Annotated in this window: 50 protein-coding genes, 2 tRNA genes and 1 pseudogene (1 of these 53 cut by a window edge); 38 read left to right on the forward strand and 15 right to left on the reverse strand. The window is 71.1% G+C overall.

The window, feature by feature from the left end; genetic code table 11:
- Positions 1-93: the beginning of a transglycosylase domain-containing protein gene (locus tag IEY99_RS27555; RefSeq protein WP_189206993.1), read on the reverse strand. Its footprint begins 2,127 nt before the window's first position; 93 of the gene's 2,220 nt are visible here — the first part of the coding sequence; it begins with the start codon at positions 91-93; the stop codon falls past the left edge of the window.
- 72 nt (positions 94-165) lie between these two features.
- On the opposite strand from IEY99_RS27555, the gene cobC reads away from it, so the two are divergent.
- The 4 genes from cobC to IEY99_RS27575 are packed head-to-tail and all read left to right on the forward strand — an operon-like array spanning position 166 to position 3,869.
- Positions 166-1,227 (forward strand): Rv2231c family histidinol phosphate aminotransferase CobC, encoded by a 1,062-nt coding sequence (gene cobC, locus IEY99_RS27560; RefSeq protein ID WP_189206994.1) that lies wholly within the window; start codon positions 166-168, stop codon positions 1,225-1,227.
- Positions 1,224-2,276 (forward strand): nicotinate-nucleotide--dimethylbenzimidazole phosphoribosyltransferase, encoded by a 1,053-nt coding sequence (gene cobT, locus IEY99_RS27565; protein ID WP_189206995.1) that lies wholly within the window; start codon positions 1,224-1,226, stop codon positions 2,274-2,276. The genes cobC and cobT overlap by 4 nt, the downstream gene beginning before the upstream one ends.
- Positions 2,273-3,466 (forward strand): uroporphyrinogen-III C-methyltransferase, encoded by a 1,194-nt coding sequence (cobA, locus tag IEY99_RS27570; protein WP_189206996.1) that lies wholly within the window; start codon positions 2,273-2,275, stop codon positions 3,464-3,466. The genes cobT and cobA overlap by 4 nt, the downstream gene beginning before the upstream one ends.
- 28 nt (positions 3,467-3,494) lie before the next feature.
- Complete coding sequence (locus tag IEY99_RS27575) at positions 3,495-3,869, forward strand: VOC family protein (RefSeq protein WP_229799299.1); 375 nt, start codon at positions 3,495-3,497, stop codon at positions 3,867-3,869.
- Here IEY99_RS27575 and IEY99_RS27580 read toward each other — a convergent pair.
- The gene (locus IEY99_RS27580) at positions 3,858-5,300 is read right to left on the reverse strand and encodes an alpha,alpha-trehalose-phosphate synthase (UDP-forming) (protein ID WP_189206997.1); all 1,443 of its coding nucleotides are present in this window, start codon (positions 5,298-5,300) and stop codon (positions 3,858-3,860) included. The two genes, IEY99_RS27575 and IEY99_RS27580, sit on opposite strands and share 12 nt — an antisense overlap.
- 129 nt (positions 5,301-5,429) lie before the next feature.
- Here IEY99_RS27580 and IEY99_RS27585 point away from each other — a divergent pair, with 129 nt between their 5' ends.
- The 5 genes from IEY99_RS27585 to IEY99_RS27605 all read left to right on the forward strand — a co-directional run bounded on the left by IEY99_RS27585 (position 5,430) and on the right by IEY99_RS27605 (position 9,548).
- A complete protein-coding gene (locus IEY99_RS27585) occupies positions 5,430-5,972 on the forward strand; it encodes a hypothetical protein (protein WP_189206998.1) in 543 nt (180 codons plus the stop codon).
- 120 nt (positions 5,973-6,092) lie between these two features.
- On the forward strand, positions 6,093-7,769 hold the full coding sequence (ettA, locus tag IEY99_RS27590; RefSeq protein ID WP_189206999.1) for an energy-dependent translational throttle protein EttA: 1,677 nt from the start codon (positions 6,093-6,095) through the stop codon (positions 7,767-7,769).
- On the forward strand, positions 7,762-8,178 hold the full coding sequence (locus IEY99_RS27595) for an acyl-CoA thioesterase (RefSeq protein WP_189207000.1): 417 nt from the start codon (positions 7,762-7,764) through the stop codon (positions 8,176-8,178). Before ettA ends, IEY99_RS27595 begins: the two co-directional genes overlap by 8 nt.
- Positions 8,175-8,837, forward strand: coding sequence for a DUF8185 domain-containing protein (locus tag IEY99_RS27600; protein ID WP_189207001.1), 663 nt, complete (start codon positions 8,175-8,177; stop codon positions 8,835-8,837). Before IEY99_RS27595 ends, IEY99_RS27600 begins: the two co-directional genes overlap by 4 nt.
- Before the next feature lie 129 nt (positions 8,838-8,966).
- Positions 8,967-9,548: a type III secretion system chaperone family protein gene (locus tag IEY99_RS27605; protein ID WP_189207002.1), complete on the forward strand. Its 582-nt coding sequence runs from the start codon at positions 8,967-8,969 to the stop codon at positions 9,546-9,548.
- Between the two features lie 50 nt (positions 9,549-9,598).
- Here IEY99_RS27605 and IEY99_RS27610 read toward each other — a convergent pair whose 3' ends face one another.
- The 4 genes from IEY99_RS27610 to IEY99_RS27625 all read right to left on the reverse strand — a co-directional run bounded on the left by IEY99_RS27610 (position 9,599) and on the right by IEY99_RS27625 (position 14,232).
- Complete coding sequence (locus tag IEY99_RS27610) at positions 9,599-10,858, reverse strand: PKD domain containing protein (RefSeq protein WP_189207003.1); 1,260 nt, start codon at positions 10,856-10,858, stop codon at positions 9,599-9,601.
- A gap of 38 nt (positions 10,859-10,896) precedes the next feature.
- Complete coding sequence (locus IEY99_RS27615) at positions 10,897-11,304, reverse strand: globin (RefSeq protein ID WP_189207004.1); 408 nt, start codon at positions 11,302-11,304, stop codon at positions 10,897-10,899.
- Positions 11,301-12,932 (reverse strand): MFS transporter, encoded by a 1,632-nt coding sequence (locus IEY99_RS27620; RefSeq protein WP_189207005.1) that lies wholly within the window; start codon positions 12,930-12,932, stop codon positions 11,301-11,303. The genes IEY99_RS27615 and IEY99_RS27620 overlap by 4 nt, the downstream gene beginning before the upstream one ends.
- Before the next feature lie 217 nt (positions 12,933-13,149).
- Entirely contained in the window at positions 13,150-14,232 is a 1,083-nt protein-coding gene (locus tag IEY99_RS27625; RefSeq protein WP_189207006.1) for a mechanosensitive ion channel family protein, read from the reverse strand.
- 225 nt (positions 14,233-14,457) lie between these two features.
- On the opposite strand from IEY99_RS27625, the gene IEY99_RS27630 reads away from it, so the two are divergent.
- Positions 14,458-15,000 carry an HNH endonuclease gene (locus IEY99_RS27630; protein ID WP_189207007.1) on the forward strand — a complete coding sequence of 181 codons (543 nt, stop codon included), beginning with the start codon at positions 14,458-14,460 and terminating at the stop codon, positions 14,998-15,000.
- Between the two features lie 13 nt (positions 15,001-15,013).
- Here IEY99_RS27630 and IEY99_RS27635 read toward each other — a convergent pair whose 3' ends face one another.
- The gene (locus IEY99_RS27635; RefSeq protein ID WP_189207008.1) at positions 15,014-15,895 is read right to left on the reverse strand and encodes a class F sortase; all 882 of its coding nucleotides are present in this window, start codon (positions 15,893-15,895) and stop codon (positions 15,014-15,016) included.
- 106 nt (positions 15,896-16,001) lie between these two features.
- A complete protein-coding gene (locus IEY99_RS27640) occupies positions 16,002-16,490 on the reverse strand; it encodes a hypothetical protein (RefSeq protein ID WP_189207009.1) in 489 nt (162 codons plus the stop codon).
- Between the two features lie 256 nt (positions 16,491-16,746).
- On the opposite strand from IEY99_RS27640, the gene ctaJ reads away from it, so the two are divergent.
- Both ctaJ and IEY99_RS27650 read left to right on the forward strand, forming a co-directional pair.
- A complete protein-coding gene (gene ctaJ / locus IEY99_RS27645) occupies positions 16,747-17,001 on the forward strand; it encodes an aa3-type cytochrome oxidase subunit CtaJ (protein ID WP_229799301.1) in 255 nt (84 codons plus the stop codon).
- Between the two features lie 91 nt (positions 17,002-17,092).
- Positions 17,093-17,476 carry a DUF5130 family protein gene (locus IEY99_RS27650; protein ID WP_189207051.1) on the forward strand — a complete coding sequence of 128 codons (384 nt, stop codon included), beginning with the start codon at positions 17,093-17,095 and terminating at the stop codon, positions 17,474-17,476.
- Between the two features lie 15 nt (positions 17,477-17,491).
- Here the strand turns inward: IEY99_RS27650 and IEY99_RS27655 are convergent, their stop codons facing one another.
- Positions 17,492-18,055, reverse strand: coding sequence for a Uma2 family endonuclease (locus tag IEY99_RS27655; RefSeq protein ID WP_229799302.1), 564 nt, complete (start codon positions 18,053-18,055; stop codon positions 17,492-17,494).
- A 118-nt stretch (positions 18,056-18,173) separates the two neighbouring features.
- On the reverse strand, positions 18,174-20,729 hold the full coding sequence (gene pepN / locus IEY99_RS27660; protein WP_189207010.1) for an aminopeptidase N: 2,556 nt from the start codon (positions 20,727-20,729) through the stop codon (positions 18,174-18,176).
- A 197-nt stretch (positions 20,730-20,926) separates the two neighbouring features.
- Between pepN and IEY99_RS27665 the strand changes: the two genes are divergently transcribed.
- The 4 genes from IEY99_RS27665 (at position 20,927) to IEY99_RS27680 (ending at position 23,836) form a co-directional block, all read left to right on the forward strand.
- The gene (locus IEY99_RS27665) at positions 20,927-21,163 is read left to right on the forward strand and encodes a hypothetical protein (protein ID WP_189207011.1); all 237 of its coding nucleotides are present in this window, start codon (positions 20,927-20,929) and stop codon (positions 21,161-21,163) included.
- 62 nt (positions 21,164-21,225) lie between these two features.
- Entirely contained in the window at positions 21,226-22,416 is a 1,191-nt protein-coding gene (locus tag IEY99_RS27670; RefSeq protein WP_189207012.1) for a DUF1015 family protein, read from the forward strand.
- A 2-nt stretch (positions 22,417-22,418) separates the two neighbouring features.
- A complete protein-coding gene (locus IEY99_RS27675) occupies positions 22,419-23,339 on the forward strand; it encodes an alpha/beta hydrolase (RefSeq protein ID WP_189207013.1) in 921 nt (306 codons plus the stop codon).
- Between the two features lie 23 nt (positions 23,340-23,362).
- On the forward strand, positions 23,363-23,836 hold the full coding sequence (locus tag IEY99_RS27680; protein WP_189207014.1) for a ribose-5-phosphate isomerase: 474 nt from the start codon (positions 23,363-23,365) through the stop codon (positions 23,834-23,836).
- A 23-nt stretch (positions 23,837-23,859) separates the two neighbouring features.
- On the opposite strand, the pseudogene IEY99_RS27685 reads toward IEY99_RS27680, so the two are convergent.
- Together IEY99_RS27685 and IEY99_RS27690 are read right to left on the reverse strand one after the other, a co-directional pair.
- A pseudogene (locus IEY99_RS27685) lies at positions 23,860-24,045 on the reverse strand (hypothetical protein); the annotation flags it as partial.
- Between the two features lie 389 nt (positions 24,046-24,434).
- Positions 24,435-25,667 (reverse strand): GNAT family N-acetyltransferase, encoded by a 1,233-nt coding sequence (locus tag IEY99_RS27690; protein ID WP_189207015.1) that lies wholly within the window; start codon positions 25,665-25,667, stop codon positions 24,435-24,437.
- Positions 25,668-25,766: 99 nt separating this feature from the next.
- Here IEY99_RS27690 and IEY99_RS27695 point away from each other — a divergent pair, with 99 nt between their 5' ends.
- Complete coding sequence (locus tag IEY99_RS27695; protein WP_189207016.1) at positions 25,767-26,537, forward strand: DNA-directed RNA polymerase II; 771 nt, start codon at positions 25,767-25,769, stop codon at positions 26,535-26,537.
- 36 nt (positions 26,538-26,573) lie between these two features.
- On the opposite strand, the gene IEY99_RS27700 is transcribed toward IEY99_RS27695, so the two are convergent.
- Positions 26,574-26,960, reverse strand: coding sequence for a DUF1049 domain-containing protein (locus IEY99_RS27700; RefSeq protein WP_189207017.1), 387 nt, complete (start codon positions 26,958-26,960; stop codon positions 26,574-26,576).
- Positions 26,961-27,050: 90 nt separating this feature from the next.
- On the opposite strand from IEY99_RS27700, the gene IEY99_RS27705 reads away from it, so the two are divergent.
- The 15 genes from IEY99_RS27705 (at position 27,051) to IEY99_RS27775 (ending at position 39,912) form a co-directional block, all read left to right on the forward strand.
- On the forward strand, positions 27,051-27,947 hold the full coding sequence (locus IEY99_RS27705) for an SDR family oxidoreductase (RefSeq protein ID WP_189207053.1): 897 nt from the start codon (positions 27,051-27,053) through the stop codon (positions 27,945-27,947).
- Positions 27,948-30,099: 2,152 nt separating this feature from the next.
- A complete protein-coding gene (locus IEY99_RS27710; RefSeq protein WP_189207018.1) occupies positions 30,100-30,981 on the forward strand; it encodes a helix-turn-helix domain-containing protein in 882 nt (293 codons plus the stop codon).
- Positions 30,978-31,196: a DUF397 domain-containing protein gene (locus IEY99_RS27715; protein ID WP_189207019.1), complete on the forward strand. Its 219-nt coding sequence runs from the start codon at positions 30,978-30,980 to the stop codon at positions 31,194-31,196. The genes IEY99_RS27710 and IEY99_RS27715 overlap by 4 nt, the downstream gene beginning before the upstream one ends.
- Positions 31,197-31,202: 6 nt before the next feature.
- Complete coding sequence (locus tag IEY99_RS27720) at positions 31,203-32,411, forward strand: MFS transporter (protein ID WP_189207020.1); 1,209 nt, start codon at positions 31,203-31,205, stop codon at positions 32,409-32,411.
- 125 nt (positions 32,412-32,536) lie between these two features.
- A complete protein-coding gene (locus IEY99_RS27725; RefSeq protein WP_189207021.1) occupies positions 32,537-32,974 on the forward strand; it encodes a hypothetical protein in 438 nt (145 codons plus the stop codon).
- Positions 32,908-33,369, forward strand: a complete 462-nt coding sequence (locus IEY99_RS27730; protein ID WP_189207022.1) for a hypothetical protein — start codon at positions 32,908-32,910, stop codon at positions 33,367-33,369. The genes IEY99_RS27725 and IEY99_RS27730 overlap by 67 nt, the downstream gene beginning before the upstream one ends.
- Before the next feature lie 96 nt (positions 33,370-33,465).
- Positions 33,466-33,897, forward strand: a complete 432-nt coding sequence (locus IEY99_RS27735) for a hypothetical protein (RefSeq protein WP_189207023.1) — start codon at positions 33,466-33,468, stop codon at positions 33,895-33,897.
- The gene (locus IEY99_RS27740) at positions 33,894-34,112 is read left to right on the forward strand and encodes a hypothetical protein (RefSeq protein ID WP_189207024.1); all 219 of its coding nucleotides are present in this window, start codon (positions 33,894-33,896) and stop codon (positions 34,110-34,112) included. Before IEY99_RS27735 ends, IEY99_RS27740 begins: the two co-directional genes overlap by 4 nt.
- 74 nt (positions 34,113-34,186) lie before the next feature.
- Positions 34,187-35,629 carry an FtsK/SpoIIIE domain-containing protein gene (locus IEY99_RS27745; RefSeq protein ID WP_189207025.1) on the forward strand — a complete coding sequence of 481 codons (1,443 nt, stop codon included), beginning with the start codon at positions 34,187-34,189 and terminating at the stop codon, positions 35,627-35,629.
- Positions 35,626-35,823, forward strand: a complete 198-nt coding sequence (locus IEY99_RS27750; RefSeq protein ID WP_189207026.1) for a hypothetical protein — start codon at positions 35,626-35,628, stop codon at positions 35,821-35,823. The genes IEY99_RS27745 and IEY99_RS27750 overlap by 4 nt, the downstream gene beginning before the upstream one ends.
- A 29-nt stretch (positions 35,824-35,852) precedes the next feature.
- On the forward strand, positions 35,853-36,173 hold the full coding sequence (locus IEY99_RS27755; RefSeq protein WP_189207027.1) for a hypothetical protein: 321 nt from the start codon (positions 35,853-35,855) through the stop codon (positions 36,171-36,173).
- Positions 36,170-36,733, forward strand: coding sequence for a hypothetical protein (locus IEY99_RS27760; RefSeq protein WP_189207028.1), 564 nt, complete (start codon positions 36,170-36,172; stop codon positions 36,731-36,733). The genes IEY99_RS27755 and IEY99_RS27760 overlap by 4 nt, the downstream gene beginning before the upstream one ends.
- Positions 36,730-38,484, forward strand: a complete 1,755-nt coding sequence (locus IEY99_RS27765) for a replication initiator (protein ID WP_189207029.1) — start codon at positions 36,730-36,732, stop codon at positions 38,482-38,484. Before IEY99_RS27760 ends, IEY99_RS27765 begins: the two co-directional genes overlap by 4 nt.
- The gene (locus IEY99_RS27770; RefSeq protein WP_189207030.1) at positions 38,477-38,695 is read left to right on the forward strand and encodes a helix-turn-helix domain-containing protein; all 219 of its coding nucleotides are present in this window, start codon (positions 38,477-38,479) and stop codon (positions 38,693-38,695) included. Before IEY99_RS27765 ends, IEY99_RS27770 begins: the two co-directional genes overlap by 8 nt.
- Positions 38,680-39,912, forward strand: coding sequence for a tyrosine-type recombinase/integrase (locus IEY99_RS27775; protein ID WP_229799303.1), 1,233 nt, complete (start codon positions 38,680-38,682; stop codon positions 39,910-39,912). The genes IEY99_RS27770 and IEY99_RS27775 overlap by 16 nt, the downstream gene beginning before the upstream one ends.
- A gap of 95 nt (positions 39,913-40,007) precedes the next feature.
- Here IEY99_RS27775 and IEY99_RS27780 read toward each other — a convergent pair.
- Positions 40,008-40,081 (reverse strand) — tRNA-Gly (locus tag IEY99_RS27780).
- A gap of 143 nt (positions 40,082-40,224) precedes the next feature.
- Here IEY99_RS27780 and IEY99_RS27785 point away from each other — a divergent pair.
- The 6 genes from IEY99_RS27785 to IEY99_RS27810 all read left to right on the forward strand — a co-directional run bounded on the left by IEY99_RS27785 (position 40,225) and on the right by IEY99_RS27810 (position 45,896).
- Positions 40,225-40,298, forward strand: a tRNA-Pro gene (locus IEY99_RS27785).
- Between the two features lie 40 nt (positions 40,299-40,338).
- Positions 40,339-41,688 carry a trigger factor gene (gene tig / locus IEY99_RS27790; protein WP_189207031.1) on the forward strand — a complete coding sequence of 450 codons (1,350 nt, stop codon included), beginning with the start codon at positions 40,339-40,341 and terminating at the stop codon, positions 41,686-41,688.
- A gap of 187 nt (positions 41,689-41,875) precedes the next feature.
- Positions 41,876-42,505, forward strand: a complete 630-nt coding sequence (locus tag IEY99_RS27795; protein ID WP_189207032.1) for an ATP-dependent Clp protease proteolytic subunit — start codon at positions 41,876-41,878, stop codon at positions 42,503-42,505.
- Between the two features lie 11 nt (positions 42,506-42,516).
- Positions 42,517-43,179 carry an ATP-dependent Clp protease proteolytic subunit gene (locus IEY99_RS27800; protein WP_189207033.1) on the forward strand — a complete coding sequence of 221 codons (663 nt, stop codon included), beginning with the start codon at positions 42,517-42,519 and terminating at the stop codon, positions 43,177-43,179.
- A gap of 286 nt (positions 43,180-43,465) precedes the next feature.
- Positions 43,466-44,758 (forward strand): ATP-dependent Clp protease ATP-binding subunit ClpX, encoded by a 1,293-nt coding sequence (clpX, locus tag IEY99_RS27805; protein WP_071806713.1) that lies wholly within the window; start codon positions 43,466-43,468, stop codon positions 44,756-44,758.
- A 343-nt stretch (positions 44,759-45,101) separates the two neighbouring features.
- Entirely contained in the window at positions 45,102-45,896 is a 795-nt protein-coding gene (locus tag IEY99_RS27810; RefSeq protein WP_189207034.1) for a carbon-nitrogen hydrolase family protein, read from the forward strand.
- 59 nt (positions 45,897-45,955) lie between these two features.
- Here the strand turns inward: IEY99_RS27810 and IEY99_RS27815 are convergent, their stop codons facing one another.
- The gene (locus tag IEY99_RS27815; protein WP_189207035.1) at positions 45,956-46,171 is read right to left on the reverse strand and encodes a hypothetical protein; all 216 of its coding nucleotides are present in this window, start codon (positions 46,169-46,171) and stop codon (positions 45,956-45,958) included.
- Positions 46,172-46,702 lie beyond the last annotated feature (531 nt).

A 46,702-nucleotide genomic window follows, 5' to 3' on the forward strand; every position in this document is an offset into this window, starting at 1 on the left:
GAAGAGCAAGCCGGCGATCGCAAGTCCGGCGATGAGTCCGGCCCGGATGAGCGGGGCGAGTCGTCCAGCTTTGGCGAGTCCGGTCTTCGTCACCCTTCGAAGGTATGACAAAAAGCCTCATGTCCTGACGGAACGGCCGAAGTGACCTCGGGTTTCCCATCCGGCATGCTGAGCGCTGTGGAGATGGATCTGCACCACCACGGCGACGCCGAGGTGGCACCCGGGATGGTCGATCTGGCGGTCAACGTCCGGCGGCACCCGATGCCCCGCTGGCTCGCCGATCCGATCGCGGCGACCCTGACCGGCTTGGCCGCCTATCCGGACGCCACCCGGGCCACCGCCGCCGTCGCGCGGCGGCACGGCCGGACCCCGGCGGAGGTCCTGCTCACCGCCGGCGCCGCGCAGGCCTTCGTGCTGATCGCCCGGGCGGTCGCGGCGCGCCGCCCGGTGGTCGTGCATCCCCAGTTCACCGAGCCGGAGGCGGCCCTGCGCAACGCCGGTCACCACGTGGGCCGGGTGCTGCTCGGCGAGCCGGACGGCTTCCGCCTGGACCCGGCGAGCGTGCCGGACGACGCCGACCTGGTCTTCGTCGGCAACCCCACCAACCCGACGTCGGTCCTGCACCCCGCCGCGGACCTCGCCGCGCTCGCCCGGCCGGGTCGCATCCTCGTCGTCGACGAGGCCTTCTCGGACACCACGTGGCGGGCCGGCGTGACCGGCGAGCCCGAGTCGCTCGCGGCTCGTACCGACCTGCCCGGCCTGGTCGTCCTGCGCAGCCTGACCAAGACCTGGGGCCTGGCGGGCCTGCGGATCGGCTACGTCCTGGCGGCACCCGAGGTGATCGGCCGGCTGGCCGCGGCCCAGCCGTTGTGGGCGGTGTCGACTCCGGCCCTCGCGGCGGCCGAGGCCTGCGCGTCGCCGGTGGCCGTCGCCGCCGAGCGCGACATCGCCGCCGCCCTCGCCGCCGAGCGCGACCATCTGGTTGCCGGCCTGCGCAACGTGCCGGATGTCACTGTTGCCGGCGAGCCGGCCAGCGCCTTCGTCGCCGTACGCCTCTCCGGCGCCGCCCAGGTGCGCCTTGAGCTGCGCAAACGCGGGTACGCGGTGCGCCGCGGCGACACCTTCCCGGGGCTGGGCGCCGACTGGCTGCGGATCGCCGTACGCGACACTGCCACCAGCGACGCGTTTCTGGCGGCGCTGACCGACGTGGTGAAGGAGCGACCGTGACCCTGGAGCCGACCCTCGCGGCCATCCGGCCCGCCGACGAGCCCGCCATGGCGGCCGCCCGTGAGCTGCAGTCCCGGCTGACCAAGCCGGCCGGTTCCCTGGGCGCGCTCGAGGAGCTGTCCGTACGCCTGTCCGGCCTCGCCGGCACCTGCCCGCCGCCGATGCCGGAGCCCGCGGCCATCGCGGTCTTCGCCGGGGACCACGGGGTGCACGCCCAAGGCGTCACCCCCTGGCCGCAGGAGGTCACGGCGCAGATGGTGGCCAACTTCGTCGGCGGGGGAGCGGTGATCAACGCGTTCGCACGGCAGGTCGGCGCCTCGCTCATGGTGGTCGACGTCGGCGTGGCCGTACCGCTGCACGGCGGCGACAACCTGCTGGACGCCAACGTGCGCCGGGGCACCCGCGACCTGGCCGTCACGGCGGCCATGACGTCCGACGAGGCGCGGGCCGCGCTGGAGGCCGGGATCTCGGTCGCCGGGGCGCTGGTCGACGGCGGGGCGCGGTGCCTGCTCACCGGCGACATGGGCATCGCCAACACCACCCCCGCGGCGGCCCTGATCGCGGCCTTCACCGGCGCCGATCCCGCCGCGGTCACCGGCCGGGGCACGGGGATCGACGACGACACGTACGCCCGCAAGGTCGACGTGGTCGCCCGGGCCCTGGCGCTGCACCGCCCGGACCCGGGCCGTCCGCTCGAAACGCTGGCCGCCGTCGGCGGCCTGGAGCACGCCGCCCTGGCCGGTTTCCTCCTCGGCGCCGCCGCCCGCCGCGTCCCCGTGCTGGTCGACGGCGTCATCGCGGCCTCGGCGGCCGTGGTCGCGGCGGCGTTCGCGCCGGACGCCGTCGCGGCGATGGTCGCCGGACACCGCTCCGCCGAGCCGGGCGCGACCGTGGCGCTCGCCCACCTCGGCCTGACCCCGCTCCTCGATCTGGGCATGCGGCTCGGCGAGGGCTCCGGCGCCGCCTTGTCGCTGCCGCTGGTCGCGGGCGCCGTGCGGGTGCTGCGCGAGGTCGCCACCTTCGACTCGGCGGGGGTCTCGGAGAAGTGAGCCTCTACCCGCTGGCATTGCGGCTCGAGGGCCGCCAGGTGCTCGTCGTGGGCGGCGGAGCGGTGGCGACCCGCCGCGTTCCGGCCCTGCTGGATGCCGGCGCCCGGGTCCGGGTCGTGTCGCCGGTGCTCACCCCGGCGCTGCGCGCGCATCTGGACGCCGGGCGGCTGACCTGGCGCGAGGGCCGCTTCGCGCCGTCCGACCTGGACGGCGCCTGGCTGGTCCAGGTGGCGGTGGACGACCCCGCGGCGGCGGCACAGGTCAGCGTCGCGGCGGAGGAGCGCCGGATCTTCTGCGTACGCGCGGACGACCGCGACGCCGCCACGGCCTGGACCCCGGCGGTGACCCGGCAGGGACAGATCACCGTCGCGGTGACCGACGGCGGCGACCGCCGCAACGCGATGGCGCTGCGCGACCTCGTCGCCGCCGCGCTGGAGAACAACGAGCTGGTCGCCCGGCGCGACCAGCCCGGCCAGGTCTTCCTGGTCGGCAGCGGCCCCGGCGACCCGGAGCTGATCACGGTCAAGGGCCGCCGGCTGCTCAACCGCGCCGACGTCGTGGTGGCGGACCGGCTGGTGCCCGGCATGCTCCTCGACGAGCTGCGTCCCGAAGTCGAGCTGGTCGACGCCGCCAAGATCCCGTACGGGCCCTCGGTGGCCCAGGAGGAGATCAACCGGGTCCTGGTGGAGCGGGCGTTGGACGGCAAGGTCGTGGTGCGGCTCAAGGGCGGCGACCCGTTCGTCTTCGGCCGCGGCGGCGAGGAGGCGCTGGCGTGCGCCAAGGCGGGCGTACCCGTGACGGTGGTGCCCGGGGTGACCAGCTCGATCGCCGCGCCCGCGCTGGCCGGCATACCGGTCACCCACCGCGGGGTGGCGCACGAGTTCACGGTCGTGTCGGGGCACGTCCCGCCGGACAGCGACCAGTCGCTGGTGGACTGGGCGGCGCTGGCCCGGCTGCGCGGCACGCTGGTGATTCTCATGGGTCTCAAGAACCTGCCGCGGATCGCCGAGCGGCTGCTCGCCGAGGGACGCCCGGGCGACACCCCGGCGGCCGTCGTCCAGGAGGGTTCGACGAGCGGGCAGCGGGTGCTGCGGAGCACCCTGGGCGAGGTCGCGGCGGCGACCGCCGCGGCGGGGCTGCGCCCGCCGGCCGTGGTGGTGATCGGCGAGGTCGTTCCCGTGCTGGGATAGTCACCGTACGGGTGGGTAATCCACGCCCATGAGTGAGCGACCGCAGATGACCGTTGCCGGGGTCGTCCTCGACTCCCCGGACGCGCAGGAGCTTGCGGCGTTCTACCAGCGCCTGCTGGGCTGGAGCGTCGTGCAGGACGAGCCGGGCTGGGTGAAGCTGGGCGCGCCGGGCGGCGGTCCGGGGCTGTCCTTCCAGACCGAGCCCGCCTACGTGCGCCCGGTCTGGCCGGCCGGCCCCGGGGACCCGCAGATGAGCGTCCACCTCGACATCCACGTGGACGATCTCGACGCGGCCTGTGCGCACGCCGAGAAGGCCGGGGCCACCCAGGCCGGCTACCAGCCGCAGGAGGACGTCCGGGTCTACCTCGACCCGGCCGGCCATCCCTTCTGCCTATTCCGGTGAGCCGTCCGCATCGGCGCCGTCCGCCTCGGTGACCTCGTCGACCGTCTCGGTGACGCCCAGCTCGGCGAGGAAGGAACGGGCCCACTCGGCGACGTCGTGGGTGCGCAGGTGCCGCTGCATGACCCGCATGCGGCGCTTGAGCTCGGCCGGTTCGGCGCCCGCGGCCCGCAGCAACGCGTCCTTGACGCCGTCCGGGTCGTGCGGGTTGCACAGGAACGCCTGGCGCAGCTCGGTCGCCGCGCCGGCGAACTCGCTGAGCACCAGCGCGCCGCCGCGGTCCGAGCGGCAGGCGACGTACTCCTTGGCGACGAGGTTCATGCCGTCGCGCAGGGGCGTGACCATCATGACGTCCGCCGCCACGTACAAGGCGGCCAGCTCCTGCCGGCTGTACGACTGGTGCAGGTAGTGCACGGCCGGCATGCCGACCTTGCCGAACTCGCCGTTGATCCGCCCGACCTCGCGCTCCACCTTCACCCGCAGCGCCTGGTAGTGCTCGACGCGTTCCCGGCTCGGGGTTGCCACCTGCACCATCACCGCGTCGGGCACGTTGAGCTTGCCGTCGGCGAGCAGCTCGCGGAACGCCTTGAGCCGCAGCTCGATGCCCTTGGTGTAGTCCAGCCGGTCGACGCCCAGGATGATCGTCTCCGGGTCGCCCAGCTCGGCGCGGATCTCCTTGGCCCGGGCCTGCACCTTCGGGTCGGCGGCCATGCGCTCCATGTCCGCGGTGTCGATGCTGATCGGGAAGGCGCCCGCCTTGACCTTGCGGCCGTCGACCTGGATCGACTGGCCCTCGTAGCGCAGGCCGAGCAGGTGCCGGGCGAGCCGGACGAAGTTCTGCGCGGCCAGCCGCTGCTGGAAGCCGACCAGGTCGGCGCCGAGCAGGCCGCGCAGGATCTCGGCGCGGAACGGCATCTGCATGAACAGCTCGATGGGCGGGAACGGGATGTGCAGGAAGAAGCCGATCCGCAGGTCCGGGCGCATCTCCCGGAGCATCGCCGGCACCAGCTGGAGCTGGTAGTCCTGCACCCAGACGGTCGCGCCCTGCGCCGCGACGTCCGCCGCGGCCTGGGCGAAACGCTGGTTGACCGTCCGGTACGCCTCGCGCCAGCGCCGTTTGTAGACGGGCGTCTCGACGGCGTCGTGGTAGAGCGGCCAGATCGTCGCGTTCGACTGGCCCTCGTAGTAGCGCTCGAGCTCTTCGGCGCTGAGCGGAACGGGATGGATGTGGATGCCTTCGAGCTCGAACGGCTCCGGCGCCTCGCCGTCGCCACCGGCCCACCCGATCCAGGTGCCCCGGTGCTGGACGAGCACCGGATGCAGGGCGGTCACGAGGCCGCCCGGGCTCGGGCGCCACTGCCGCTCGCCGTCGACGATGACCTCGTCCACGGGCAGGCGGTTGGCGACTACGACGAAGGAACTTCGTTCGGCCACGCTGAGTGCACCTCCGGGTCGTTCTGGTTCCCCGCCCCTGAGCCTACTGTGCGTAAGCGCGCGGGGCGCGTTGAGACATCTTCCGGCCGTGCGGCGCCGTGTCTGGAAAGCGGATGCCATCCTTGGCCGGTGAGCCTGCCCGCTGATCTTCCCCCGCCACGACGACCACTGTTCCTTCCTGTGGTCATCGCCACGATCTTCCTGAGCGTCATCGGGATGTCGGCGGGCTTCGTCCTGGGCACCCGCCACGAGGCGGTCCCCGTCGCCGAGCGCTCGGACGCCCCAGGCACCCCGGATACCCAGGTGAGCACCGACAAACGGACCGAGTGCCCGGAGCAGATGCAGGAGACCGCCGAGCGACGCGGCATCACCGGCACGTTGCACCAGGTCCTGCGCGTGCGAACCACGGACTTGGCGTCGGACACGGGGACGGAGACGACGGTCTGGATCTGCGAGACCCCCGACGGCGCGCTGGTCTACCAGGCGAACCGGGGCGACGAGGAGTCCGAGTGGATCGAGGGGAAGACGGCGCTCTTCCTGACCCGGGTGACCAGCGAGGGTGACACGTACGTCGCCACCGCCGACGACGGCAACAAGTTCTTCGTCAACATGAGCGAGCTGCGGATCAAGACGAAGAAGGGCGAGGAGCGCCACGACGTCGAGGTCGAGTGAGCCGGCGGCGGGAATCCGCGCGGGCCGGGCGGGGTTGTCGTCAGTGGCCGGGGAGCGACCTGGAAAGATTGTGCTCTCGTTCCGGCACCGGAAACCACGATCACGGAGGTAGGCCGCACCGTGGCCCAGTTCATCTACACCTTGGAGAAGGCGCGCAAGGCGCACGGCGACAAGGTCGTGCTCGACAACGTGACGCTGAACTTCCTGCCCGGGGTCAAGATCGGGGTGGTCGGTCCCAACGGCGCCGGTAAGTCCAGCCTCCTGAAGATCATGGCGGGCGTGGACCAGGTCAGCAACGGCGAGGCCCGGCTCATGCCCGGCTACACCGTCGGCATGCTCGCCCAGGAGCCCCCGCTCAACGACGCGAAGACGGTCCTCGGCAACATCGAGGAAGCGGTCGCGGAGACCAAGGCCAAGCTCGAACGCTTCAACAAGATCGCCGAGCAGATGGCCACCGACTACAGCGACGAGCTCATGGAGGAGATGGGCAGGCTCCAGGAGGAGCTCGACCACTCCAACGCCTGGGACGTCGACTCCCAGCTCGAACTCGCGATGGACGCGCTGCGTTGCCCGCCCCCGGACGCCGACGTCACCCAGCTCTCCGGTGGTGAGCGCCGCCGGGTGGCGCTCTGCAAGCTGCTGCTCGAGGCACCCGACCTGCTGCTGCTCGACGAGCCCACCAACCACCTGGACGCCGAGAGCGTGCAGTGGCTGGAGCAGCACCTCGCCAAGTACGCCGGCACCGTCATCGCCATCACCCACGACCGGTACTTCCTGGACAACGTGGCCACCTGGATCCTCGAGCTGGACCGTGGCCGGGCGTACCCGTACGAGGGCAACTACTCCACCTACCTGGACAAGAAGGCCCAGCGTCTCGCGGTCGAGGGCCGCAAGGACGCCAAGCTGAAGAAGCGCCTCTCCGAGGAGCTGGAGTGGGTCCGCTCCAACGCCAAGGCCCGCCAGACCAAGAGCAAGGCCCGCCTCGACCGCTACGAGGAGATGGCCACCGAGGCGGAGAAGACCCGCAAGCTCGACTTCGAGGAGATCCAGATCCCGCCGGGCCCGCGCCTGGGCAACACGGTGATCGAGGTCAAGGACCTGGTCAAGGGCTTCGACGGGCGCACGCTGATCGACCACCTGTCGTTCTCGCTGCCGCGCAACGGCATCGTCGGCATCATCGGCCCGAACGGCGTCGGCAAGACCACGCTGTTCAAGACCATCGTCGGCCTGGAACAGCCGGACGAAGGCTCGGTCCGCATCGGCGAGACCGTCCACCTCTCGTACGTCGACCAGAACCGCGCCGGCCTCGACGGCGACCAGACCGTGTGGGAGGTCGTCTCCGACGGGCTCGACCACCTGATGGTCGGCAAGGTCGAGATGCCCTCCCGGGCGTACGTGGCGGCCTTCGGCTTCAAGGGCCCCGACCAGCAGAAGCCGGTCAAGGTCCTCTCCGGTGGTGAGCGCAACCGGCTCAATCTGGCGCTGACGCTGAAGATCGGCGGCAACGTGATCCTGCTCGACGAGCCGACCAACGACCTGGACGTGGAGACGCTCGGCAGCCTGGAGAACGCGCTGCTGGAGTTCCCCGGCTGCGCCGTGGTCATCTCCCACGACCGGATGTTCCTCGACCGGGTCGCCACCCACATGCTCGCGTGGGAGGGCACGGAGGAGGACCCCGACAACTGGTTCTGGTTCGAGGGCAACTTCGAGGCGTACGAGAAGAACAAGATCGATCGCCTCGGCGCGGAGGCGGCCCGCCCGCACCGCGTCACCTACCGCAAGCTCACGCGTGACTAAGAGGTTCACTTACGACGCAGCCGTGCGTTGGTCCGACATGGACGCGTACGGCCACGTCAACAACGCGCGCTTCCTCACCCTGTACGAGGAGGCGCGCGTTGCCATGTTCTTCGTCGGCGCGCGGGCGCAGGGACTCACCTCGTTCGAGGACGGCATCGTGATCTCCCGGCACGAGATCGACTACCTGCGCCCGGTGGACTACGGCGACTCCGTCCGCATCGAGCTGTGGGTCTCCGAGCTGCGGGTGGCGGCCTTCACCGTCTCCTACGAGCTCTTCGACGGCGACGTGCTCGCGAGCCGGGCCCGGTCGGTGTGCGTGCCGTACAACCTGGCGGAGGGTTTCCCCCGCCGGCTGACGGCGGAGGAGCGGGCCTTCCTCGAGCCCTACCGGGAAGTGTCGGCGGCGTGACCGGGCACGGCATCACCGGAGTTCCGGACGCCGGGGCGTTCCTCGCCCGGCTGACCCGCCTCGACCGCACGGTCGCCGTGCGGCTGCGGTCGAGCCGCTCCGGGCGTACGGCGCTGTGGGCCCGGCTGCCGTGGGGCGTCCTGGTCACCCGCGAGGTGGCCGGGCCCGGGCCGGGCGACGCGACGGTGTCCGCGGACGCGTTGCTGTCCACATTGGCCGCCGGTGGCGAGGAGCTGCCGCCGCGCCGGGACGCGGACTGGCGCTGGCCGCTGCCGCCGGCCCGGGTGCGGGTCGTCGAGTCGGTCGCCACCGCGGAGCTCAGCCGCCTGGCGACCGCGGCGGCCGGCACTCTGCGTGAGGTCACCTCGGGCGGGCTGAGTGGTCGCGCGGTGGGGCAGCGAGCCGTGCGTGACGCCCTCCTGGATCACGTCGCGTTGGTCGTCACTCCGGCCGACGGTGGCTCGGTGACGGTGCCGCAGCGTCTCGTTCAGGCGGTCTCCCGGATGGGTTTCCTCGGACCGGCCGACATGGACGGTCCGGGAGCGCGCGTGTGCACAGCGGGACGATGGGTGGGTCTTTCGGCACCATATGGAGTTGCGTGGCTACAGCCCGTCCAAGAATTGACTGTTATGTCTATAGGGGGTCACCCGAAAGGGTGATGCTGCATCGGTTGTCCGGTCGCGCCCTCCCTTTGAGGGGATGACCTCCGCGACCTGTACGGGTACCGTCGCCCCCGGGCCACCCGCCACGTCCGGCGGCTGACCTGCTGGGGAGTGAGGTGCACAACGATGCCGTGGTGGTCATGGCGTCCCGGATCGTCCGGAGACAACGAGCGCGAGAGCGGCGAGGTCGCCGTGCAGAGCACTGTCCGTGTCGGAGTACCGGCACAGCGTGAGCCCGAGCGCTCGGCGATGTCCTCCGCCGATCTGTCCACGATCGATGAGCCCGAGCAGGTCGCCCCGGTCGACCTGACCCGGATCGGCAAAGCCCTGGACCTGCTCGACATCCGGTTCCTCGCCGACGGCGGCGGCAGCCTGCTGGCGATGTGGGAGCGGCACGCGGTGCTGTTCACCCTGGAGGGGCCGGACGACGAGATCCTCGTGATGCGGGCCCGTCCGCACGCGACCGTCCCGCCCGACTGGGCCGACCGCGCCTACCGCGTGGTCAACGAGTGGAACCACACGCGACGCTTCTGCAAGGCGTACGTCGGCGACCCCACCGAGCGTGGCCAGCTGCCGATCTACGCGGAGCTGCAGGTGCCGCTGGCCTCCGGCGCCCACGACGCCCTCCTGGTCGAGATGATCGACTGCGGCGCCGCGGTGGCCACCTCCTTCGTCGACTGGCTGCACGACGAAGGTGCTCTGTTGTAGTTCGTCACATGGAAAAGGCCGGGCCCGCAGGCCCGGCCTTTCGCGTGCGCTCAGGCGAGGGGGAACATGCCGATGCGGCCGTGGTACTCCTTGCCGAGCTGGTCGGTGTCCCAGCCGACGATCAGTCCCTCGGGCACCGCGCGGAACGCCCGGACGCCGACGTTGCGCTTGAGCGTGGGGTTCCAGGGCATTGCGCGGCCGGTCGTCGGGTGGAGTGCGCCGATTCCCACCCGGGCCACCGCGCCCGGGCCGGGGCCCTTCGCGTCGCTGCCGTACGGGTTGTCCAGGTAGCGCTGGTGGCCGCCGACGTACACGGCGCTGCCGGTCACCGCGACCGCGTAGAGCGAGTCGCCGCCGGTGCGCTGGACCCAGGTCGGGTTGTGGCGGCCGCCGCCGGCGGTCTCGAAGCGGGCGGCCGAGTCGCAGAGCTTGGTGGGGGACGAGGCGCGGCCGGTCGACACGACGACGAACCAGCGGCCGTCGGGCGAGAACTTGACCTGCCGCAGGTAGGTGTCGAAGCCCGCCATGCACTGCGGCTTGTACGCGTCGGTGTACCAGCTCAGCAGGGCCGCCGCGGGACCCGTGGTGTCGAACATGGCGATCTGCGTGCGGTCGGCGGTGCCGACCTTGAGCAGCGCGCCGATGATGACCAGGCGCCGGCCGTCGGGGGAGAGGTCGAGGTGCTCCACCCGGGTGCGGCTCAGCCCGGGCGCGGACAGCCTGGCGTCGAAGCCGGCGTCGACCGCCCCGGAGCTGGTGTGCACCCGCGCCAGGCCGACCCGCTTCACGCCGTTGACCGCGGAGAACGTGCCGCCGAGGTACAGCCGGCTGCCGTGCGCGGCCAGGACCCGGACGTCACCCCAGTTGATCTGCGCCGCGAAGCCGGGTAGCCGGGCGCCGTCGCCGAGCGACACCCGGGCGAGGCCGCGCTGGGCCGCCTTGTTCACGGTCTTGAAGGCGCCGCCGAGGTAGACGCTGTTGTCGGCGCCGGGCGCCAGGGCGTAGACCGCCGCGTCCACCTCGGGGGCGAACGGGCGGATGACGCCGTCGCGGAGCCCGTACGCGAAGATGTTCCTGCGGTCGAAGGTGACCTTGCGGGCGCTGTCCTGGACCTTGGTGAAGCTGCCGCCGACCACCACCGTGTCACCGACCACGGCGAGGGCCCATACCGTGCCGTCGAGCACGTGGGGGGTGTGGTCGACCGGATTCGCGGACACCACCGCGGGGTGGGCGAGGTCCGCCGCCGCGGGCGTCGCGCCCAGCAGGGCGGCGCAGGACAGCGCGGCAGCGGCGAACAGGCGGCGTCGCATCGGTGGCAGCTCCTGGGATCGGGACGCGGTCACCCCGATCAACGAGCGGCCGGGCCCCCAGGATGCGCGTCCGCCGTGTTGACCATGAAGTACGCGGCGCGCTCGAGATAGTCCCAGAGCGTGGTGTGCTGCGGCTCGGGCAGTTCGAGCGAGTCCACGGCGTCGCGCATGTGCCGCAGCCACGCGTCGCGTTCCTCGGCGCCGACCCGGAACGGCGCGTGCCGCATCCGCAGGCGCGGGTGGCCGCGGCTGGCCGAATACGTGGAGGGACCGCCCCAGTACTGCATCAGGAACAACGTCAGCCGCTCGGCGGCCGGTCCGAGGTCCTCCTCCGGATACATCGGGCGCAGCACGGGGTCCTCGGCGACACCCTCGTAGAACCGGTCCACGAGCTTGCGGAAGGTGGGCTCGCCGCCGACCGTCTCGAAGAAGCTGACCTCGCTCACCCGTCCAGTCTGCCAGCAGCCGGGCGACGGCCCGGCCCGGGTGTGGAACGCGCGGCGCTTCCCCGGGGCAGCGCCTTGGCGCCGTTCATCTCCGCGGGTCCGCGCGGACGGCCCGCGTTGCCGGTCAGATCCGGTCCCGGCGGGCGGGCCGGGTGCGCGCCGAGGTCGGAGGCGTGCGGCCGGTCCTGGCCGCGGGACCGGCCCGCGGGCCCGCCCGGGGCCGCCGGGACCGTACCGGTCGGCGTGCCCGGGTCGGGGGGAGGGACCGGCGAGGGGGCCACCACGGCCGGTGGCCCGGCTCCGGCATCGGTGGTCGCGGCGGTCTCGGCGGGTGTCGCGGCGGAGGCCGCCCCGGTGGTCGCGGTGTGGCTCCGCCAGCGGGCGGCCAGCGCCGCCATCAGGGCCAGTCCGCCGAGGCTCCACCACCCGACGACCAGCGGGATCGTCCAGTGCTGCGCGAGCGCGCCGCTGACGACGAGCGCCAGGCCCTGGGTGAGCTGCATGCCGCCCTGCATGACGCCGAAGGCCCGGGCGCGGTATCCGTGCGGCAGGGCGAGCACGAAGACGCCGTTGAGCGTCGGCATGAGCACGCCCTGCGCGATGCCCGAGATCACCACCAGGATGGCGACCACCGCCGCGCTGGGCGCCCACATGGTCAGCGCCAGCGCGAGCGGTACCAGCACGGCGAACGGCCTGACCAGCGAGCTCCGGCGGGTGTGCGGGACGAACCGGCCCACCGCCAGGCCACCGATCACGAAGCCCACCGGCCCGGCGGCCATGATCAGGCCCTGGTCGAAACCGCGCGCCCGGGGATCGTCGTGGAAAACCGCCGCCCAGCCCGCCGCGAGGCCCTCCGGCAGGATCGTGAAGGTGGTGAGCGCGAACACCATCAGCGCGACCGACCGCAGCAGCGGCGTGCCGAAGACCAGCCGGTATCCCTCGCTCGTCTCCCGCAGCAGATGCCGGCGCCGCTCGCGGCTGCTCGCCGCGGGCCGGGGTCGCACGCCGGCCGCGATGATCGCCGCCGAGACCACGAACGACAGGGCGTCGAGCGCGAGGCCGAGCCGGGCGCCGACCCCGGCCGCCAGCGAGGCGCCGACGAGGTAGCCGAGCACCTGGGCGGCCTGCGCCGTGGAGGAGTTCACGGCGAGGCCGGTCACCACCTGATGGCGCGGAAGCATCAGCGGGATCAGCGCGGAGCGGGCCGCCTGGGTCGGCGGCGCGCCCAGCATCGCCACGAACATCAGCACCAGGATCACCGGCACCGGCACGTCGGGCAGCGCGATCAGGGCGATCGGCACGGCCCGGGCCAGATCACAGACGATCAGGACCCTTCGGTACGGATAGCGCTCGGCGACGGCCGCCAGCACCGGTCCGCCGACGATCCACGGCAGGTAGCCCACGGCGAACGAGGCGGCCGACAGCAGCACCGACTGGCTCTGCTGGTAGACGAGCACGACGATCGCGGCCCGCGCCAGATAGTCGCCGATCCAGTTGACGACCAGGGAGACGTACAGGGCTCGGAACTCGCGGACCGCGAAGACGTCCCGGAAGGTCACCGGGCGCTCCGGCTCCGTCACGCCGCCGGGCCTGTCGCCGAGCTGCGCAGCGGGTCGGTCGTCGGACACCAGGGCCCTCCATCGATCGCGACGGCCACCGGGTCACCGAGGGCGGCCGGCCACGGACAGCGCGGGCCGGACGATTCCAGCCCGCGTACGTGACGATGCATGTGCAGACGCTTCTTGCACGATTCTGCCCGATCGGTCGATCCGTGGCTAGGGCGTACGGGGGGATCCTCGGCCGTTCGGCCAGGGGCCACATCCCCCACTATGCCCTATCCGCAGCTCAGGTGGGACCTCCCGGCGTGCCGGAAGAATCCGGCGCGGCGCCCGGCATCAGCGGCGGGACCGCCGAGCGCGGCAACATCCGCGACACGGCGATGCGTTCGGCGATGCCGGAGCTCTCCAGCGCCTCGGTGAGCCGGCGCCGCAACTCGCGCTGCACGACCGGCTGGCCGTCCGCGGTGGTCTTGGCGATGGTCCGGATGACCGCGCCGTCCACGGTCAGCTGCTCGACGCCCACGACGTCCGGCGGCTCCAGGAACTCGGTGGCGTGCTCCGGCTCGTCCGCCAGGGCCAGCGCCGCCTCGCGCAGCACGGCCGTCGCCTCCTCGGAGTTGACGAAGCCGATCGGGATGTCGATGACCACCATCGCCCACCCCTGGCTCTTGTTGCCCACGCGGACGATCTCGCCGTTGCGGATGTACCAGAGCACGCCGCGCATGTCGCGGACCGTCGTCACCCTCAGCCCGACCGTCTCCACGACGCCGACCGCGTCGCCCAGGTCCACCGAGTCGCCCACGCCGTACTGGTCCTCCAGCAGCATGAACAGGCCGGCGATGAGGTCCTTGACCAGGCTCTGCGCGCCGAAGCCCAGCGCCACGCCCACGATGCCGGCGCTGGCCAGCAGGGGGCCCAGGTTGAAGCCGAGCTCACCCATCACCAGCAGGGCCGCCATGGTGAAGACCACCGCGGTGACGAAGCTGCGCAGCACCGAGCCGATCGCCTCGGCCCGCTGGCGGCGCCGTTCCGGGATGAACTGGTTCTCGGCCGCCTGCGGCTGCTTGGCGGCCCGCTCGCGCAGCGGCTTGAGCAGCGCCGGCATCTCGGCCCGGGAGCTCGAGGTGGTCAGCCGGCTGATCGCCCGGTGCAGCACCCAGCGGATCAGCATGGCGGCCAGGATGATCGCGAGAATTTTCAGCGGCTTGACGATGAACACGAAGCTGCCGCTGGCCAGCCACAAGTTGCCGGTCTCGCCGTAGATCCAAGAGCACAGCGTGTCGTTCTTGCAGCTTTCGGTGACGTCGGGTGTCACGAAGATCGGCGGGCTGCTTCCGGACGGGTTCGGAGTGGGGGCTAGCAGGATCACGGGTCCTCACCGTACCCGCCGCGTGCCGGTGCTCAGGAACCGGACATCTTCGCACGAGACCTCAGACGTTTACGTCCCGGCCAGCAGATTGTGCTCGCAAAATCGTCATCCATCAGGGACTATTGGCGCACGAGGGTCGCCGGCACGGGGCCCTCGCGCAGACTCGGCCGGGACGACAAGCACATCGGGAGCGGTTGCAAGCACCTACACCGAAGGGTGATCGCGATGCCTGACATACGACCCACAGTGGGCTCATCCGCGTTGGTTCTGAACGCTACCTACGAGCCGCTGTGCGTCGTATCGGTGCGTCGAGCGACCATCCTGGTGCTGACCGCCAAGGCGGAATGCGTCTCCGACGGGGACGGCGTCCTGCACAGCGCCCACCACGCCCTGCCGGTCCCGTCGGTGGTCCGTCTCACCCGGTACGTGAAGGTGCCGTACCGGACGCATGTGGGTCTGTCCCGCCGGGCCATCTTCGCTCGCGACGGTGGCCGCTGCGCGTACTGCCGCGGCTCGGCGGAGACCATCGACCACGTCTTCCCCCGCAGCCGCGGCGGCCTGCACGCCTGGGAGAACGTGGTCGCGGCGTGCGCCAAGTGCAACCACAGCAAGGGCGACAAGACCCCGGCCGAGCTGGGCTGGCGGCTGCACTCGCCGCCGCAGGCACCCCGCGGCGTGGCCTGGCGGGTGCTGGGCCACCGCACCCCGGACCCGCGCTGGGCGGACTGGCTGGACCTGCCCACCCCGGTCGAGGCCGAGGCCGCCTGACCGCCGGGTTCGATCAGTGCCGCTGTTTCGTGCCGATCAGGGACGCGAACACGATGACGTTGTCGGCGTAGCCCCGCCCGGCGCCCAGCCAGGTTCCCCCGCAGGTGACCAGCCGCAGCGACGGTCTGCTGTAGTCGCCGTAGACCCGCTGGACCGGCAGGCGCGCCTTGCCGAACCGCTCCACCGAATTCACCTGGAAGACGGCCGTCTCGTCATCCTCCCGGAGGACCTCGATCCGCTGACCCGGCCGCAGGTTGCGGAGCTGGTGGAAGACCCCCGGACGGGTGTCGGTGTCCACATGGCCCACGATCAGCGCGGGACCGAACTGCCCCGGTGTGGGACCCTCCCCGAACCACCCCGTCTCGTTGCGGTTCGGCGGGGGTACGTCCACGGAGCCGTCCTTCGCCAGCCCCACCGGGAGCACCGGCGCCTCCACTTTGATGGCCGGGATCATCAGTCGCTTCGGCGGGCTGGGGTCGAGCACCGGGAAGTCGCGCGGCGGCGGCTTGTCCGGCCCCCGGAACAGGTCGCGGACGTCGAACCCGGTGGCGGCGCCGACACCCGCGCCGAGCGCGAAGAGGCCCACGAAGACCAGCACCGCGGCGATCATCCCCAGCGGCATGGGCCGGCGGCCGCGCACGGGGGAGGGCGCTGGGAGCCGCCTGCGGCGCCAGGAGTCCCGGAGCGGCCGCCCCGGCGCGTGCGGCGGCGGAGGCAAGCGGCGTGGCGGCACCATCGCTCCGGACGGCGTGGCCGTCACCGCGAGGCGCGCCACCGGAGACGCCGGCGGGACCGGACGGGCGGTCCCGGCCCGCGCGGCGGTTTCGGGCCGGGCGGCGGTCTCGGACCGGGCGGTGATCTCGGCGGGGCGGCGGCGCAGCACCGACTCCGGCATGCGGGGACCGGGTGTGGCTCCCTCCGGCGTCCGGGGTCGGGGCGTGGCTCGCTCGGGAGCGCGGGGCCCGGGGTCGGCCGGGTCCGGGCGCGACATGGGCCGCGCCTCAGCTCACCCGGCGGCGGCGCAGTGCCGCCACGCCCACGAGGATGCCGGCCGCGAGCGCCGTCGCTCCGCCGCCGAGCAGGATCTGCGCCGACCGGCCCGGTGCGGTGCCGCCGGCGCCGGTCGCCGGGCCGCGCGCCGGCTCGACCCTGGCCACCACGTGCAGCGTGGTCGTGGCCGTCTTGCCGTCGGGGCAGCGCAGCTCGATCCGGTAGGCGCCCGGGTCGGTGGTGGCGGGCACCCGGACGGTGGCGGTCAGGAAGCCGTACCGCGGAGACACCGTGACGCTGCCCATCGGGCCCGCCGTCACCTTGGCGGCGGTCAGGTTGTCGTCGCAGCTGGCCCGGATGCCGACCGGGTCGCCGGCGCGGGCGGTGCTGGGGCTGGTCTCGACGAAGACGGCGGCCGCCGACGCGGGGGAGGGCGGCAGCAGGGCGACCGGCAGGGCCAGCGTGCACATGGCGAGCGCGGCCGGGACGAACGGGCGCATGGCCTCCCCTTCCTGTCGCCCGGGCGGAAACCTCCCGGACAGCGCGTCAGGGGTGATTTTCGCACCTCGGCGCCGATTTCGCGCCGCCCGCGAGATCCCACGTAGTGGGTCTTGACACCCGGCGCTCCGTGACGGCGCCCACTCCGCTACCGTGATTGACGTTCGGATCACTGGGAACACAGTGACTTGGCCCGGTTCCTTTTGACGCCTGGGGGCGTTGAGGTTGTCGATATTCAGCACGATTCTGGTCTTCGCGGTGATCCCCTTGGCGGTCATCGTCGTGATCTCGGCCCTGGCGGCCCTCGGCGGGCGCCACAACCGGCCCGACCGTCGTTACCGGCCCGGCCGGCCGTACGACTTCGCGCCGATGTGGTTCCTGGCCTCGCCCGCGCAGGTGAGTCCGGCCTTCGGCGGCAAGACCTCCGGCCGTGCGGCGCTGGAGCCGGGCGTCGGGGAAGAGTCGGGCCGGCAGCGGCCCGGACCGGTAGGAGGCGCAAGTGACCGTTGGTGAGCAGCAGGCGTTCGTCAGCGTCGAAGAGCAGCCGCTGACCGCGCTCGACCACCCGGGCGGCCCGACGCTGACCGAGCGGCCCGAGCTGGCCATGTCCCCCGAGGGCATCGCGGCGCTCGACGGTCCGTTCTCGACGCGGCAACTGCTGCGCCTCGACGAGGCGCTGCGCGTCGCCGACCAGCAGACCGGCCTGACCTTCAGCGTCTACATCGGCGACCTGGCCGAGCCCACCCGGGAGAGCGCCGAGCAGCTGCACCGTCAGCTCCAGGGCGCGGCCCGCGCGGTACTCATCGCGATCTCGCCCAACCAGCGGATCCTGGAGATCGTCACCGGCGCGGAGGCCCGCAAGCGCATTTCCGACCGCGACGCCAAGCTCGCCGCGCTCTCGATGGCCGCGGCGTTCGCCGGAGGAGACCTGGCGGGCGGCGTCCTCGCCGGCCTCGACCAGCTGGCGTCCCACGCCGGCCGCCACTGAGCCGCCGGGAGCGAGCTACGACCAGGTGCCCGGGGAGACCCGCACCGGGAACGGGGCGTCGACCTTCACGGGGTCGGCGCCCTGAATCGTCTTCGCCGGCAGATAGCCGTCGGCGCCCAGCTCGTGCACGAACAGCACCGGCTCCGGCTCCGGCGCGACGCGCCAGTAGCAGGGGATGCCGGCGCCGGCGTACAGGGCGGGCTTGAGCAGCCGGTCGTAGCTGCGGCTGGTCGCGGACTCGACCTCGACGACCATGGCGACGTCCGCCGGATCCGCCCAGGTCGCGCCGGACGAGCGCGGCCGCAGCACGGTCACGTCCGGGATGAGGTTGCTGGTCTTCAGCGCGATGCCGAGCCGGTCGCAGATCCACCAGCCCTCCGGCGCCGCCGCGCGCAGCATGGCGATCAGCGCCTGCACCACGGTCTCGTGCGCACCGTCGAGGGGCGGCGTGACGTGCAGGCTGCCGTCGACGATCTCGTAGCGGTGACCGTCCTGCGGGAACAGGTGCAGATCCGGCTCGGTCCAGGGGCCGTCGGGGGCGGCCCATCGCACCGGGGAACCCTGGCCGATCACCACCACCGCACCACCTCCATCACCGGGGAGTGTCAGCGTACTCACGCAGTGTGGTTTCTGGTGGAATTCTGCCCGGTGAGTTCTGCGGGTCGCGAGGAACGGAACCCCGCGACCCGCATCCGGCTCAGGCGGAGGCGTCCTTGGCCCGGGCCTTCAGGGCGCGCAGCACGCCGTCGCGGCCCTCGGCCACGAGCCGGCGCAGCGACGGCGAGTGGCCCTCGGCGGCCAGCCAGGCGTCGGTCGACGCGACCGTCTCCTCGCTCACCTGGTAGGCCGGGTACGCCAGCATCACGAACTCCTGGGCCGGCTCGCTGTCCGAGCGCGCCCACACCTGGTCCACGACCTCGAAGAACTTCGACGCGTACGGCGCGGTCAGCGCCACCTGCGTCGAGGACTGGAAGCCCTGCAGCAGCGACCGGTTGAGCCAGTTCGGCAGCTTCTCGCCGCCGGTGAGCTTCGCCCAGACCGCCGCCTTGTTCTCCGGCGTGGGCAGCAGTGCCCGGGCCAGGGCGGCCTCGCGCTCGCCGCTCGCGGTGCGGTCCGAATCCAGCTCGGCGGCGATCTCCTCCTCGGTCGCGGCGCCCCGGGCGGCCAGCGACTCCAGCAGCGACCAGCGCAGCTCGGTGTCGACGGTGAGGCCCGCCGGCACGTCCCGGCCCTCCAGCCAGCCGCGCAGGACGGCGAGCTCCTCCGGGCTGCGGGCGGCACCGATGAAGGCGCGCGCCCAGGCGAGCTGGAAGCCGCTGCCCGGCTCCGCCGCCGCCAGCGCCGTGCGGGCCGTGCCGGCGAGCTGCGCCCACCCGGTCGGCGCCCACTGCGGGTCGGCGTACATGGTCAGCGTGGTCGCCGCCTGCCGCAGCGTGGCCGTGGTCAGGTTGATGTCGCGTTCCTTGGGCAGGCCGGTGCTCACCAGCGCCACGTAGTCGCGGGCCGCCAGCTCGGCGTCGCGCACCATGTCCCAGGCGGCCGCCCAGCACAGCGCCCGCGGCAGCGACGACTCGAAGCCGTCGATGTGGCGTACGACCGTCGCCATCGAGCGCTCGTCGAGGCGCAGCTTCGCGTACGTGAGGTCGTCGTCGTTGACCAGCAGCACGTCGGCCGCGGGGACCCCGGTCAGCGCGGGGATCGCCGTCTCCTCGCCGCTCACGTCGATCTCGACCCGGTCGCGGCGCACGAGCCGGTCGCCCTGCAGGTCGTAGAGGCCGACACCGATGCGGTGCGTCCGCAGCGTCGGGTATCCGGCCGGCGCCTCCTGCCGCACGACCACGCTCTCGTACGTGCCGTCCGCGCCGATCGCCACCACCGGCCGCAGCGTGTTGACCTGGGCCGTCTCGAGCCACTGCGCGGCGAACTTGCGCAGCTCGCGCCCGGACGCCGTCTCCAGCTCGGTGAGCAGGTCGTCGAAGGTGGCGTTGCCCCACGCGTGCCGCTGGAAGTACGCCCGCAGCCCGGCCCGGAACGCGTCCAGCCCGACGTACGCGACGAGCTGCTTGATGACGCTCGCGCCCTTGGCGTACGTGATGCCGTCGAAGTTGACCTCGACCGCCTCCAGGTCCGGCATCTCGCAGTAGACCGGGTGGGTCGACGAGAGCTGGTCCTGGCGGTAGCCCCACGTCTTGCGGACCGACAGGAACGTCGTCCAGGCGTCGGAGAAACGGGTGGCGCCGGTGTTGCACCAGTGGCTCGCCCACTCGGCGAACGACTCGTTCAGCCACAGGTCGTTCCACCAGCGCATGGTCACCAGGTCGCCGAACCACATGTGGGCCAGCTCGTGCAGGATCGTGTTGGCGCGCTGCTCGTACTCGTAGTCGGTGACCTGGGACCGGAAGATGTAGTGCGCCTCGGCGTGCGTGACGCAGCCGAAGTTCTCCATCGCGCCGGCGTTGAAGTCGGGCACCCAGAGCTGGTCGTACTTCGGCAGCGGGTAGCGCACCCCGAACTGCTCGTGGAAGAAGTCGAAGCCCTGCTTGGTGATGAGGAACAGGTCGTCGGCGTCGAGGTACTGCGCCATCGAGGCCCGGCAGAAGACACCCAGCTCGATGCCGTCGTGGCTGTCGCGGACCTCGTGGTACGGCCCCGCGCACAGCGCCGTGATGTACGTGCTCATCCGCGGCGAGGTCGCGAAGTGGACCGTCTTGGCGCCGGCCTCGGCGTCGACGGTGCTCTCCACCGGCATGTTCGAGACGACCTTCCAGTGCCCCGGCACCGTGGCGTGCCAGGTGAACACGCTCTTCAGGTCCGGCTGGTCGAACGCCGCGTAGACCCGCTGGGCGTCGGCGGTCTCGAACTGGCTGTAGAGGTAGACCTCCTTGTCGACCGGGTCCTCGCTGCGCTGCATGCCCTGGCCGCTCGCCGAGAAGAAGAAGTCGGCGTCCACGACGAGGGTGTTCTCGGCCGCGAGGCCGGTCAACGTCAGACCGTTCTCGGCCGACCAGCCGGAGGTGTCGACCGGCGTGCCGTTGAGCACCGCGGACCGCAGGGACGCGGCGGCGACCTCGATGAAGGTCTGGGCGCCGGGCTCGGCGCAGCGGAACGTGACCTGGGTGACCGATCGGAAGGTGCCCTCGCCCGGGCGCCCGGCGCCGTCGGTCAGATCCAGGGCGATGTCGTACCCCGTCACCTCGAGCAGGCGGGCCCGCTCGGCGGCCTCCACCTGGGTCAGGTTACGAACTCCGGCCACGTTCACTCTCCTCCACGCTGGCAGGGGCCGCGTCGCCCCGCCTCGAGCTTCGCACGCCACCTTATGCGGTGAACCCGCACCTACCACCCCCCGCTGCCACCGTGGGGGTCGTTCCGGGTAGTTCGCCGGAAAACATCACGTCCGCGGTGAGACTGTCGTTGGAATGGTGAGTACCGTCACCCTGACCGGAGGCTGCGATGGCCGAATCCGACACCGTTGCCACGAGCACCATCGCGGTGCATCGGGGCGCCTGGGCGAGCGTCTGCCCGAACCTGCCCGCCGACGTGGCCGCGATGGTCGCGCCGCCCGTGCTCGTGTCCAGCCTGCCGGTCGGCGACGCGACGGCGCAGCAGCGGCGGCGGGCCCGCGAGGCGCGCCTGCGGGGGAACATGCCGTCGGTCCCCGCGTACGGACGGCACCGGCGCGCGACCTGAAGGGTGGGACGGCCGGGGGCCGGGCCCCCACGGGAGGGGCCCGTTTCGGTAGGTTCGCGGTCATGACGGTCGTGCACCCGATCAGCCGGGCCTGGATCACCACTGGCGGCACCGGCGCGCAGAACTACGACGAGTTCGCGGACGACGCGGAGATCACCGAGATCATCGCCGCCAATCCGCACAGCGCGCTGGCCATCGAGATGCCCCACCGGGCGCCGGACGCGGTGGGCCGCTCCTTCCTCGACAGCCTGTCCGACGCCGCCACCCGCCTCGACGAGCAGAAGGCGGCCGGCTGCTACACGCCCGCCGAGCAGGTGGTCGTGCTCTACCGGATCAGCGCGCCCGGTGAGCCGGCCGCGTACGGCCTGTGGGCCATGGTCGACACGGCCCAGATCTCCACCAGCGCCGACGAGCCCGGCCTGGTGATCCGCAACGAGGACGTGTTCATCGCCAAGGTGCGCGAGCGCGTGGCCCTCGCCGAGACGTTGCGCACGCTGCTCTCTCCCGTACTCCTGCTGCAGACCGGCAAGGGCGACCAGCTGCACGCCGCGCTCGCCGCGGCGACCGAGGCGGCCGGGCCCCCGGCCGCGACCGACCAGGACCAGAGCGGGCGCACGCACGCGATCTGGGTCGTCGGCGCCGGGCCGCTGCAGGACGACCTGATCGCGCTCGCCGGTGGCGGCGAGCTCGTCGTCGCCGACGGCAACCACCGCAGCCTCGCCGCGCAGACCGGCGGCCTGCCGCGCTTCCTCGCCGTGGTGACCACCCCGGCGTCGGTCGCCATCCAGCCCTACAACCGGCTCGTCGCCGAGCTGCCGGTCGACGACCTGGTCGGGCAGCTCACCGCGGCCGGCGCGCGGGTCGAGGAGCTGCCGCGCCCCGCGGACATCCCGGCCAAGGGCACCATCCACCTGTACGCGCACGGCACGTCCTACGCGGTCACGCTGCCTGCGGCCGAGGGCGCCCCGGCGGTGGAGAACCTCGACCACGCCCTGGTCGAGCGGGTGCTGCTGCGCGACGCGCTCGGGCTGGACCCGGGCGACAAGCGGATCTCGTACGTCGGGGGCGACTATCCGGCCGAGTGGCTGCGCGGCGAGGTCGACGCCGGCCGCGCCGAGCTGGCGGTGCTGATCGCGCCGGTGACCGTCGACGACTTCGTTGCGGTGAACCTGGCCCGGCAGAAGCTGCCCCGCAAGAGCACCTGGTTCACCCCCAAGGCGCGCGGCGGCCTCGTGCTGGCCCAGCTCGACTGACCATGGCTCTCCATCCCCAGGTCGAGGCCTCTCTCGCGATCCGCCAGCGCCCCTCGGCCGAGGTGCTGGCGGCCGAGCCCCGCGAACGGTTGCGCTACGCCCGGCAGGCCATGGAGGACTCCAACGAGCGGGAATGCGGCCCGGCCATCCCGCTGCCGGTGGTGGCCGACCTGGATGCGGGCGGCGTCCCCTGCCGGCTCTACGCCACCCGCACCGGCGCGCCCGTCTTCGTCTACGTGCACGGCGGCGGCTGGTGCTACGGAAGCGTGGAGACGGTCGACCGGCTCTGCCGGCGGATCGCCGACCGCTCCGGCTGCGCGGTGCTGTCGGTGGACTACCGCCTCGCCCCCGAGCACGTCCACCCGGCCGCGCTCGACGACGTCGAGACCGTGCTGGCCTGGATCCGCAAGGAGGGCGCGAGCCTCGGCGTCGACCCGTCGCGGCTGGCCATCGGGGGCGACAGCGCGGGAGGCCAGCTCGCCACGGTCGCGGCCCGCCGCCAGCGGGACGCGACCACGCCGCTGGACTACCAGGTGCTCATCTACCCGGCGATCGACCCGATGACGGCCTCCGAGTCGTACGACGAGCTCGGCGACTACGGCCTCGACCGGGCCTCGATGCGGCTCGCCTGGGAGACCTACGTCCCCGCCCCGGCGGACCGTTTCGGCCCCGACGTGGCGCCGCTGGCCGCCGGGGACCTCGCCGGCATGCCGGCCACCCTGCTCATCACCGCGGAGTACGACGTCCTGCGCGACGAGGGGGCCGACTACGCCGACGCGCTGCTCGCGGCCGGGGTGCCGGTCGTCCACGTCCGCTACGCCGGCGTCAACCACGGCTTCGCCCGCAAGCTCGCCCTCTTCGACGCGGCCCGGGCCGCCGCGGACCAGATCGCCGCGAGCCTCCGGGCGGCGCTGACCTTCTGATCGGCGTTTGACAGACTGCCGTCATGCGCGTCTACCTCGGTTCCGACCACGCCGGCTACGAGCTGAAGAGCCACCTCGTCAACCACCTCGCCAAGCAGGGATACGACGTCGTCGACGTCGGCCCGCACGTCTACGACCCCGAGGACGACTACCCGGCGTTCTGCTTCCACACCGGCGCGAAGGTGGTCGCCGACGAGGGCAGCCTGGGCATCGTCATCGGCGGCTCGGGCAACGGCGAGCAGATCGCCGCCAACAAGGTGCCCGGCGTCCGGTCGGCGCTGGCCTGGAAGGTCGAGATCGCCCAGCTGGCCCGCCAGCACAACGACTCCAACGTCCTGGCCATCGGCGCCCGCCAGCACACCCTGGACGAGGCGACGGCGATGGCGGAGGCCTTCCTGACCACCCCGTTCTCCGGCGACGAGCGGCACGTGCGCCGCATCGGCCAGCTCACCGCCTTCGAGGGCACCCGCGAGCTGCCGCCGCTTCCGCAGGCCTGAGCGCGACCGCCGGACCGGCCGGGTCAGCGGCCCTTCGGCAGGTCCTCGCGCGGGACCCAGTTCCGGCGGACGATCACGAGATCGCGCTCGGCGTCGGCCAGCTGCTCCGCGGACGGGCGGGTCGCGTCCCGGGCCCGCATCGCCGCCGTCACGCTGACCTGTGACGAGCCGGAGCCCACGAGCCCGCGCAGGCCGCGCTCGGACTGGTCCTCCCCGGCGGGCCGGGAGGCCGGCGCGGCACGGGAGCCCGCGACGGCACGGGCGCCGGCGGTCCGGGTGGTGGTCTGCCCCCGCGACGCGGGGCTCGCGGTCGTGGCGGGCGGCGGTCCGGGGGCCGGACCCGGGGCCGCAGACGCGCGGCCGGCAGCCGGAGCCGCGGGCGGCCGGCCGGCCGGGCTCGGTGCCGCGGGCGGCGGTCCGGATGCCGGGGCCGCGGACGCGGGTCCGGGTGCCGGGGTCACGGTCGCGGCGGACGGGTCGGTGGCCGGGTCGGTCGCCGCGGTGGTCGCGGACGGCGCCGAGGGGAAGGGACGCACGCGGCGGCGCCGGCGTCCGGGTTCGTCACCCATGACGCCGAACCTACCGCCGCGGCGCCCACCTAGAACATCTCGGTCGGATTCGGCAGCAGATGCCAGCGGAACGCCGTCGACACCGCCTGCAGCGCGCCGGGCGTCAGCTCCCGGACGGCGCCGGCCGCGCCGAGCGTGGCCGGCGACACCGCCCCGAGATAAGCCGTACCCAGCTCCCGCACGGTGCAGGCCAGGTCCGCGGCGTCATCCGTACGGGCACAGCCCGCCTTCCCGGAGGCGTCGACGGTCAGCCGCCAGCGACCGGTGTTCGGTGCCAGCAGCGGATCCGTCACGTCGAGCACGACGTCGAGCGGGGCCGCGTAGCGGCGGGCGGTCAGCGCGCGGGGCAGGTCGACGATGCGGATCCACAGGGCGTCGGCCAGGGTGCTGCCGAGGCGGCGCGGCTCGTCGACCAGATACTGCAACGGCTCGTCCACGGCCGCGTAGGGCACCGTCGCCGTCCGGGCGAGATCGATGGAGAGCACGAACCGCCACAGCGCCAGATAGGCCTCCGGGTCGGCCGCGACCACCTCACGGACCCGCACCTCGCAGTCCGGGCCGTGGTCGTTCCAGCGGGACTTGGTGCGCCAGAGCGCGTACCCGGTGGGCCCGTCGGCGGTCTCGTACACGACGCCCTGCAGTGCCGTGGCACCCTCGCGGCGCGACGCGGGGTCCGCGAGCACGAAGCGCCACCACCGTTCGTCGCGGTTGGACCAGCCGGTGCGGGTGGCGCGCAGACCCTCGTACACCTTGGTCAGCTCGGCGATCGACGCGAGCGGCTCGACCAGGCGCAGCCGGCCGTCGCCCACCGCGGCGGGCAGCTGGATCTCGCGGGTCATGACGTTCATCAGCAGCCGCTGGGCCGCGGGCCCGTACCCGAACCGTGGGTAGATCCGGGTCTCGCTGGCCCAGAGGACCGCGATCGGCTCGCGGCCGGCGGCCGCGACCTCGCGCAGCTGCCGGTGCATCATCCGGGTGAGCAGCCCGCGCCGCCGGTGGGTCGGCGCGACGCCGACGGCGGTCACATGGGCGGCCGGCACGATCGCACCGGGCACGGTCAGTTCCCTCGTGTACGCGGCCGCGTGGCCGACCACGGTGCCGGCGTCCTCGACGACGAGCGACCGCTCGGGCTCGAACACCGCGCCCTCGATGTCGCGTTCCTCCCGCGACGGCGTGTGATGGAAGACACGGCCCAGCAGGTCCGAGATCGTGTCCCAGTCCTCCGCCGTGCCCACCCTGATCGTCGGTTCGAAGCCGTCCATGCTGTTTGTGTAACGGACGGCGCGCGGCACGGCGAGCGATTATGCGGGCTCGCTACTCTCGATGTGGGGCGGCGACCGGCCGTTCCAGGGGAGGGGACGATGCCAGAGCAACCGCAGTGGCCGGAGCGGACGCTCGACATGCCGCCGCAGGATCCCTGGGCCGATCCGCCGACGACGGACATGCCGCCCCGCGCGGCCGCACCGTCCTACGACCCCACCCGCCAGTACGGCGGCCCCGGCCCGGCCAGCCGGCCCGGCGGCTCCGACCCGACCCGGCTGCAGGGCGCCGCCGACCCGGCTCGCCGGCCCGGCGGGTCCGACCCGACCCGTGTGCAGGGCGCCGTCGGCCCGGCCCGGTCCGCGCACCCGGGTCCGGCACCCGACGTCCCCGCCGCGCCGCCGCCCTCGCCGTTCTCCAGTGGCCGCGCCGCCGTCACCCCGCGCCCGCAGCAGCAGTTCGTGGCGGAGCACGAGCCGACCGGCACGGGCTGGCCGGGCGCCGCGCCGCCCGTCCAGCGCCACCCGTTGAGCTGGCACGTCGCCCAGCTCCGCCGCGGCGGCGAGTGGAGCTTCGCGGGGCTGCTGTTCGCCTTCGTCTGCTGGGGCATCTGGGCCATCTCGACGGACGGCGACCTCAGCACGCCGATCGTGGTCTTCCTGGTGTCGGTGGTGGTGGCCGGCGGCGTCTTCGCGCTGTCGCGGCTGGTGGGCCGGCTCGTGCTGGAGCGCCAGTTCGGCCGCGAACGGCGTACGGCGCGGGGCGCGCACATCGTGGCGGGCCTCTTCCTGGCCGGCGTGGGCATCGCCCACCTGCGCCAGACCGAGTGGGTCATGAAGGCGGTCAACTGGGTCGTCGACCTGGCCCGCTGAGCCCGCGGCGCGTGGGTGCCGGTCTCCGCCGGCGACTCAGCGGCGGCGGCGCCTCGGGGTGACCCGGGCGGCGGCCACGGCCCGAGAGATCGCGGCCCCCGCCATTCCCGCGGCCAGCAGCGCCACGGCCAACGGGATCCGGCCCTGGGCCCAGAGGAAGCCGATCTCCACTCCGCCGGTGTTCTGCACGAGGAAGACCAGGGCGAGCAGCAGCACCGTCCCGACCAGCCCCAGCGCCAGCGGACGGGACCGCGTCCCGGACGCGCCGCGCGGGGCCGGGGCGGCGCCGGCGGGCCCCAGCCCGGCCAGCGTCCGCGCAAGTTCGTCCGGCAGCGGCGGCGCGTGGTCGGCATGGGCCGCGGCGCCGTCCGGCAGCAGGTGAGGAGCCTCCGGCACCGGCCGGTTCTCGGGGGAGTACGCCATGACTGACAGTGTTCCGCAGATCGCCCGCCCAGGTCCGCGAACTCCGCATTCGGCGGGTTAGCGTGGCCCGTGTCCGGGCATGCGACCGCCATGACCCAGGACCAGTACACGCGCCAGGACCCGCGCGGCCAGTATCCCGAACCCGCCCTCGACGGCGGCGACCAGCCGTACCCCGGCCTCACCGGCGCGATGCCCGACCGGCCGGACCACGGCGAGGAGACCTACCGCGGCAGCGGCCGCCTCACCGGGCGGCGGGCGATCATCACCGGCGGCGACTCCGGCATCGGGCGGGCGGTCGCCATCGCCTACGCCCGCGAGGGCGCCGACGTGCTGATCTCGTACCTGCCGGAGGAAGAGCCGGACGCGCGCGACACGGCGAACCTCGTCGAGGAGGCCGGGCGCAAGGCGGTGACCGTACCCGGCGACATCCGCGACGAGGCGCTCTGCGCGGCGATCGTGGACCGCGCCGTCCAGGATCTCGGCGGCGTGGACATCCTGGTCAACAACGCCGCGTACCAGATGGCCCAGCCGGGCGGCATCGCCGAGATCACCACCGAGCAGTTCGACCGGGTCATGAAGACCAACCTGTACGCGATGTTCTGGCTGTGCCGGGCGGCGGTGCCGCACATGCCGCCGGGTTCGGCGATCATCAACACCGCGTCGGTGCAGGCGTACCTGTCGTCGAGCGCGCTGCTGGACTACGCGACCACCAAGGGCGGCATCGTCGCGTTCACCAAGGCCCTGGCGGAGGACCTGGCCGAACAGGGCATCCGGGTCAACGCGGTGGCGCCCGGCCCGATCTGGACGCCGCTGATCCCGACCACGATGCCGGCGGAGAAGGTCGAGAAGTTCGGCGCCGACACCCCGCTCGGCCGGGCCGGGCAACCGGCGGAACTGGCCCCGGCGTACGTCTACTTCGCGTCGCAGGAATCCAGCTACGTGACGGGCGAGGTCCTCGGCGTGACCGGCGGCAAGCCGGTGAGCTAGGCGCAGACCCATGACGAAGGCCCAGGTCAGTGCGTCTGACCTGGGCCTTCGTCGTCGGAGCGGGCGACGAGAATCGAACTCGCGTAATCAGTTTGGAAGATCATCCGGGCTGTCCCGGTGCGCCCGAAACGCCTGCTCAAGGCGGGTCAGTTGGTGCCCGCATCTGCCCGGTCATGACCGCCGACGGACCGGCCTACTGGCACGGGAATGGCACGGCCACGGTTTGCCTGCTGGCTACTGGCGATGTTGCCCTGCCATCGCGGTCAGCCCTCGAGATACAATCTCCGTAGTCGCCTGGTAGCTCAACGGATAGAGCGCCCCTTTCGTAAGGGTGGAGGCTGCGGGTTCGAGTCCCGCCCAGCTTGGGAAGCGGAGCTGCGCATGTCGCAGCTCCGCTTTTCCCGTTCCGCACCCTGGTGGAGCGGGCCTGCCCTTGGGTCGTCGGTCTCGGTAGGCAAGCACAGGCTGAGCAGCAGGAACCCGCAAGGTGGTACGGCCTTGCGTGTCTCTCACGTCCCATAGAGGCGAGCCTTTGACCTGACCTCAACCGCTTCACGGCCAGGTACGGGAGTCCTGCCGGTACCCATCACCTGCGACCATCCCTCGCCGGTGATGGGGTTGACCTCGCCAGGATTCGGGCGATCCCGCAGGGGGCCGACTACCTCGCACACGACGGACAGCGTCCCCCTTGCTCGACGGGCTTTGCCGTGCGGGAAGCGTCCCGGCTGCGGCTGGCCGGTGGCCGGCGGGGTGGGGCCCCTCTGGGGTGCCCGGCCGGGCGCCGGGCGAGCCGCGCGGCCCGCTTGCGGGCCGCCTTGATCTAGTACAGGCGAATTCGGCAACGCTCGCCGGTGACGCGGTCACGGTCACTATGGGACGAGAACACCGCTCGACGCCGAGAACTGCGGGGACGCTCCGCTGCAAGGTCCCTTGGGCTAGGTTCTGCCACTGTCGCAGCACCGAACGGTACTCGCGAACGGGTTGTGGCGGGCGGGTGCCCCGGGCAGTGCCCACGATTGGGCGTCCGACACGCCGACCAGTCAAGCTGCAGCATCTTACGTAGGCGCTGCTCAACCGGCATGTCGCGTATCACTGGTGATACGCCAACAGCTTGACGTCTGGATCGGAAAGTCGGAGACTCCAGGAGGAAACAAAACTTCGCAGAAGTTCGCGAAAGTTCGTGATGGTGTGTTTCCATACGGAACGAGGCCCGCGCTGCGAACGCGAGCCCCGTCCTCACAGTCGTCTGGTGGCCGCGGACTCTATGGGAAGAGAAGGCTGATCCAGTCGACAAACTCCACGAAACCCCTGTGCAGCCAACCGGCTCCAGGGGTCTCGTGCATTTGGAGCAGGTTCTGCGCTCGGAAGAGCAGATCGATACTCCGTACTACGAGGCCAACTCCCTCGATCGAGGGTCGCGGGAGCTGACGGGTTGCCCGTCGGTGACGCCCCACCCGGCGACGGGTTGGGCCATCATCCTTAGGGCGGTGCCGATTTTCCAACACTGCCTCCCCTCCTCAGGTTCGCCTTTGGCAATTACGGCCGCGGGCAGGCTGCGGCTCCTATGCCGTCAGCCAGGCTTGACCGGACCAGCCGGGGCCTGAGGAGGTGAGTCACGCTGTCAATCGGCCGACGCCGAAGACGTCGGTATCAAGTGGCAGCCGCAATGGTCAGCTTCGACCGTCTCGGCGTCGCATGACTTACACCCTTGTAACTATTCCTACGTCGAACGTTAGGCCGCGACAGTCCGTACGCGCAAGCTCACTGGCGCGTCGGCGCGCCGTATTTTCTACCTCAACACGGCGGGTGTCGCAGCGTTCACGATGGGTTCCGACTCGGACAAGATCCGGAATGGAGATGGAGCGCAAAGGGGGGCGCCACGTCGCCTACCAGCGCCAATTCATCTGACCCGTTCGCCCGCGTCGCCGACGACAAACCCGACAGCGTGGTGGGACTTTCTGAGCGGTTCGGACGGCTTTAATGCTATTAGGGTAAATACCTTTCCTTGGCATCGCACGTACGTTCGAGGTCCTCCCTTCCCTTAATACATGTGTTTCAGGCCCTCCGAGTCGCCGGACATGCGTTGGGTCAGGGCAACCTTGGCGGGCGTAGAGTCTTCGTAGGCAATGCATGCATGCATGAGGGGGTCGGAGTGCCGACGGATGCATCCGCTCAGCGACTTCGAATCGGCGCTGAGCTGCGGCGACTCCGCGAGATGGCCCAGCTATCCGGCGAGCATGTTGCCCGCACGCTTGGCTGGTCTCAGCCCAAGGTGTCCCGCATCGAGGCCGGCCGCACTGCCTTCACCGTGAAGGATGTCGCGTTCCTCCTTGCCTTGTACGGGGTGACGGATGACGTGCGGGCTGAGCTGCTCGGCGCGACGGCCGAGGACACCGGCGAGGGTGCGTGGATCGTGAGAGCCGGAGGCTTCCCCCGGCGCCAGGGTTCAATCGCGGCGCTTGAGTCGGTGACGAAGCGGATCCGTCATCACCAACCTGTGGTGCTGCCCGGGTTGCTTCAGACGTACGACTACGCCAAGGCGGTCGCGAAGGCGGCTGGCGCGGCCGATCCCGATGGCATCGCCGCGGCCCGGATGCGCCGACAGGACATGCTGACTGCGAAGGGCGCACCGAAGTACGAGGTCGTCCTCGACGCTCGTGCGCTCCTTCTGGGCGTCGCCGACGCTGACTTGATCCGCAGTCAGCTTGACGCGTTGGCGGATCGGGCCGGGTCGCTGCGTCGGCTCGACCTGCGGATCATCCCGCTCGGTGTCGTCTCGCCAGCCTTCTCAACCGTCGGCTTCACCGTGTACGACTTCCGAGCCACCGAGAGCCCGTCGGTGGCATGGATCGAGTCACCCACAGGCGACGTGTACTTCTCTGCCCCCGAAGACATCGAGCGTTACACCGAGTTGTTCAAGGCTCTACAAGGCGTTGCGCTGGCACCCGACGATTCGATTGGATACCTACGGTCGCTCGCGATCGACGTGGAGCGATACCTAGATCCAACAAACCGGGGAGGCAACACACGATGAACCGTCCCGACTTCAGTAAGGCCAAGTGGCGCAAGAGCGGCGTCAGCGGCGACGGCGGCTGTGTGGAGGTCGCGTACGTCGATGGCGTCATCGGTGTCCGCGACACGAAGGACAACGGGGCTGGACCCGTACTCGCCTTCACGCAGCGGGAGTGGACGGCGTTCCTGGCCGGCGCTCAGGCTGGCGAGTTCGAACTCGACGAGCTCAAGGGCTGACATCCCATGACGGCGGAAGCAGCGGAGCAGCATGCCAAGGCAACCCGGCGTGCTACCCCGCTGCTTGCCGCCACAGGCATCTCGGTCACCGGTGACGGCGCTTTCCTCGCCGCCGCTCCGCTTCTTGCTGCCGCGCTGACGCGAGATCCGGTCGCGGTTTCGTCCGTGACCGCAGCCGTGTACGTGCCATGGCTCGTCTTCGGCCTCCCGGCTGGCGCCCTGGTCGACCGGTGGCGCCGTCGTCGCGTCATGGTGATCTCCGATATCGCCCGCGCAGGTGTACTCGCCGGACTCGTCGGACTGCTGCTGGCCGGCTGGCTCACGGTGCCCATGCTGGTGGCGGCGGTTGCCCTTGTCGGCATCGCTCAGTGCTTCTTCGACTCGGCGGCTCAGGCTGTCATCCCGGCCATCGTCGGACGGGACAAGGAAGCGCTCGCGCAAGTCAACGGGCGGTACTGGGCTCTCGATACCGTCGGGCGCTCGCTACTCGGCCCGCCACTCGGATCGGTGACCTTCCAGCTCGCCCGGCCGCTGCCGTTCATCGCGGACGCGGTCTCCTTCCTCCTGTCCGCAGCCCTCGTGCGACTGCTGCCGGACACGCCCGTCCCGGATGGCCCTCACGAGAAGATCAGCGTCGCGATCCGGTCCGGCCTCCGCCACCTGTTCAGAACCCGCGAGCTTAGAACGCTCGCATTCAGCATGGGCGCCTACAACGGCGCCTTCAACATCGCGATGGCACCCTTCGTGCTCTACGCGATCGACGTGCTCGACGTGCCGAACGCTGCGTATGGCGCCCTCCTCGCCACGACGGCGCTCGGAGGCGTCGTTGCAGGCTGGAAGGCCGGGCCGCTGACCCGCCGACTGTCGTTCCGCCAAACCATGGCGCTCGCCCACATCACGCAGTCCATCGCCTGGGCAGGCATCGCACTCGCCGGCAACGTCTGGATCGCGGCGCCGTTACTCGCCCTACTCGGAGCGGGCTCCGCCCTATCGAGCGTTGCCGTCGGATCCGCCCGTCAGGCCCTGACCCCGGACGGACTCCTCGGGCGTGTTGTCTCGGCATTCCGTCTCTTCGGCCTCGGAGCTGCTGGCCTCGGCGCCTTCGTCGGCGGGGCTGTAGCGGACATCTACGGACTTACCGCGCCGCTGGCAGTAGCCGCCGCTCTTCTGGTAGCCGCCGGGCTGCTGACCTGGCCTTTCCGCCAGCGCCCGTAACTTTCTCAAGATTCTTTTATCTTCTCCTTGAAGTTGCCTTATGCACGCGTGCATACTTCATTCATGCACGCATGAATAGGCCGTTACCGGGGAGTCCCGGTGGCACATGACAAGGAGTCAACGAGATGGCGATCCCGAACACGATGAAGGTGCCGGTGCCGTGGGAGTACATCGCTCCGAGCGGCGCGCTGTTCTTGGGCGTCGAGGCAGCGACGGATTTCGACAAGCGCGGCCAGGGCGACGACCAGCTCCGGGACAAGGAGACCGGCGAGCGGGTGTGGCTGGTCAAGGCGCTGGACCTGGACCCGGAGGCGGGCAAGTTCGGCGCGACGAAGGAGATCAAGGTCAAGGTCGTGGCGCCGGTGCAGCCGGTCCCGCCGACGGCGACGGTGCCGGGTTACCCGCCGATGGTGGAGTTCACCGGCGTGACCCTGACCCCGTACGTCGATTCGCAGAAGTGCAAGGACGCGACGGCGAAGTGCCGCGCCCGGTTGGCGTGGTCGATCCGCGCGACCGGGATGACGGAGCCGCAGGCGGCCAGCAAGCCCGCGAAGGCGGCGTGATGAGGACGCATCGCCGCACCGTCGCTGTCCTGGCTGGGCCGGGTGTCCGGGCTGCGCGCGAGGTGTACGAAACGATCCCGGCCGACGCGATCCGGGTGGCCGCCTTGGTGGAGATCGCCGCTGCTGCGGCGGCGTTGGCCCGGACGGTGGTGCGGCTGCGTCGCTTGGACCCGGATCTGATCGCCCCTCACGTGCGCGACGCCACGGATCTGCGAGCGGTACTCGGCCGTGGCCGGTGGCTGCCGACCATGATCCGGCACGTACCCGCCCCGCCATCCGGCCCCGTCCCGGGCGCAGGCGTGGCGGTGGTGCCGGTGTCTCGGTCGGTGCGCCGCCGGGTGATCCGCTCGGCGCGGGTGTCTGCTCAGGAGTCGCTGTTCCCGCTCAGTGCGTGACCGGATCCGGTACGTGGGTCCGATCCTCGGATGAAGGGATAGGCAATGTCTCGAACACGTCGAAGTACCGGCAGGGACCGCGACCGCATCGAGCGGGTGCTCGCGTCGGAACGTCCGCTGCGGGAGGCGAACTTCTTGCCGAAGTCGCAACGCAAGGTGGTCCGTAAGTCGATGGTCCGGGCGTATCTGGCAAACAAGATGGCGGATGCGCGGGTGGACCGGATGGCGCGGGTCGAGTTCTACCGGAACCTGCGTCAGATCAAGCTGCGCCGCCGGAAGATCGCCGCGGAGATGCGGGTGCTGGCTGACCTGGTGTCCGGCCTGTACCGGGAGGTCATCCGCATCGATGACCGGCACGTCGGGGAGATTCGGGTGAACGTCGGCGGCCAGCGCACGGGGATGGACATGGCTGTGGTGGACGAGGCCACCGACCTGCTCAAAACGGCTAGCGGCGCCACCAGCGCCGCCGCGGACGAGTTCGACGCGTTCTCGCGCAGGAAGGTCTACTACACGGAGGTGGCGGCATGAGCGACATCACCGGCCGCATCGATGACATCGACGTGCAGATGGAACGGATCCGGCGCCTCATCGACAACGGCGCCCGCCAGGACCCCGAACTGGGCGCCGGGCTGGGCACCACCGAGGACCTGACCGGTATTCAGCGCCGCGTCGACCGGGCGCTCGCGGCCGCCGAAGGCGTCGACCGGGCGTACCGGGACCTGCTGCGGCAGAACGCCGCCTAACACTTTTCGTCAGCAGGGAGCCACCCATTGCCAATGGTGGTGCGGCTCCCTGCTGCCCTTTTCCTGGAGGAGTCGTGGCCACCGTACGACGGCACAGCTTCGGTGATTTCCTGTTCAGCCTGATCGGCAAGCTGCTCGTCTGGGTGGCGAAGCTCGCCGCCAAACTCATCGCCCGCATGGTCGTCCTCGCGGTGTCCCACCCCCGCACCACCCTGTCCGGCGCACTGGGCTTGGCCGCCGTGCTCTACGCCGGCTGGCGGACCGTCGCCCTGGTCCTGGGCGCCACGCTGATCGCCGCGTCGACCTGGCGGGTGGCGCACGAGGACACGTTCATGTGGGTCGTCGGCGCACCGGTGCGCACGTGGTGGCGGCGCTGGTGGACCTACCGCCGGCAGTGGGCTGACGTGTTCACCCGCTGCGACCTGGCCGTCGCGGCCGACGACGAGTGGCACCCGCCGACCTTGAAGAAGGTCACGACCACGGCGTACTGGGACCGGCTGACCATCCGGATGCAGATCGGTCAGGACCTCGACCAGTTCCGGCAGAACGCGGAGAAGCTGCGGCACGGCTTCGGCGCGCAACGCGTCGCCGTTCGCGAGATCGCCCCCGCGCTGCTGGGCCTGGACCTGATGCGCCGCGACCCGCTCCTCGCACCGGTGCCCGCCACGCCGTTCGCGGAGTCGACCGCCGCCATTGACTGGGCGCGGGTCCCGGTCGGCCGGGACGAGTTCGGCGACGAGTTCACGATCAGCGTGGTCGGCGGGCACACCGCCGTCGCCGGATCGAGCGGTGCCGGGAAAGCGGGCGTGCAGTGGAACGCGCTGCGGCACCTGGCCCCGGCCATCGCTGATGGCACCGTGCGCCTGATCGGGATCGACCCGAAGGTCAAGGAGCTGGGCCGCGCCCGGGCGTTGTTCGCCGAGTATGCGGTGGATGAGGAGGACGTGGTCGAGCTGCTGCAACAGCTCGTGCGCGACATGAAGGCCGCCAACGCCGCCGACGCCGACACCGGAGAACGCGACTTCGCCCCCGCGCAGACCCGGCCCCTGCATCTGATCGTCATCGACGAGCTGGCCCCGCTGTTGAAGTACTGGCCGCGACGGACCCGCGACAAGATCGAAGATTCCCTGGGGCTGCTGCTGACCCAGGGCCGCGCCGTCGGCTACATCGTGCTCGGCGCGATCCAGGAGCCCACCAAGGACTCGTTCACGGTGCGGGACCTGTTCACCCGCCGCCTCGCGCTGCGGCTGCCCACCGAGAGCCACACCGACGCCGCGCTGATCGAGAAGGCCGTGGACTACGGCGCCCGCTGCCACGAAATCCCGGAAAGCCTCCCCGGTGTTCTGTTCTCCCTCGTCGACGGCGGCCGGCAGACCACCCGCGCCCGCCTCGGCCATGTCACCGACGCCGACATCGACGCCCTACTCGACCACGTGCGCTCGCTGCGCGCCGTCGTCGCCCTCGACACCCGCCGCCCGGCCACGACTTCGCCAGCCATCGGAATCGAGGCCGCGTGATGCGCGCCGCCCTGCTCATCCTCGCCGTCCTGACCGTGCTGTTCCTCACCGGGTGGCTGCTGGTGCCGCTGATCGCCGCCCACGCCCCGGCCATCGTCGGCGGCCTCGGCATGGTGCTGCTGCTGGCCGCCCTGCTCTGGCCCCGCAAACGCGAGTGCGGCGGCCTGCACTGCCCCGGCTGCCGCCGCCACTGACCCCCTTGACCGGAACGGAGGCGATCCTCATGTTCACCACCACTGTCCGCCGCCCGGCCGCCCGCAGGTCGTCGGTCGATACCCAACACCTCGACTGGTGCGGCGGTGGTCACCACTGCGGCCTCGGTGAGCACCGGTCCGCCCCGATCACGGCGAAGTTGCCCGGCGCCGGCACCGTGGTCATCACCCGCGTGCAAACTGCCCGGGGCCGCCAGTACGCCGACGTGCACCTGTCCGTGGCCTTGCCCGACGCCGACACCGCCGCCCGCTACCAGCTCAGCGCGCTGCTGCACCACCTGACCCGGCTGATGTCCGCCATCAACCGCCACCATGCCAGGGCCGGCCGATGAACACCCCCGCGGCCCGCGTCGAATCCGTCGCCCTGACCGTCATCCTCACCGTGGCCGCCCTCGCGGCCGGGTGGGCTTCATTCACCCACGTGCACGACTGGACCATGCGCCACGCCCCCGCCGGCACCCCGGACGCGTTCGGCTGGGTCAACGCCGTCATCAGCGAACTCGTCCCGGTCGCCGCAGTCCTCACCATCCGCCGACGCCGCCGCCTCGAGCAGCCCATCGGCTACCCACTCGCCCTACTCATCGCCGCCGCCGCCCTGTCCCTCGCTGCCCAACTCGCCGTCGCCCAGCCAAGCCCGTCCGGCTGGCTGCTGTCCGCCGTCCCCTCGCTCGCCTTCATGGCCTTGGTCAAGCTCGTCTTCACCACCGCACCGCCGACGGCCTCGTCTTCGCCCGCCGGTGAGCGCCTCGCCGTATCGGATACCAACGAGACCATCCCGCCGACGACTGACATCGCGCAGGCGCCGCCGTCGCGACCCGTCACGGTGCCGCCTCTGGTCGCGTCGCCCACGCGCCTTAACGGCGCTTCCGTCATCGGGCAGGTGACCCGATGACCGCGCCCGCCCTGCCCGGCTTCACCCTCGCCACGCCGAACTCCGAGCCCCGACCGGGATCGCGTGCCGCCCGCCTTGCGCTGCCGCTGTCGGCGCATGTGCTCAAGGACATCTGCGCCAAGTACGGCGTGTGCCTGCGCCCCGTGTCGCTGCGCCGCACCTGCCTGCACACCGGGCTGACCGAGCTGATCGACATCCCGTGCGGCGCGACCCGCGAGGACAAGTGCGCGCCCTGCGCTAAACGCGCCCGCCGGCTGCGCCAGGTCCAGATCCGCGAAGGCTGGCACCGCACCGACGAACCGCTGCCCGCCCCGGCCCCGGCCACCCACGAGCAGCGCGGGCTGATCCTGCTGCGCGCCGACTTCGAGGCCGCCCGCGACAGCGCCGTGCGCGAAGCCCAGTGGGACCAGGTCGCCGAACTGGACCAGGCCATCGCCGAAGTCGAGGAGTCCATTGCCGCAGAAGGGCTGCGCGGCCGGGTCGCACCGCCGCACCCTGGCCCCGACGACGACCCCGCCGACACCGGCAAACGCCGCCAGCGCTCCACCCGCCGCCGTCAGGACGCCCCCGCCCTGCCCCGGCAGAAGGTCGAACCACGCACCGTCGGCAAGACCTACGTCGCCCCGGACGGCAGCACCGTGCGGCCGTCGATGTGGCTGACCCTGACCCTCGACTCCTACGGCCGCGTCCTGCCCGACGGCACCCCGGTCGACCCGGCCAGCTACGACTACCGCCGCGCCGCCTGGGACGCCGTGCACTTCCCTCGCCTGCTCGACCGGTTCTGGCAGAACCTGCGCCGCTGCGTCGGCTGGAACGTCCAGTACGCCGGCTGCGTCGAACCCCAGCGCCGCCTCACCCCGCACGCGCACTTCGCGATCCGCGGCACCATCTCCCGCGCCGTCCTGCGGCAGGTCGCCGCTGCTACCTACCACCAGGTGTGGTGGCCGCCCGTGGACCGGATGCGCTACACCCCGGACCAGCCGCCCGTGTGGGATGCCGACCAGAGGGCCTGGCTCGACCCGACAAGCAGGGAACCGCTGACCCCATGGACTGACGCCCTCGACCAGGTCGACGCGGACCCGGACGCCGAACCCGCGCACGTCGCCACCTTCGGCGTTCAGGTTCGTGCGGAAGGCGTCAACGCGGGCACCGAGCACGCGAGCCGCACGATCGGCTACATCACGAAGTACATCACCAAGAGCTCCGCCGACTGTCACAAGATCGAGACCGCTCGGCAGCGGCAGCACCTGGACCGGCTTTGGCAGGAACTGCGCGTCACCCCGTGTTCCGAGCGGTGCGCGAACTGGCTGCTTTACGGCGTGCAGCCGAAGAAGGCCCACGGTCGGCTGCAGCCCGGCCGGTGCAAGGGCAAGACCCATCAGCGGGCCACCCTCGGCATCGGCGGGCGGCGCATCCTCATCTCCCGAGACTGGTCCGGCAAGACCCTCGCCGACCACCGCGCCGACAGCCGCGCCTGGGTCCGCGCCCTGCTCGGCGTCTCCACCGACGCCGAACACGCCGAAATTGCCCCGTCGGCCGAGCCGATCGGCACGTACGCCTGGGAGCTGGCCAGCCCGCACGACGCGGACCTCGCACCCCTCGGCCACCGGCTGCTGCGCGCCCTCTCACACCGGGTCCAATGGCGCACCGCCCTCCTTGCCGCCCAAGACCGCGCCGCCCAGCTCGCCACCGCTGATCTTTCGGCAGCTGCATCCGACCCAGCCCGTGGAGGGGAGATCGCACATGAGTGAAGAGCTGCTGACCAGCGAGGAGGTCGCCCAGCTCCTGCGTAGTACGCCGCGATTCGTGCGCAGGCTGGTGGCCGAGCGTCGCATCGCGTACGTCAAGAGTGGGCGCAAGGTGTTGTTCGAGCCGGTCGCGGTTCGGGCGTACATCGACTCCCACCGGGTGGCGGCGTTGACGCGAGCTGAGCATCGGGCCGAGTTGTGGCGGGCTGCCTGATGGCAAACAAGCCGGGTCGCCGTCGCTTCGGCAACGTGCGCACTCTGCCCTCCGGCCGGTGGCAGGCTCGCTACGTCGGTCCAGACGGCATCATGCGGACCGCCCCGTCAACGTTCCCCACCGAGCGGCAGGCGCTGCGATGGCTCACGGTTGTCGAGTCCGACATCATCAAGGGGGAGTGGGTCGCCCCGGAGGCCGGAGAGGTTCTGCTCGGCAAGTACGGACCGCGATGGATCGCCGAACGCAAGCTGGCCGCTCGCAGTCGCCAGGGCTACGAGTACCTCTTCCGGCTGCACATTGAGCCCCACCTCGGCGCGTTAGCTTTGGCTGCGATCAAACCGGCGACCGTCCGTGCCTGGCGGAAGAAGCTGCTCGACGCGGGTACGCCCGAGCCTCAGGCGGTCAAGGCATACACGCTGTTGCGCGCCATCCTCAACACGGCGGTGCGCGAGGACGAGATCCTCACCAAGAACCCGTGCCGGATCAAGGGCTATGACCGGTACCACACGCCGGAGCGGCCGACCGCCACCGTTGCGCAGGTGTTCGCTCTGGCCGAAGCCATGCCGCCGCGGTTCTCGGCGTTGGTGGTGGTGGCCGCCTTCTCGGGGCTGCGCTGGGGCGAGCTGGCCGAGCTGCGGCGCAAGGACGTCGACCTCGCCGCCGGTGTCGTGCGGGTCTCGCGCAAGCTGGCTGTGTTGGTCGGGCGAGTCGAAGTCGGGCCGCCCAAGTCCGCCGCCGGCGTCCGGGTCGTCGCGCTGCCGACCGTCGCGCTGGACGCGCTGGCCGCGCACATGAAGGTGAAGGAATTTGTGGCTGACGGCCCGGACGCGCTGATCTTCACGGGTGACAAGGGCGGTCACCTGCGGGCCAGCACCTTCAATCCCCAGGTGAAGTGGCGCGACACCGTCGCCCGCCTCGGACTGCCGGGCTTCCACTTCCACGATCTTCGGCACACCGGCAACACGCTCGCCGCCACGACGGGAGCCAGCACCCGCGAGCTGATGCACCGGATGGGTCACTCCACGGTCCGGGCCGCGCTGGTCTACCAGCACGCCACCAGCGAGCGGGACCGGGAGATCGCGGGGGAGATGGACAAGCGCATCGCCAAGCTGGCCGGCAGGGGCGGCAAGGCCAAGAAGTCGAAGAAGGGCAAGGCGGGCGAAAAGGGCAAAGGGAAGAAGGGTGAGGGCAGGGACACGCCGGACCTGGGGACCTGAGCTAATGGCACGGGAATGGCACGCAAGATCGACAGCGCGGTGGGAATGAAGAAGCCCAGGCCGGAGAACCTGCCTCTGACCTGGGCTTCTTGCCGTGGAGCGGGCGACGAGAATCGAACTCGCGTAATCAGTTTGGAAGACTGAGGCTCTACCATTGAGCTACGCCCGCATGACGCCGCACTCTTCGGCGCGGCGCCGTGGCTAGCGTACTGAATCTCCGCGCCGGACGCGAACCGGTTCCCCCGCGTGGCGCATCCCGGCGACGCCGAGGCACACACCACACGACCGACCGCATACACTTGCCTGCGGCCTCGGGGTGTGGCGCAGTTTGGTAGCGCACTCGCTTTGGGAGCGAGGGGCCGTGGGTTCAAATCCCGCCACCCCGACTTTCACCAACAACGAAGAGATCCATCAAGGAGTACGCCTGTGAAGAGCACCGTCGAGACTCTGAGTCCGACTCGGGTGCGGCTCGCCATCGAGGTGCCGTTCGACGAGCTGAAGCCCAGCCTGCAGAAGGCGTACCGCGAGATCGGGTCCCAGGTCCAGATCCCCGGCTTCCGGCGCGGCAAGATCCCGCCCGCCGTCATCGATCAGCGCGTCGGCCGCGGTGCGGTGCTCAACGAGGCCGTGCAGGAGGCGATCCCGCAGCAGATCCTCGCCGCCGTGCGCGAGCACGAGGTCAAGACCCTCGGCCGTCCCGAGGTGGAGATCACCGAGTTCGCCGACAACGAGCCGCTGAAGTTCACGGCCGAGGTCGACGTGCGTCCCGAGATCACCATCCCGGACCTCTCCACCATCAAGGTCGAGGTCCCGGCGCTCGAGATCGGCGACAACGAGATCGACGAGCAGATCAACGGCCTGCGCGAGCGCTTCGCCACCCTCAAGACGGTGGACCGTCCGGCCGCCGAGGGCGACTACGTGCAGCTCGACCTCAAGGCGACCGTCGACGGCGAGGAGGTGCCGGGCGGCTCGGCCACCAACATCTCCCACGAGGTCGGCAGCAAGCAGCTGCTCCCGGGGCTCGACGAGGTCCTCGTCGGCCTGTCCGCCGACGCCCAGACCACCTTCACCACGCAGCTCGTGGGCGGCGACTTCGCCGGCCGGGACGCCGAGGTGGCGGTCACCGTGCGGACGGTCAAGGACAAGCAGCTGCCCGAGATCGACGACGAGTTCGCGCAGATGGCGAGCGAGTTCGACACCCTGGAGGAGCTCCGCGCCGACCTCAAGGAGCGGCTCACCAAGGTCAAGAAGGTCGAGCAGATCTATGCCGCCCGGGACGAGGCGCTCAAGCAGCTCGTCGCGGCCGCCGACATCCCGGCTCCCGAGGGCGTCGTCAAGGAGGAGGTCGAGGGCCGCAAGCAGGCCATGACCGACCAGCTCGAGCGCATCGGCGCCACCCTCGAGGACTACCTGGCGTCCGAGGAGAAGACCGAGGAGCAGATCGACACCGAGCTCACCGAGGCCGCCGCCGAGGGCGTCAAGATCCAGCTGCTGCTCGACACGATCGCCGACGCCGAGGACATCCAGGTCTCCGACGACGAGTTCGGCCACGAGATCGTGCACCGGGCGCAGCGTGCCCAGATGCAGCCCCAGCAGTACTACGACCAGCTCGTGCGGTCGGGCGCGGCCGCGGCCGTCTTCGGCGACGTACGCCGGGGCAAGGCCCTGGCCAACGTCATGGAGCAGGTCGAGATGAAGGACAGCGAGGGCAACGTCCTCACGCTCGACGACCTGCGCGCCGCCAGCGAGGACGAGCACGCCGGGCACGACCACTGACGTTCCCCGGAAAGGGCCGCCGCGCAGCCGTGGCGGCCCTTTCTCCGTTCCGCCGGCCCCGGTGCGCTGTCAGCGAACACCTGCCCGAGCGGGAAGCTGATGCGCATTCGACCGGTTAGGTTGGTCGTACGACGGACAACCTGCCGGCCGGACCCTCGGCCGACACAGTCAGCTGTGAAGGGCTGCCATGACCGATCTGCACATCCCAGCGAGTCCCACGCTGCGTGGTGACTCCCTCAGTGGCAACCTCGACGACTCGGTCTACAACCGCCTCCTGCGCGAGCGCATCATCTTCCTCGGCAGCGAGGTGACCGACCAGGTCGCCAACCGCATCTGCGCGCAGCTGCTGCTGCTCTCCGCGGAGGACCCGGAGCGCGACATCAACCTCTGGATCAACTCGCCGGGCGGCTCGGTCTACTCCGGCATGGCGATCTACGACACGATGCAGTTCATCGACAACGACGTCTCCACCGTGGCGATGGGCATGGCGGCGTCGATGGGGCAGCTGCTGCTCTGCGCGGGAACCAAGGGCAAGCGCTACGCGCTGCCGCATGCGCGGATCATGATGCACCAGCCGTCGGGCGGCATGGGTGGCACGGCCGCCGATATCGCCATCCAGGCCGAGCAGATGCTGTATACCAAGCGCATGTTCCAGGAGCGGGTGGCTCACCACACCGGCCAGGACCAGGCGACCATCGAGGCCGACTCCGACCGCGACCGCTGGTTCACGGCGGAGGAGGCCAAGGACTACGGCTTCATCGACAAGGTGATCACCGGGGCCACACAGGTTCCCGAGGGCGCCGGAACGCTGAACTGAGGAGCTGAGCAATGACGGACCTGACCATGCCTCCCGGCTTCGCTCCGGTGCACAACCGCTACGTCCTGCCCTCGTTCGTCGAGCGCACGTCGTACGGCGTGAAGGAGTCGAACCCGTACAACAAGATGTTCGAGGACCGGATCATCTTCCTCGGCGTGCAGGTGGACGACGCGTCGGCCAACGACGTGATGGCCCAGCTGCTGACGCTGGAGAGCGCCGACCCGGACCGCGACATCCTGATGTACATCAACTCGCCCGGTGGCTCGTTCACCGCCATGACGGCCATCTACGACACCATGCAGTACGTGCGGCCCGACATCAGCACCGTGTGCCTGGGCCAGGCCGCCAGCGCCGCCGCCGTGCTGCTCGCCGGCGGCACCCCCGGCAAGCGGATGGCGCTGCCGCACTCGCGGATCATCATCCACCAGCCGGCCACCGAGGGCGGCTACGGCCAGGGTTCGGACATCGAGATCCAGGCCCGGGAGATCATGCGCATGCGTACCCAGCTGGAGGAGCTGATCTCCAAGCACTCCAACCAGCCGCTGGAGAAGGTGCGCAAGGACATCGACCGCGACAAGATCATGACGGCCGACGAGGCCAAGGACTACGGGATCGTGGACACCGTGCTCGCGACCCGCAAGAAGAGCCTGCAGGCCGCCGGCGTCGGAAGCTGACGCCCGGTTTCGCAGGTGGCGCCGGGTCGCGGTCCGGATTCTGTCCGTGACTGCAGCGCGCCGAGGGACGGATGGGAACGCGATGTCAGGGGTCGGTCGGCGCGCGCTAGACTGACTGGCCCCTGACACGCCCGTTTTGGGGGGTCGGAGAACCGCCCTCGAGCGGGTAACGTCGAGTCGGCAACCTCAGCAACGCGGGTCGGCAGACGATGAGATACCGACGAGGAAAATCGTCCTCGGGCCGAGGGCCGGTGCGAACCGGTCGATGAGCGCAGGGAGAACGTAGGTGGCACGGATCGGTGACGGTGGCGACCTACTGAAGTGCTCCTTCTGTGGGAAGTCTCAGAAGCAGGTCAAGAAGCTCATCGCGGGCCCAGGTGTCTACATCTGCGACGAGTGCATCGACCTCTGCAACGAGATCATCGAGGAAGAGCTGGCCGAAACCGGCGAAGTGAAATGGGAAGAGCTTCCCAAGCCGATGGAGATCTGCCAGTTCCTCGACAACTACGTGGTGGGGCAGGAGCAGGCCAAGAAGGCTCTCTCCGTGGCCGTCTACAACCACTACAAGCGGATCCAGGCCGAGTCGGCCGGCGCGCCCGGTGCGGGCAGCGACGTCGAGGTGGCCAAGTCCAACATCATGCTCATCGGCCCCACGGGCTGCGGTAAGACCCACCTGGCGCAGACGCTGGCGCGGATGCTCAACGTCCCGTTCGCCATCGCCGACGCCACGGCGCTGACCGAGGCGGGTTACGTCGGCGAGGACGTCGAGAACATCCTGCTCAAGCTCATCCAGGCCGCCGACTACGACGTCAAGCGCGCCGAGCAGGGCATCATCTACATCGACGAGGTCGACAAGATCGCCCGCAAGAGCGAGAACCCGTCGATCACCCGGGACGTCTCCGGCGAGGGCGTGCAGCAGGCCCTGCTCAAGATCCTCGAGGGTACGGTCGCGAACGTCCCGCCGCAGGGTGGCCGCAAGCATCCGCACCAGGAGTTCATCCAGATCGACACCACCAACGTGCTGTTCATCGTCGGTGGCGCCTTCGCCGGCCTGGACCGGATCATCGAGTCCCGGGTCGGGCAGGGCGGCGTCGGCTTCGGTGCGCACCTGCGCTCGGTCTCCGAGCGCAACACCGACGACATCTTCAGCAAGGTCATGCCGGAGGACATGCTGAAGTTCGGCCTGATCCCCGAGTTCATCGGCCGGCTCCCGGTGATCACGACCGTGCGCAACCTCGACCGCGAGGCGCTCATCAAGATCCTCACGGAGCCCCGCAACGCGTACGTGAAGCAGTACCAGCGCCTCTTCGAACTCGACGGCGTCGAGCTGGAGTTCGACCAGGGCGCCCTCGAGGCGATCGCCGACCAGGCCATGCTCCGTGGCACCGGCGCCCGCGGCCTGCGCGCCATCATGGAGGAGGTCCTCCAGAACGTCATGTTCGAGGTGCCCAGCAACCCCGACGCCGCCCGGGTGGTCATCACCCGCGAGGTCGTGGTCGAGAACGTGATACCGACGATCGTGCCCCGCGAGTTCGTGGGCCGTCGCGCCCGCCGCGAACGCGAGGAGAAGTCCGCCTGACGCGGACGCCGCTCCAGCGCTCTACGCCATGCCGTCACCGTCGCCCTTCAGGGCGGCGGTGACGTCGTTTTCCGGCGGGATGGTGGCCGGGGTAGCCGGGGCACCGGTACCGAGCGGGTGAGGGGCCGCTGAGCGTCGCGTGCGCCTTCCGGCCCGGCTCGCCCTTCGCCGGGGGTGTGGCGTCCTTCGCCGGAGGTGTGGCGTCCTTCGGCGGGGTTGTGGCGTCTTCGGCGGGGGTGTGGCCGCTGAACCCTTCCGCGTGTCCGGGTCGGCTTCCTTGCGCACTCAGGGCACCCGGGCCGAGGCGTTCCGGACGGGCGCCGAGTTCCGTACGCTGGCGGGCATGCGCGTTGCCGTCTGCCAGTTGAACGCTCGCGACGACCGTACGCTCAATCTTGCGGTGGCCCGCGACCTCCTGGGCCGAGCCGCCGCGGCCGGGGCGACCCTGGCCGTCCTTCCCGAGTATGTCGACTACCTCGGAGCGGGCCCGGGCATGCCGAAACCGGAGCCGGTCGACGGCGAGTTCGCGGCCTTCTTCGCCCGGGCCGCCCGCGAGCTCGGCATCTGGGTGCATGCGGGCTCGTTCCACGAGGCCGGCCCCGACCCGGAGCGCACCTACAACACCTCGCTGATCTTCGATCCGGCGGGCGAGCTCGTCGAGACCTACCGGAAGATCCATCTGTACGACGTGGAGATCCCGGGAAGGGTGTCCTACCAGGAGTCCCGCTCCGTGGCACCGGGCGAGCGCACGGTCGTCACCGAGATCGCCGGCGTTCCCACCGGGCTGTCGATCTGCTACGACCTGCGGTTCCCCGAGCTGTATCGGCGGCTTGCCATCGATGGCGCCAAGATGCTGGTGGTGCCGGCGGCGTTCATGATGCACACGGGGCGTGACCACTGGGAGGTGCTGCTCCGCGCCCGCGCCATCGAGAACCAGTGCTACGTGGTGGCGGCCGGTCAGATCGGAGATCACGACCCGGGCCGGACGTGCTTCGGCCGCAGCATGATCGTCGACCCGTGGGGGACCGTGGTCGCTCAGGCGCCGGACGCGGTTGGCATCGCCTGCGCCGACATCGACCTGAGCCGGCTGGACGACCTTCGTACCGAGCTGCCCAGCCTCGCGAACCGTCGCCTGTAGCGGTTGCCTCTGCGGTCAGGACACGTGCCACGGCCGGCCCTGGCGAGTTTCGAGTCGCCTCAGAAGGTCTGGAACAGGTAGCTGACCACCGCGATACAGACGACTGCTCCGCCCACGAGGAGCATCGCGCCGCCCATGCGGGACGGTCCGCGCTGGATCAAGCGGTGCACCGAGACCACCACCGCCGCCAGGACCAGAATGCCGATGACCAGCTGGGACAGCGGCATCAGGAGGCCGAACAACGCGTCGGCGGCGAGCGCCGGTTGAGGTGCCATGCCTGCCACTCTGGCACGTCCGCGCGCCCGGTGGGATTTCTGGGGCGGGGGCCGATTTGCGTTCCCGGTGGGGCGTGGCGTAACTTTCTCTCTGCCCGCGGGGAACCCGGACGGAGCGGCACGAAAGTGACCGGTCCGGCGGAGTACCTGAGGGCGGCTGGAAGCAGGCGCTAAGCTTGCGGACAGTTCCGGGCGAAGCAGGCGGCAGGATTTGCGCCAGCGAGAACGACCGGGTAGAGTTAACCGGCCAGCAGGAACCGGGCGGATCGATCACCAAGTGATCTCCGGACGGCTGCTAGGCCACCTGATGACACTCACACCTTCTAGGGTGAGCGTCTGCACGGGAAAAACTTGGGCGATGCTACGAGGATCCTCCGGGATCTTCCAAGACTCAGGTCTTGCGCTGGCGAGGTCGACCAGGTAAGTTAGAGCGGTTGCCCCGAGCGGGTCTCCTCGGAAGAGGGGGAACGAACGGTGTGTGGTTGTTCTTTGAGAACTCAACAGGGTGCTTGATAAGCCAGTGCCAAGAAT

The sequence above is a fragment of the Couchioplanes azureus genome, from assembly GCF_014648355.1.
In the GTDB taxonomy this organism is placed as follows: domain Bacteria; phylum Actinomycetota; class Actinomycetes; order Mycobacteriales; family Micromonosporaceae; genus Actinoplanes; species Actinoplanes azureus.

Coding starts and splice junctions, on each gene's coding strand:
- cobC (WP_189206994.1), top strand. CDS start 166: ATGCTGAGCGCTGTGGAGATGGATCTGCACCACCACGGCGACGCCGAG.
- IEY99_RS27575 (WP_229799299.1), top strand. CDS start 3,495: ATGAGTGAGCGACCGCAGATGACCGTTGCCGGGGTCGTCCTCGACTCC.
- IEY99_RS27605 (WP_189207002.1), top strand. CDS start 8,967: ATGCCGTGGTGGTCATGGCGTCCCGGATCGTCCGGAGACAACGAGCGC.
- IEY99_RS27610 (WP_189207003.1), bottom strand. CDS start 10,858: ATGCGACGCCGCCTGTTCGCCGCTGCCGCGCTGTCCTGCGCCGCCCTG.
- IEY99_RS27630 (WP_189207007.1), top strand. CDS start 14,458: ATGCCTGACATACGACCCACAGTGGGCTCATCCGCGTTGGTTCTGAAC.
- IEY99_RS27635 (WP_189207008.1), bottom strand. CDS start 15,895: ATGCCGGAGTCGGTGCTGCGCCGCCGCCCCGCCGAGATCACCGCCCGG.
- IEY99_RS27640 (WP_189207009.1), bottom strand. CDS start 16,490: ATGCGCCCGTTCGTCCCGGCCGCGCTCGCCATGTGCACGCTGGCCCTG.
- IEY99_RS27650 (WP_189207051.1), top strand. CDS start 17,093: ATGTCCCCCGAGGGCATCGCGGCGCTCGACGGTCCGTTCTCGACGCGG.
- IEY99_RS27665 (WP_189207011.1), top strand. CDS start 20,927: ATGGCCGAATCCGACACCGTTGCCACGAGCACCATCGCGGTGCATCGG.
- IEY99_RS27670 (WP_189207012.1), top strand. CDS start 21,226: ATGACGGTCGTGCACCCGATCAGCCGGGCCTGGATCACCACTGGCGGC.
- IEY99_RS27675 (WP_189207013.1), top strand. CDS start 22,419: ATGGCTCTCCATCCCCAGGTCGAGGCCTCTCTCGCGATCCGCCAGCGC.
- IEY99_RS27680 (WP_189207014.1), top strand. CDS start 23,363: ATGCGCGTCTACCTCGGTTCCGACCACGCCGGCTACGAGCTGAAGAGC.
- IEY99_RS27690 (WP_189207015.1), bottom strand. CDS start 25,667: ATGGACGGCTTCGAACCGACGATCAGGGTGGGCACGGCGGAGGACTGG.
- IEY99_RS27695 (WP_189207016.1), top strand. CDS start 25,767: ATGCCAGAGCAACCGCAGTGGCCGGAGCGGACGCTCGACATGCCGCCG.
- IEY99_RS27700 (WP_189207017.1), bottom strand. CDS start 26,960: ATGGCGTACTCCCCCGAGAACCGGCCGGTGCCGGAGGCTCCTCACCTG.
- IEY99_RS27705 (WP_189207053.1), top strand. CDS start 27,051: ATGACCCAGGACCAGTACACGCGCCAGGACCCGCGCGGCCAGTATCCC.
- IEY99_RS27715 (WP_189207019.1), top strand. CDS start 30,978: ATGAACCGTCCCGACTTCAGTAAGGCCAAGTGGCGCAAGAGCGGCGTC.
- IEY99_RS27720 (WP_189207020.1), top strand. CDS start 31,203: ATGACGGCGGAAGCAGCGGAGCAGCATGCCAAGGCAACCCGGCGTGCT.
- IEY99_RS27725 (WP_189207021.1), top strand. CDS start 32,537: ATGGCGATCCCGAACACGATGAAGGTGCCGGTGCCGTGGGAGTACATC.
- IEY99_RS27740 (WP_189207024.1), top strand. CDS start 33,894: ATGAGCGACATCACCGGCCGCATCGATGACATCGACGTGCAGATGGAA.
- IEY99_RS27755 (WP_189207027.1), top strand. CDS start 35,853: ATGTTCACCACCACTGTCCGCCGCCCGGCCGCCCGCAGGTCGTCGGTC.
- IEY99_RS27760 (WP_189207028.1), top strand. CDS start 36,170: ATGAACACCCCCGCGGCCCGCGTCGAATCCGTCGCCCTGACCGTCATC.
- IEY99_RS27765 (WP_189207029.1), top strand. CDS start 36,730: ATGACCGCGCCCGCCCTGCCCGGCTTCACCCTCGCCACGCCGAACTCC.
- IEY99_RS27770 (WP_189207030.1), top strand. CDS start 38,477: ATGAGTGAAGAGCTGCTGACCAGCGAGGAGGTCGCCCAGCTCCTGCGT.
- IEY99_RS27795 (WP_189207032.1), top strand. CDS start 41,876: ATGACCGATCTGCACATCCCAGCGAGTCCCACGCTGCGTGGTGACTCC.
- IEY99_RS27800 (WP_189207033.1), top strand. CDS start 42,517: ATGACGGACCTGACCATGCCTCCCGGCTTCGCTCCGGTGCACAACCGC.
- IEY99_RS27810 (WP_189207034.1), top strand. CDS start 45,102: ATGCGCGTTGCCGTCTGCCAGTTGAACGCTCGCGACGACCGTACGCTC.
- IEY99_RS27815 (WP_189207035.1), bottom strand. CDS start 46,171: ATGGCACCTCAACCGGCGCTCGCCGCCGACGCGTTGTTCGGCCTCCTG.